This window comes from Paenibacillus sp. FSL K6-0108, from assembly GCF_045040695.1.
GTDB classification, from domain to species: Bacteria; Bacillota; Bacilli; order Paenibacillales; family Paenibacillaceae; genus Paenibacillus; species Paenibacillus pabuli_B.
The window spans coordinates 1,384,112-1,441,782 of record NZ_CP150288.1 but is presented as its reverse complement, the minus strand read 5'-3'; the positions used below and the strand labels follow the sequence as shown (position 1 = coordinate 1,441,782).

The following is a 57,671-nucleotide window of genomic DNA, read 5'->3' as shown; positions in this document are numbered from 1 at the left end:
ACATGCCTTCCATAAGAAAAAGCTTGCGCTCACGCGCCTTCTCCACCAGCTGCTCCAGCTGACGGGCATTCATCGTAAACGGTTTCTCACAGAGCACCGCTTTGCCCGCTTCCAGACAAGCCAGCACATTTTCCTTATGTAGCGGATGCGGTGTTGCCACATAAATAATATCCACTTCAGGGTCCTGCAGCATCTCATCATATGAACCGTAAGCGCGTGCAAAACCATATTCAGCTGCAAACTTCTCTGCGCTACCCGCAGTTCGTGAACCTACCGCCGCTTTCACAGCGTTCCCGGCATGCTCCAGATCTCGGGCGAATTGAGATGCAATCCATCCCGTACCCATAATGCCCCAATTTACTTTGTCCCGCCCAACAACTTTCGTCATATTAAAGCCTCCTCTGGTATGCAAATTTTAAAAAGATAACGATTTCGATTAGGCCGACATAGAGTCTTCTTTATTTTACCAAAAAGAATCACTTACGTCAGAGCGGTTTCATCTTTCACATGTAAAGCTTTATATCCGATAAACTTAAATTGCATGTTCTAATTTATGAACTACATTCCATGATCTAATTGAGACTTACTCTCATTTCAATTTTTTTCGTATTTTTGCTAAGATGATTGCAGAACACGGATGAAAGGACGAGTCGACTTTGTCCACACTTTTAACCATAGATAAACTAGTGAAACGTATCGGTTTAACCGAGCAGCGTATTTTATTTCAACATGTGAACGCAGTGGTAGATCAGGGAGAGCGCATTGCCATACTCGGTGCATCCGGCCAAGGGAAAAGTACATTGCTCCGCATTCTCGCCCTGCTGGATATTCCTGATGAAGGCGAACTGATCTGGAAAGGAATTTCTTATCGGGATTCGGACCCTCGTATTTGGCGCATGCGCATGACTTATGTCGCACAGCAGGCTGTCATGCTGGCAGGCAGTGTGGAAGATAACCTGAAAACGGTGCATCTGCTTCACAGGCAGCCTTACGATCAGGATCTGGCCCGTCGCCTGCTTGCGGGGATGGGGTTGGAGAATCTTGATATTCAAAAGCGGGCCATCGATCTCTCCGGAGGGGAGAAGCAGCGCATAGCCCTGATTCGTTCTATGATGCTGCGTCCGGAAGTCCTGTTATTGGATGAAGTGACTGCTTCCCTGGATCGGACCAACGCCCGCCTGGTGGAAGAACAATTGACCCGCTGGAGCCAGCAGGAAGGCACTTCCCTCGTCTGGGTCACCCATGATCAGGAACAGGCACAATCCTTCAGTACAACCACCTGGTTTATGGGTAATCAGACACTGCTGGAGCGCCAGCCGACAACTCATTTTTTTAACAAACCGGCTACTGAACTGGCCAGACAATTCATTATGCACCCTGCCCCTGCGGCAGAATAAGGAGAAATCATGTCTCTTATTGCGCTAAGTTTCACCATTATATTCGTGATGGTCACCATGCTCATCTCTGTCTGGCAGAAGCTTGATCTTGAAAAGGATATCGCCATAGGCACTATTCGTTCTGCTGTACAGCTGCTGCTTGTCGGATATGTACTTCAATTTATTTTCAACTCGGATCATCCCGCTCTCATCATTGCCATTGTCGGATTCATGATCACAGTAGCCTCCATTAATGCTGGCAAACGCGGCAAAGGACTTCGCTGGATCACCTTGTATATTGCTGCTGCAATAACCGTAACGGAGCTGCTCATGATGGGGCTGTTGTTAGGTCTGGGTATTGTTGAACCCACGCCCCAGTATATTATTCCTTTGAGCGGCATGACTATTGGTAATGCTATGGTGGTATCCGGGCTGTTCCTGAATCAGATGAAACGCGAGGTCGAATCCTCCAAAGGAGAGATTGAATCCCTGCTTGCACTGGGCGCAGCACCTAGACGTGCTTTTCAGGACGTATTGAAACGTTCCGTAAAATCCAGTATGATCCCCACGATCGATGGCATGAAAACGGTAGGACTCGTACAGCTTCCTGGCATGATGACAGGCATGATTATTGCGGGTGCCGATCCCGTTGAGGCTGTTCGTTATCAGATTTTAATCGTATTTGCTTTTACCAGTTCAGCCGCCATTACCAGCATTTTGCTCAGCCTGATGACGTACCGACAGTGGTTCACATCGGATATGCGGCTGCGCTCCCTATAATCCATCCCATCTGTCCGGAAAGGAGGTCACACCATGTTAACTCGTCCCAGCACCAATATGAACCGAAATACTGCCCACATGTTGACACAATCGGAGCAGCCGGACAGCAACAAAGAATCCATGACACGTACGGAAATGGATGCTTTTCTGAACGATGCGCTGCTCGAACTTCGTCAGGCAGAGCTGGTTACCGTGAATACGCATTGGCAATGGAGTCAAACCGAGCTTCCTCACCATACCTTTGTCTACATGCACAAATTCACGGGCAAGCTGGTAGCGAACGGTATCGAATCCCTTGTCGCCCGCAAGTCCGCCTTCCTGTGCACTCCGGGAACATCCCTGGAGCTTTACTCTGATACGAACCATGAGAATGAACTGTATATCATTCATTTCGATCTGTTTCGGGTTGCTGAGAAAACAAAAGAACGGCGAATATATGAGCGAGAGCTTGGTTCCCCTGTAACAGGATGGATTCAGGGCCCTTACTATGGGATACAGCGAATTGCCGCACAATTAACAACTGAAGCTTCACAGACCAGCCTGAAAGTGCAGCTGCTTCTGACCGATCTGCTTCATACGCTCTGGCCGCAGGAAGATCAGACGGATGCGGAAGGACAGGACGAGCCTGAGCATTGGCTCAGATCCACCTTGCAGTACATGCGGGAAAACTATATGAACGAAATCAAGCTAGAGAAGCTGGCAGAACTGGCAGGTATGCACCCGTCGTATTATTCACAGCTGTTCAAGAGCCGGATGCAGAAAAATCCTATCGAATATATCACTCATTTACGAATGAATCGGGCCAAGGAATGGCTCATGACTTCCGATCTGCGTATTCGTGATATCGCCCGCCAGGTAGGCTATCGGGACGAATTCTACTTCAGCCGCCGCTTCAGAAACCATGCCGGTTATGCGCCAACTTCCTATGCCAAGCAGGTACATCGAAATATCGTCTCACTCTCCTATCCATACACCGACCACCTGATGACGCTTGGCATCACACCCTGTGCAGCTCAAATCCAGGGCCATCTGCCCCATGTTCCGAAATCGTTGACGCTGCCGTTCCATGCCTATGAACCATGGGAACAGGGACGCCAGGCATTCCTGGATGTGAATCCCGATTTGATTCTGACCAAGGACAACGCAGCCGTTAAAGCGATGGAACATATCGGAGATGTCGCTCCAATCATCACCATCCCTTGGAATCAGACAGATATGTTTGGTCATTTGCAGAAAATTGCCTCTATTGTTGATCGTACTCAAGCGGCTAAGGAGTGGCTGGATCGGCATGAGCGCAAGGCGGAGCGGGCTCGCAAAAAGATCAGGGAGACAGCGGGTCAGGTCACCGTCGCGATCTGTACCTTAACTGCAAAAGGACCGCGTATGTACAGCAATCGTAACTTTGGTCATGTATTTTACCGCAGCCTGCAGCTTTCCCCTCCTGATCGAATTCAGAAGGAACTAACGGGCAAACCTGCCGGAGTGGGATTCAACTGGATGTCTTTCACGCCTGGAGAATGGGATGGCCTCGAAGCGGATGTGCTGCTGATTGCGGTTACGTCCATGTACGAACGTACTACTCTGTTGCAGCAGATTACTGCTGATCCATTGTGGAAAAACTATCCCGCGGTAAAAGCTGGGCGCGTACATGTCATAGACTGGAATTCATGGGTTGTATACGCTCCGTATTCCATCAACATCCAGCTCGATGAAGCGCTCTCTATGTTGACGAACAAACCAACATTTCTGTAATCTAAAAAAAGTCCATCTCTATAATCTTAATTTATGCCATGTACGGGCCTGAATTAAGATTTTATAATGTTCACTAATTGATAATGATAATCAATAACAACAGCAATGCGTTGTTGGTACCAAAGGAGTGACCCGCATTCAACATCCGGGACTATCACAACGTCCGTCTAAACCAAGAAAATCCGCAGTCACGGTTGGCCTAATGTTTTTGGCGGCCATTGCCGCACTGCTGCTTAGTATGTTTGTCGCCATTTCTCTTGGTGCCAAAGGGCTCACACTGGAGACCGTATGGACTGCCATATTTCAGTACAACCCGGCTTTAACGCCGCATCAGATTATTCACGAGCTGCGGCTGCCACGAGTCATTGCTGCTGCTGTGATTGGTGCCGCCTTTGCTGTGGCCGGAGCGCTCATGCAGGGAATCACACGCAATCCGCTGGCAGACACCGGCATTCTGGGGATCAATGCAGGCGCTACCTTTGTCGTGGCGCTCAGCTTCGCCTTCTGGCCGGGATTGCCTTATGGCTGGATTATGTTCCTGTCATTTGCAGGGGCTGTGCTTGGCACACTGCTCATTTTCCTGCTGGGTATGGCGGCACCCGGAGGCCTAACGTCTATCAGACTTACCGTTGCGGGTGCCGTTATTGCAGCCATGCTGAGTTCGCTAAGCACTGGTGTCGCCATATATTTCGACTTAAGTCAGGATTTGGCCTTCTGGTATGCGGGGGGGTTCGGGGGGATTGAATGGCGGCATCTGAAGCTGATTCTGCCCGTTCTGCTGGTCACTCTCGTGCTCATCATGCCCATGGCTCGCCGGATCTCCCTCATGTCGCTGGGAGAGGAAGTCGCCATTAATCTCGGAATCAACCTCCGCTGGACCAGGCTGTTTGCCTTGACCGCGGTTGTTGTGCTGGCTGGGGTATCCGTATCTGCTGTAGGCTCGATCGGCTTTGTTGGACTGGTCATTCCGCATATTTCCCGCAAATGGGTTGGTGTGGATTATCGACTCATCATTCCGATGTCCTCCCTGCTTGGAGCTGTCCTGCTGGTGCTCGCCGATCTGGGATCACGCATTGTGAACCCTCCTCAGGAACTGGCTGTAGGCATTATGGTCGCCTTTGTCGGTGTACCCTTCTTCCTCTATCTGGCCCGAAAAGAAAGGAGGGCCCTGTAGCGATGAACACCAACGCACCTTCACGGGGCAAACGTTCCATAGCGGTCAGCGTTGCGCTTCTCTGCATCGCCTGTGCCGTTATCGTGATCAGCCTCAACTCGGGAACAATTCGTCTGTCCCCAATAGCCGTGCTTCACACCCTGCTTGGCTATGGTACGCCGGATGATCAGATTGTATTGTTCGACTATCGACTGCCACGGATTCTGGTCACTGTACTCGCCGGAGCGGGACTCGGTGTGGCTGGTGCTGCGCTGCAAGGCATTACACGTAATCCATTGGCCGATCCGGGCATCCTTGGCTTGCATGCAGGAGCAGCTTTTGGATTGATGGTATTTGTAAGCTTCTCCCATTCCATGAATGGTTCGGTTGCTTTGCTGATTCCGTTGTTTGCTTTTGCAGGCAGTGTCGCCGCAGCGTTGATTATCATGCTGCTATCCTATGACCGACATAACGGAGTATCCCCCATTAAACTAATTCTGGTGGGCATTGCCGTAGCAGCCGGTTTCCATGCCCTGACGCTCTATCTGTCACTGCGTTTGGATGAAGACACCTATTCCTTCGCCGCCCGCTGGTTGGCAGGCAGCGTCTGGGGCAGAGACTGGGTTCATGTTCAGGCACTGCTTCCATGGATTGTACTGTGCATCTCGTACATATGGAGCCGCTCCAAAACGCTGGATGCCTTCAATCTGGGAGATGCTGCCGCGACCAGTATCGGTACACCCGTCAGATCCCAACGTGTTATTTTGCTATTGTGCACGGTCGCATTATCTGCCGTCAGTGTGTCCATGGCCGGTGGGATCGGATTCATTGGTCTGGCGGCGCCGCATCTGGCCCGCAGACTGGTTGGCCCGATGCATCGCCATCTGATCCCAGCCGCCGGACTCATCGGCATGGTGATCCTGGTTGCCGCTGATACGGTCGGCCGAACGATCTTTCAGCCCAATTCCATTCCGGCAGGCGTCGTGGTCGCGGCGATCGGCGCACCTTACTTTTTATATCTGCTGGTACGAACCAAATAGTGGCTCTATCGGAGCAATTTAAATGCATCCCAACCGTCATATTCAACTTAAAAAACTACATCTATGAGATGTTCAAGGAGATTGAGATTACCCATGTTAAAGAAAAACCTTATGCTCTTCATGAGCATCTGTCTGGTGCTGGTACTCGCAGCCTGTGGGAACGCCAATAATTCATCCTCTGCGTCGAAAGGTTCTACTGCGGACACTTCGAACGCTGCACAGGATACCCATTCCGCTTCTGGAGAACAACGCATCGCATCCATGTCGATCCATCTGACCAATGACCTGCTGTCTCTCGGTATTACACCGGTTGGTTCGGTGATTGGCGGGGAAGCCAAAGCCTTCCTGTCCCATGTGGCTGACCGTCTTCAAAATACAACGCCGCTCGGTCCCGTTAAGGACCCGGACATGGAAGCTTTGCTTGCCCTGAAACCGGATGTCATCTACCTGGATGAAGAATACTCCGGTGATGATATTGCCAAATTCGAGAAAATTGCTCCTGTACACGTCTTCAACCTGGATGATGGCACGTGGCGCGACCACCTGAAAGACATTGGTAAACTGGTGAACCGCGAGAAAGAAGCCGAGCAGTACATTCAGGATTATGCGACAGAAACGGAAGAAGTGAAATCCCTGATCCATGATACAATTGGTGACGGCACCGTAATGGCTATCCGTGTTACCGCCAAAGAATTGCGTGTGTTCAGTACACGCCGTCCCATGGGCCCAATTTTGTATGAAGACCTGGGGTTAACTCCAGCTAAAGGCATTAAGGAATTCGATTCGTCCAAACCTTATCAGGTCATTTCCCGTGAAGTACTGCCAGACTTTGATGCAGATGCGATCTTTGTGGTTGTGAACTCGGATGATGAAGCCCAGAACATGTTCAAAGAACTGGAAAACAATCCGATCTGGCAAGGACTGAAGGCTGTCAAAGCAGGTCATGTCTATCCGATCGGTGCTCAACCTTGGCTGGACTATTCTTCGATCGGCAATAAAATGGCCATGGATGAAGCCAAAGAAATGTTCTCCAAAAAGTAAATTGACCATTACACAAGATTCTAAATAAAAGCATCAAAAAAACCTCTCTTTGAAGATCGGAACAGAGTCAGCTAACATGCTCTCTCTCCATCCACTCAAAGCAGAGGTTTTTTTATCCAAATTGGTATCCCTGTAGGTAAAAGCCGTCGGCATGGCCTAATCACAAGGTACAAACGACGATCTCAACATCTGTTTCGGCAAAAGCATCCTGAATAATGCCCCTCACCTTATCCCACTTCAACCTGTCCAGTCCGCAGCCAATCTGTGGCATAGCCAATTGGTTAAGCCCGTCGCTAACGCAGATATCACGCATGGATTCCACCGCACGAGTGAACGACTGATAGGTCGGTTTGTTCGAGAACTTGGCCTTGGTGACCAGATTCAGTGTCCGTCCTACCCGGTAACACTGTCCGATCTCAAGCGGTTCCTGCTGCGCCTTCTCTTGGAGAACCTCCAATCCAAATCGCTGCCGAAACTGCACTGCAATGCCTGCTCCCATCCGGGCATCGGCGGAAATACAGTGTGCAAGTGTGTACTGATCATCTATGGCAAACAAATCCTGCTGTATTTCGCGAAATTCCATACCTTCCACTCCCTTACCACTTTATAATTTTCAAACTGTGCCAAGTCACTCTCCAGTGAAACAATTCTCAAACGCCTTGAACGTTTTTTGTCCCGCTGTCCGGTCGAATACGGCAAACACGATACGTTCAAAGGAGTACCGGAAGTACTCTCCCACCAATACATCATGGAAATATTTCGCTACCTTCTCCGGATCATTTCTAAATACGCCGCAGCCATATGCACCAAGAACAATAGTTCGGTGCCCTTGCAGCGCGGCCACGTCCAGAATATAGCGAATGCGCTCTTTCATGACGGACTCAATCTGCTGATCATCGGCATCTTCCCGCTCTCTCACGACTCCAGCATTTACAGCTGGCGCTGTGATGAATGCCGCCAGATGGTATTTGTCGAGCAGCTGGTCCTCGTCATCACGAATCACCGGAACATTAGGCGAATAGATCATGTAATCCGAGTAAAAACAAGAACGCTGCTTGCGATTGTAATCATACATTTCGTTCATTTGGGCGATACATGGGTACAGGCCTGTAGCCCGGGCCAAGCTTTCCTCCTGTGCCTGGCTGCCTCCCAGGAAGCCGCCGCCGGGATTTTTCGCTGAAGCAAAGTTCAGGCAAACGACATCTTCCCTTCCTTCATCCACAGAAAGGCGTGAAGCGGCTGCGAGTGTGGTCTCACCCGTCACCTCAATACGAACGGTTGAGGTTTCGGCAGGAGGCTGCAATTGAGCCATTTCTTTACTTCGCTTTTCTCGAAGAGCGACAAGCTCCGTTGGGCGGTATAAGATCGAATCTTGGATCGCTCGCTGTAAATCGACATCGATCTGAACCCTGCGATCATATCCGTTCATGTATTCGCCTGCCTCCAGAATAGCGAGAGTCTGGTGGGCAATACGAGATCGTTTGGATCGTGCATCGGTGCTCTTCATGCTGTTGAAGCCTGTTGTTTTACTTCGATTGTTGTTCTGATTGTTGTTACTCTGATTATTGTTCTTATGTGGTTGCTTGTTCATCTTCATCACTTCCTATATCTTCTCTAAGTCGGGTGAGAATTTCACCCAGCCAGTTGGTACCTCTCCACGTTCTTCTGCTGCGAATACGCGGGTCTTCTTCCGCCAGTCCAACGCCCCAGATCCGGTCATCCGGACTTGCCTCCACAAGAGTCGTTCCGCGGGTAGCGAGCAGCATGGTCAGCAGTTGTTCGTTTTGGGTAAATTTAGCCTCATTGCCTTCATAGACAATGCGTTTGCACTCCGCTTCCCATACCGTTTGGTCGAACCCTGAGACCTGTCTGCCCAGCTTTTTTTGTACCGAAGCGGAGCTTGATTTCAGGATCTTCTCTGCAATAATCTGATCGCCGAACAGCAGTGCTTTCTGGTGCATCATATATTGCTCCGCACTGGTGTAGTGAACGCCATTCACGGTAAAATCCGCCTTGTGCCACTGTGAGAACGGAGACGATGTGCGCCAGAAAAATGTAAACTTCTCCATGGATATTCCCTCCTAACTTTATGGGTTCAATCTTTCCGGGTTCAGTCTGTATAAACGGGATGGCCGATGGCCGGCATTTCCTGTGTACTCACCCGTTTCGATGACCCAATCGGCGATTTTGCGCCGGAAAGCGGCAGCCAGCAGTTTTTTGCCACTGATGGTCTCGTATACTTTCTGAAGAGCGGTTAATGTAAATGTCTCCGGCATCAGATTAAAAGCAATATCCGTATATTCTACCTTGGCCCGCAGACGTTCCAGCGCGTAATAAATGATTTTTGCATGGTCAAAAGCAATGCCTTGAACTTCGTTCACCGTAATATTGCTGCTGCGTACTCTGCCTTCCACGGTTTCCTTCGTCTCAACAATAGCCGTTAATTCCTCAGTTCCATTGGTCAACATCAACTGCACCCTGCGCTCCGTCACGCGTCCAAGCTCATGAATATGACGTTTCTCCTCCAGAAGCCGCTGCTCCATTCGGAACCATCCCGCTTCGCTGGCATCGTCGCCAGCCTGAAGCTGCAGCTCACTGCTGTCGACCAGCGCCATGTAGGAACAGCTGATGACACGCGTACGCGGATCACGATGCACATCTCCCCAGGTATACAGCTGCTCCAGATAAATATCATCCAGTCCGGTTTCCGTAAACAGTTCCCGCCTGGCCGCATCTTCCAACGATTCCTGCATGGAGACAAACCCACCCGGAAGCGCCCACTGCCCCATATAGGGATGACCGCCACGACGGATCAGCAGCAACAGGAGCTCAGGTTCCGCAAGCTTGCGATAGTTCTCCTGCGTCTCACTTCGTATTGTAAATACCAACATATCCACCGTTACGGAAGGGCGATCGTAATCGCCCGCGTCATAGGTTTCTAGAAACTGTTGTTCACTAATATTCACGTGATTCTGATGGTCTAATGGATTTGGATCAGAATTACCCTCATATGTCATTTCGAAAGACCCCATTCTGTTATTAACATTTTGTTATTAACAATAAGTTAATAACAATCTAACATATCTTTTTGTCCTAGGTCAATATTTCCAATTAGGAATAAATCATCTGTTTTTTTAATACAAATGTGTTATATTATTTTAAAACACTTGTGTTAGAAAAGGTGGGACAATGAAACGAATCGAATTATTGGATATTCTCAGAGGTTTTGCCATTATCGGAACATTGGGGACAAACATCTGGCTGTTTGCAAACTTAGGTGATCTGAACAAAATGTTTAGTCATCCGCTTGAGCCGTGGTGGAGTTCAGGGGACCAACTGCTGCAAACGATGATGATGATGCTCGTCAATGGCAAATTTCTCGGACTGCTCACGCTACTCTTTGGGGCTGGCATGGAGATGAAGCGGCAAAAAGCCCAGCGTGAAGGCTACACTTGGCCTGGCGTCTACATCTGGACATGCGTACTTTTGCTGATTGATGGTTTGCTGCATTACACGCTGGTCATGGAATACGATGTTCTGATGAGTTATGCCATTACAGGCATGATCGTCTCCTTCATCATTAATCGCTCCCGTCGTTTCATTCTGATCGTGATGGGCATCACAGGTGGCGTGCATCTGATTGGGATTACCGGAATTACGGCATTATTGGCGATGGAATCCGGGTCAGCCTTCAATGGCATGGACACGATCACCAGTCTATACGCCTCGGGCACGTGGTGGGAGCAAGTGATGTTCCGTCTGAACAACTTCGGTTTCTTCCGCACGGAATCCATTGCCATCATTCCACTCAATGTGTTCCTCTTCCTGCTGGGAGCGCTGCTTATGCGGGCTCAAATATTTTCAGATCATGACTCCGGGCGCCTCAAACGTCGTAACTTAATGATTGTGGGACTTGCCGCAGGCATTCCTCTTAACCTGCTCCTACTGGTTCCTGGTGGGATTATGGACCTGTTTGTCCGTTATATTAGCGCTCCCGTGCTTACTCTTGGTTACTTGGGACTGATTGCTTATATGATGAACAAAAATATATTCCCTCGCCTCTTTAACCGTTTTGGCGAAATCGGCAAGATGGCTCTGAGCTGTTATATTTTGCAGAATATCATCGCCTCCGCCCTCTTCTATGGATGGGGCTTTGGACTCGGTGGACAGCTTTCCTCCCTGCTCATTTTGCTAACGTGGGCCAGCATCTGTGTAGTGTTAATGATCTTCTCCCACCTCTGGCTGCGCAGATTTCGTCAAGGTCCGGTCGAGTGGCTATGGCGTAAGTTGTCCATCTCACCTGCAGCTAAAGATACTTCACGTTCCACCCCCATGTAACCTTTGTTCCCTATATAAAATACTCACAAAAAGGATAGGTTTGCGGATGAATACTCCGCTGCCCTATCCTTTCAAGTTTGTTTTGATGTTATATATAGAAGACACTTGACGATATGTCAAAGGAATCTTATCATTTAGTTAGTCGACTAATTAAAAGGATGGAAGCGCTTATGAAATCAGCTCGAAATGAACGGTTAATGGGGCAGTTATCAGAACTCGTCAAGCTACAGCGATACAAGGTTCATGAGAAGCTTGTCAACCACCCTGAGTTATATCCCGGGCAGCCGCCACTGCTGTTCCAGCTTGAACGGGAAGATGGGCAGACCCAGAAACAACTGGCTGAACAGCTTCGCCGAGCGCCTGCAACGGTTACGGTAATGTTGAAACGCATGGAAAGCTCGGGGTTTGTACGACGTGAGGCCGACCCGAAGGATCTGCGCAGTCTGCGTGTCTACCTGACCGATCAGGGTCGTGATGCGCTTAAGGAACTGAGAGAAGTTTTTCAGGAGCTTGATCGCCAAGCCCAGAAAGATTTTACCCCCGAGGAATCGCAGCTCATGTCAACACTCGCCCAGCGCATGGTTCAGAATCTGCGAGAATATTAAGTGAGGTTCTTCAGCTATAACAAATTTTTTTGCAGCATGATTATTTCATTATGAATGAGGTGGTTTTTCCCATTGTGGACGTTAAAACGATTTCTTACCCCATATAAGTCAGCGGCTATTCTTGCTCCGCTGCTCATGGTTCTTGAGGTTGCCATGGATCTGCTTCAGCCCAAGCTGATGTCCAGCATTGTGGATGATGGTGTTCTTGCAGGGAACCTGTCCCACATCGTGACTACAGGTTTGTTTATGCTTCTTTTTGCGTTAATCGGATGGGTTGGCGGTGCAGGATGTACGCTGTTTTCAAGCAAAGCTGCCGTTGGATATGGCACCGATCTGCGCCAGGAATTGTTTGACCACATCCAGAAGTTCTCGTTCCGTAATCTGGATACCTTCCAGGAGGGTTCGCTCATCACTCGCCTGACGAGTGATATCACCCAGATGCAAACCTTTGTACAGATGCTTCTGCGCATGTTTATCCGTTCGCCGATGCTGATTATCGGCAGTATTATTATGGCGTTTACGATCAGTGTCAAACTGGCGCTCATTCTCATTTTGTCCGTGCCGATTCTGTTTATTATCCTATATATCCTGATCTCCGCTTCCTACCCGCTGTTCGCCAGTGTTCAGAACAAGCTCGACAAGGTGAACGCCGTTCTTCAGGAGAATCTTGCCGGCATTCGTGTCGTCAAAGCTTTTGCACGCGCACGTCAGGAGAAGAAGCGTTTCCAGCAAGCCAATGAAGACTATACCCATATGGCAGTGAAAGCCTGGCGCATCGTATCGCTGAATGCACCGGTATTAAGCCTGATGCTGAATGCGACCATTGTAGCGGTGCTGTGGTTTGGGGGCTTTCAGGTGGTAGGAGGCGACATTGCCGCCGGGGATTTGATTGCTTTTATCAACTACGTAACGGTTGTACTCTCTTCGCTCACTTCAATCGGCATGATGATGATGAGCTTCTCCCGCGCCAAAGTGTCTGCAGCACGCATCAACGAGGTGCTTCACACTCAGCCTGATATCCAATCGGGAGATAATGTGTCTCGTAAAGGAGCAGGTCAGGTGGAATTCAAGGACGTCTGTTTCCGCTATGATGGAGAACATACCCTCTCCGGAATTACACTGACAGCTCGGCCGGGAGAAAAAGTGGCCCTGCTCGGATCTACAGGATCAGGCAAAACATCACTGGTACAGCTGATCCCCCGCTTGTATGATGCGTCACAGGGTGAAGTGCTCGTGAATGGAGTGAACGTGCGTAACTGGGATCTCCAGGATCTTCGCAGCCGTGTGTCCATCGTATTACAGGAGTCCATCCTGTTCAGCGGCAGCATCCGGGATAACATCTGCTTTGGCAGACCTGATGCAACGGAAGCCGAACTGCGAGCGGCAGCTCAAGCGGCGGCTGCTGATGAATTTATTATGAATTTGAAAGATGGATATGACACGGAGCTGGGTCAGCGTGGGGTCAATCTCTCGGGTGGGCAGAAACAGCGGATTTCTATTGCCCGTGCCCTGCTCATGCAACCGGAGGTTTTGATTCTGGACGACAGCACCAGTGCCGTCGATCTGCGTACCGAAGCAAGCATTCAGAAGGCACTTCATTCACTAATGAAAAACAGCACCACCTTCCTGATTGCACAACGGATCTCTTCCGTGAAGGATGCAGACTGTATTTACGTGCTTGATGAAGGCGAAATCGTGGCAAGTGGTACACATGAGCACCTCATGGCCCATTCGTCACACTACCAATCCATCTATTATTCGCAGCAGCGGAAGGAGGACGTTCAATTTGGCTAAAAACACTTCTTCCTCCATTCACCAGAATGTTGTTCCACCAATGATCGGAAGACCGGGTCCACCTGGCCGAGGTCCGGTTCCCAAAGTAAGAGCCAAAAACGCCCGGCACGCCATCATCCGAGTGTGGTCGTACATGGGACGTCATCGCAAAGGGGTTATCTCCGCCCTGGTACTGACGGCTCTTGGAACATTACTTAATCTGGCAGGACCTTATCTGCTCGGCCGTGCAGTCAATGAACATATCGTTCCCAAAATTACGGATGGTCTGCTGAAAGACTGCATGTTATTGCTAACCGTATACGTCCTCGGCTCGTTCATGATGTGGGCTCAATCCTATGTCATGATCGGTGTGTCCCAACTGACCGTGAAGGATCTGCGCCATGCTCTCTTTTCACGGCTGCAGCAGCTTCCAATCCACTTTTTTGACAAAAATCAGAGCGGTGATCTGATGAGCCGGGCTACCAATGATATCGATAACGTATCCACAACGCTGAATCAAAGTGTAACTCAATTGATGTCCAGCGCCATCTTGCTGGTTGGCTCCCTGTCCATTATGCTAGCCCTGGATGTCCGACTGACCCTGCTCAGTCTGGTGACGGTTCCCCTGATTACGATCGCCACTCGGCTGATCGCTTCAAGAACACGCAAACATTTTACCGCCCAGCAAAAGCTGTTGGGTGAGCTTAATGGCTACGCCCAGGAGACCATTGCCGGACAAAAGGTGGTTGCCGCCTATAACCGTCAGGAGCAGGCACACAAGCATTTTCAGAACTTGAACGAGAAGCTTCGTACTTCCAGTACCCAGGCTCAGAGTGTATCCGGTCTGGTCGGGCCCACGATGAATGTTATGAACAATATCGGCTTTGCCATACTGGCAGCCGTAGGTGGATGGATGGCTTATCATGATCTGACGTCCATCGGGCTGATTGTAAGTTTCCTTGCTTACTCCCGCCAGATTGAGCGGCCCATCAATGATTTGGCGAACCAGTACAACCTGATTCAGGCAGCTATTGCAGGTGCCGAGCGCGTATTCCACATTATCGATACCCCAAGTGAATACGTGGATGAACAGAGGAAACAGCTGGAGCAGATTCAGGGTAAGGTTGTATTTGAGGATGTATCCTTTGGGTATAACCCTGAGAGAGAAATTCTGAAAAAGGTCAGCTTCACCGCCAAGCCGGGCGAGATGATTGCACTTGTCGGACCGACTGGAGCGGGTAAAACAACCATCATCAACCTGCTGCCCCGTTTCTATGAGATTACGGGCGGACGGATCACCATTGATGGCTGTGATATCTCGGAACTTGAGAAAGACCATCTGCGGCGCGAGCTTGGCATTGTGTTACAGGATGCCTATCTCTTCTCCGGCACCATTCGCGACAATATTGCCTACGGCAAACCGGATGCCACGGATGATCAGATCCAGCAAGCGGCGAAGTTGGCCAATGCCCACTCCTTCATCCGAAAATTATCACAGGGTTACGATACCCCGATCATTTCCGGTGGCAGCAATCTGAGTCAGGGACAGCGACAATTGTTAACCATCGCTCGTGCCATTCTCGCTGATCCCGCGATTCTTATTCTGGATGAAGCGACCAGCAGCATTGATACACGCACCGAAATGCAGATTCAGGAAGCGATGCGCACCTTGATGAAGGATCGCACCAGCTTCGTCATTGCCCACAGGTTAAGCACGATTCGTGAAGCCGATCAGATTCTTGTCATTGATGACGGGCAAATTGCCGAACGAGGCAGCCATGATGAGTTGATGCAGCAGCAAGGTTTCTACTATCAATTGCATCAGGGACAGCTTACCTAATTGGGTTCGTGTTCATTGATGATTAAAACACAGAAACACAAATAAAAACGCCGCATTAGGTTCAGTTTTATTCCGGACCTTTGCGGCGTTTCCATTTTATCTATCGCTTCATTCGTACAATGCCGCGTGTAGATTTATTTAGAAAATTCAGTGTGTGTTCTTTAAATTCAGAAGGAGGTAAGCTGTTTATTTCTTCGATAGATTGATCGAGAGTGCGCTTTTGGCGAAATAGAATGGTATTAATCTTTTTTATCGTGCTTATTTCTTCATTTGAAAATCCATTTCTTCTGAGACCAACAATATTAATACCATGTATGTACGAACGCGGACCATCTGCTAAAGAATATGGAACGATATCTTGTGAAACTTTACTTCCCGCTCCAATCATTGCAAACCTTCCGATGTTGCATGATTGGTGTACACCAGAACCACAACCAAAAGTGATATAGTCTTCAATATGAACATGTCCGCCAATTTGCACATTATTGACGATGACGTTGTGATCTCCCATCACTACATCATGTGCGATATGTGCATAATTCATAATAAAGTTGTGACTTCCTACTCTCGTGAAACCATCTCCTTTTTGTGTGCCTTTACATATGGTGACATACTCTCTTACGGTATTATTATCTCCAATGATAAGATATGTTTTTTCGCCTTGGTAACTTTTATCTTGTGGGTCTGAACCGATAATGGCACCATGTGAAATATAGTTATTCTCCCCCAATATTGTGTTAGCTCCGATGATTGCATGACTTCCAATCCTGCACCCGTTACCTATTTTTGAATTTTCTTCAACGATACTGAAAGGTCCGACTTCGACATTGTCCCCAATTACTGCTGTTGGATGAATAATGGCTGACTGATGTATCATTTAGCACCTTCCTTTGTTCTGGAAAGTTCATCAAGTTTTTCATTTAGTTTTTTTATTGTTTTCGGAAGTCTGGAAAGTGCAGCGGATTCTCGTAGTTGTCTCTTATGTGAACGAGCTGTATATCCTGACACCATAGAGTTTTCGGGCATGTTTTTGGTAACCATGGTTTTAGCTAAAACAACGCAGTTGTCTCCAATGGTGATATTATTAATTACCGCACTTCCACCAGCCATGATGACATGGTTACCAATCTTCGATGAGCCCCCAATTGCACTTGTACCTGCAATAATGCAGTGCTCACCAATTTGAACATTATGGCCAATTTGAATTAGGTTGTCCATTTTGGTCCCTTTACCTATGGTCGTTGAATCAAGTGTCCCTCGATCAATAGTGGTGTTTGCGCCAATTTCAACATCATCCATAATAACGACATTTCCAATATGGGGGATTTTCACTTGTTTTTGCCCATCCCATTCAAAACCAAACCCGTCAGCGCCAATGACTGCGCCTGAGTGAATGATGACATTATCTCCGATGAAAGTATCATGTAACACAGTGACGTTAGGGTGTATCAAGCAATTCGTTCCAATGGTCACATTTTTACCAATAAATGAATGCGCGGAAATGATCGTATGATCGCCAATAGAAACATCTTCTTTGATTACTGCGAAATCGTCGATCTGCACATTGCAGCCTAACGTTACCGAAGGCTCAATTGTTTCTGATGATACTACACCGCTACTTCTGGTTTTCTCACTAAATATTTCAATTAAACGAATAAAATCGAGTCTGGGATTTTTCACCTTAATAACAGGTACCTTAAATTCTATTATTGTCGTGTCTGGCACAATGAGCGCCGAAGCATTACATTGATCTAATTTATTTAAATTTTTATCCGTAACAAAAGCAATTTCTCCCTCTTTAGCAGCACTAATTGAACCTACACCTGTTATAACGACATTGCCATTACCTATTAAAATCCCATTTAACTGTTCAGCAATTTCATTTAAATTACATGGCATGGTATCGTCTCCTATTATATTTAGATTAGATTATTTAATAATTCTCGAGCAAAAAGAGTGTTCAAATAATGAGAGGTTCCCGATCCTATGATGTTTGCATGAAAAGGAGGATTCAAAGCTAAATCACCAATAAGATCCAGCAGCTTGTGACGAGCTAATTCATCATGAAAACGTAAATTGGGATAAATTTTCTCTTCACCAATAACTATTCCATGCTCCAAAGAAGCTCCTTGAATTAAACCTTTGCTTTTTAAGTACATTATTTCTTTTTCAAAACAAAATGTCCTAGCTGGCGCAATATCAGTTAAATAATTGTTTTCTATAAAATTAAAATTGGATGTTTGATCCGAGAGGTAGGCAATGTTATGTTCATTTTTGAAACACACGCAATAGGAGATCATAGAGGAGGGCTGAGCTTCAAGAAAAGAATTACCGTGCTCAACTCTAATTTTTTGTTGTAAATGAAGGTATGTTTTTTTGATCTCTTGCTGCAGATAGCCAACTTCTGAAATCTTGGCTGCAATATCGGTAGAGCTGCCATCAAAAATGGGCAATTCTTCACCATTAACATCAATAATCACGTTATCGATGCCCATCCCTCGAACAGCAGACAGTGTATGTTCAACCATAGATACAGAGTATCCATTCAAGTTTTTAAGTTGTGTGCAGCGTTCCGTATTGGATACATTATCGATTTTAGCTTCAATAACTTCATATGGATCTATATCCACTCTTCGAAAAACAATACCTGTGTTTGGTTGTGCAGAATGCAGAGTCATCTCTGACCAATTTCCACTATGTATAGCAACGCCGCCTAATGTAAAACTGTTACGAATCGTTTTTTGATACATAGCCTCCTCGCCTCCTTTGACATAATTCTTCATCCAGATCCTAATTACATGTATTATATCGATTATGATTAGCTGATGTTGTCGATATTTGGAGTCTCGGCCCACATTCATGTGGCTAAGAATAAAATGATCTGCAATAACGCTGATAAAGGCGTCACCGCAGAAAAAGCATAACAAGAAACCTTAGCATGTCATCCGAGCCAAGGTTTCTAAATGATCCATTTTTTGTTCTTTAAACTTTCTATTTGACAGGGAGAAGTTCAGCGTTCTTGTTTGTTGGTAAATGAAGGGTGAATGTTGAACCAATCCCCATCTCACTATGAACAGTAATTTTGCCATGATGATCCTGAGCGATTTTCTGACAGAGTGCCAGTCCAAGTCCTGTACCTTCTTCCTTGGTTGTATAAAATGGATTAAAGATCGTTGCCAAAGAGTTCTCAGGAATGCCGCTGCCCGTATCGGTAATCGAGATAAGCGCTATCTCTCCATCATGTAACAGATCAATATACACTTCACCAGGGCCTTCCATGGCTTCAAAAGCATTACGAATCAGATTAATCAGAACCTGTACGATCTTGTCCCGATCCATATGGACCACGACTGGATCGCCAGTCATTTTAAGGGTAATCTGATGCCCCCGTGACGCTGCATCCGATTCGGTTAACGACATGACTCGTTCAAGACATCGCTCTACTCGTTCGGGCTTCATGTGATTGGCATGCGGCTTGGAGAACTGTAAAAACTCTGCCGTCAGCTCCGTTACCCGTGTGATCTCACCCATAATGACCTCATACCATGGTGCGATATTAAAGGCCTGTCCCCGAGAAAGCTGCAGGAAACCTCGAATGGCAGTCAGGGGATTGCGAATTTCATGAGCCATGCCTGCGGCCAGCTCACCAACAGCCCGGAGTCTTTCGGAACGGAAGACATCCTCTCCGTTTTTTAACCATTTGCTGCGCTGCTGCTGAAACAGTCTGTCCTCCGCCACCGTAATAAAGTGCTGCAACGTCTCAGACATTCCAGGATATAGGGAAATACTGTAGTTTACTTGCAAGTCCCTTAAATCCCCGGATAGGAGTGAAGCCATCCGTTCTTCTATATTTTGTATTTCTGGCAAAACGACAGCATACCGATCCCCCGCATATCGAGATACGCCATATGCATCTGAAAATTGTTTCGAAACACTCTCACCAGTCGTTTTGATTACATGGCTCCAGTTGTCTTCAACCTCTTTTTCAAACCCGTTGAAATTCTGAATGTTTAAGATAATCAGCAAAAATGAACGTTGCTCGTCCACCGTTTCCTTCAGTACATTCATATATCCCTCATAGTTTAGCAATCCGGTAAGGGGATCATGGAGGGTAAGAAAATGATTTTTCTCCCGAAGTCTGCGCTTCTCTGCTTCGCTGTTAATCAAAGTATGATACAAAAAGATGATGACAATTGCAGTTAACATGTCAAACATGGACACTAGCAAATTATAAGTATCTATCGTCACATACGAAAGCCGAATCACGGTATATTCAAACACAATCAACATTGAAATGGGTAAGGTCTGCGTAACCCTCTGTTTATCCTGAATCATCGACATGATGAGCAGGTAATACAGCATAATACACCAGTTTAGTTCACTGGAATAATGGAGGATGCCCAGAAAAATCCAATGGATGTTACGTAATATCGGATACTGTTTTTCCTTGTATAAACTTGCTAGAAATAACACACCTGCACATATCATTAGCGTCAGATGGGGAGTAAGCACTAGAAAATAAGAGGATAGCATAACAAGCAGACATCCTAGCGGGAAAATAACCATTTTCATCGTGTAACTCAGCAAACAGCCTCGCCCCCTTTGACATAATTCTCATATCCAGATCCTATTCACATGTATTATATCGGTTATGATTAGCTGATGTTGTCGATATTTGGAGGATCATCAAATTCACATGAATGTATAAATTTATTATTAAAATAGGACAAACGGTTTATAGGAAAATGCAAATTGCGAAATAATTCCCCAATCACAATGATCAGTACTGTGTTATAATACATTAATGGATTTATTTAGGATATCGCCTTGGTTATGGAGGGATAAGCATGATTCAACAAAAAAGACCCTTGGGTATCGGGACACTTTCTCTACTGGTACTCGCAATAGGGCTGGTCTTTAATTTTCCCTGGGGCACAGAAAAGGTACAGATCAGCCACTATTTGTTTAATCTACTGAACTTGCCTATCTATTCTAATGGTCATCAAGGATTTCACATTCCATTTATAGTAGCTATATTCTTTTGGTTGTCTTCCGTTTTGATCGCACGTAAATATCAAACGCACTATGGGACAAAGGTAGCCTACAAGGTCGGTGGTTTCATGCTGATCACTAGCGTTATGATCTTTCCACTTTACGGTATAATATGGGCTATATTCCATTAGAAAAGTAAAACAAGTATAAGGCCAGCCCCCCTGTCATTCCAGGAAGCTGGCCTTATACTTCATTACAGCATTTCTATTTTTTCGCCATATACTTACGGATATCAAATGCCACCGCAGCCACAATAATTAACCCTTTAATAATCAGCTGCCAGTATGGACTTACACCGATAAAGGTCAGACCATAATTGATGACTCCAAAGATCAGCACCCCTGCCATAACACCTGGCACCGTACCAATACCACCTGCGGTGGAGACGCCGCCTACAACACAAGCGGCAATGGCATCCAGTTCATACATGTTGCCGTAATTGTTCGTTGCCCCGCCCGTACGCGCGGCTTCCAGTACCCCGCCCAGTCCATACAGTGCACCTGCAATGGCATACAACGCAATCAGGTTGCGCGCCACGTGAATACCGGACACATGCGCAGCCTGAATGTTGCCGCCAATGGCATACATATTTTTCCCGAGGCGAGTCTTGTTAAAGACCAACCAGCAGATCAACGCAACCGCTATGGCAATCAATACGATATATGGAATGGAATAACCACCACCAAGATCAATGTAACCAGATCCAATAACGGTAAAATCAGATCTCAATCCACCAATCGGTTGTGACTGATTGGGCTCCGTATCAAAGTAAATCGAGTTCAGACCATATACCGCAACCATGGTGCCCAGTGTCGCGATAAAGGGAGGAACATGTAATTTGGCTACAATAATGCCGTTGACGAGTCCGACTGCCAGTCCGGCAATAATCCCGAAGACCATGGGCGCCCACACCCATAAATGTGGCAGATCAGGAAAGAATCGATTGGCATATTCGTCGATTTGCAGCATCGATGCCGATACAACAGCCGTTAGACCAACCACCCGTCCTGCCGACAAATCGACCCCACCCGTCACCAGGATAAACGCTGCACCCAACGCAATGATGGCTCGTGTGGAGGACTGTTGTAATATATCCCGAAGTGTAGAGAAAGCAAGAAAGTGTGGATCGGCAATGGCAATGCCAATGACAAGCAGGATCAGCACAATGAAGATCGCGCGCTGCGCCACGTACTGCTTCACCTGATTGATAACCTGTGTATTCATATGTTCCCTCCTGACTAAGCCATCCGCTGCTGCGCGGCCAGCCTCATGATATCCTGCTCTGTTGCGTCAGCTCCATCCACAATTCCGGTGAGCCGTCCTTCGCTCATGACCATAATTCGATCCGACATACCCAACAGTTCGGGCATTTCCGAGCTGATCATAATAATGCTTTTGCCCTGGCGAGCCAGTTCCGTAATGATGGTATAAATTTCAAATTTGGCGCCCACATCAATCCCACGTGTTGGTTCATCAAGCAGTAGAATTTCAGGGTCAGTCAACAACCACCTGGCCAGCAGCACCTTCTGTTGATTACCACCGGAAAGGTTGCGAATCAGCGTGTTAACTGAAGGCGTTTTAGTTCTAAACTTCTGAGTTTGCTCGCGTGCCTCATCTCGGCCTTTCTTTTCATCCAGCAGACCAATTCGATTCTGGTAACGTCCGAGACTTGCAATAATCGTATTTTCATACACAGACAACACTGGAAAAATCCCTGTGACTCTTCGCTCCTCGGTCAGTAAGGCAATGTTATGACGCTTTGCTGCAGCAGGTGACTTGATCTTCACCTTGCGCCCATGAATCGAGATCGTCCCTGAAGCAAGTCCGCGCAAACCGAACAATGACTCAATCAATTCCGTCCGCTGTGCCCCAACAAGGCCGCCGATGCCAAGCACTTCACCTTTCCTCAATTCAAACGTCACATCCCGGAACGAATTCGGCTGGCTTGAGGTTAAACCTTCTGCCTTCAAAATCACTTCTCCAGGTACGTTCGTCCGTTCTGGGAACCGTTCATCCAGATCACGTCCAACCATGCGCGTAATGATCAGATCGGTTGTTAAATCGGCAGCATCCCAGGTACCGACCACAAAACCATCCCGCATAATCGTGACCTCATCGGAGATCGTCAGAATTTCTTCCATCTTGTGCGAGATGTAGATAATAGACACCCCGCGACTGCGCAGCTGATTAATAATGGCAAAGAGCTGGTCCACTTCCTTGCCCGTGAGCGAGGATGTTGGCTCATCCATCACGATGACCTTGGATTGAAATGAGACCGCTTTGGCGATTTCCATCGACTGTATTTTGGAAACGGATAACGTTCCAGCCTGAGCCTTGGGATCAATGTCCAGATTAAGATCCTTGAACAAGGCCAATGTATCAGCATACATTCGTTTTTCATTCACCAGCAATCCCCTCATTGGAAATCGTCCCAGCCAAATGTTCTCCATCACCGGACGGTGTGGCACCGGGTTCAGCTCCTGATGAATCATCGATATGCCATGCTGAAGCGCCGCCTTCGAACTCGGAATCTCCACCTCATTGCCGTCAATCCGAATCGTCCCTTCATCCGGACGATACATGCCGAATAGACATTTCATTAGCGTGGATTTGCCCGCTCCATTCTCTCCCATCAGCGCATGAACCGTACCCGGCTTTACCTTCAATGTGACCTGACTCAGTGCCTGCACACCCGGAAATGCTTTGGATATTCCGTCCATCTCCAGCAGGTAAGGTGATTCCATCTTTCATCTCCCCTTCCGTAAACCCGGCAAAAAAGGACGCCATCTCATGACGGACGTCCCTGTTTGCTGCTGTTATTGGGCGTCGGCAATGTTGTCTTTCGTAATTTTTTTGTAGGCGATCCAGACATATTTGCCATCCGTAATGTCATAACCCGTATTTTCCTTCGTAGGTGTCTCACCCTTCGCGAGCACGGAAGCCAGTGCAACCGTTGCAGCACCCTGGTTCTTGGCATCATTCAGCACCGTGCCCAGCATCGTTCCGTCCTGGAGGGCCTGAATGGCCGGAGCAGTCGCATCCACGCCGACAACCGGCATTGTTTTGCCGTCCTTGAAGTATCCGGCTGCTTTCAATGCTTCAATGGCTCCAAGTGCCATGTCATCATTGTTAGCCAATACCGCTTCAATCTTGTCTCCATGGGAGGCAAGGAACGCCTGCATTTTCTCCTGGCCTTTGACCCGATCCCACATCGCCGTGTCTTCCGCCAGCGCTTCCACTTTAATACCGGCATCCTGGATTGCCTGTACGGAATATTTGGTCCGCAGCTCAGCATCCTGGTGGCCCGGCTCGCCTTTCAGCATGACGTATTGCAGTTTGCCGTCCCCGTTTTTATCTGCCTCAGGGTGAGCCTTCCAGTAATCCACAATGAGCTGACCGGAGATTGTACCGGACTCTTCCGCTTTGGCTCCAACGTAATACACTTTATCCCATTTGTTCATGTCCTCGGCAACTGGCTCACGGTTCAGGAAGACCACCGGAATGCTGGCCGCTTTGGCTTTGTCAATAATGACGCCTGCTGCGGTCCGGTCCACCGGATTCACAGCCATTGCGTTGTACTTCTTGGATACAAATAGATCCACTTTTTCATTCTGGGTCGGCTGTGCGTTCTGGCTATCCACGATATCGAGTGTGGCTTTACCTTCCGCTGCTGCGGTCATCGCATTCCTTACACCCGTCATGAACGTGTCATCAAACTTATAGATCGCCACACCAATCTTCGGTGTTTCCGTTCCTGCTCCCGCTTGACTTCCTGTGTCTGTTCCGGTACTTCCGCCTGCGCTATCTCCGCCACTGCTGCATCCTGCCGCTGCAACCATACACGCTGTAAGCAATAATGTCATCCACGTTTTCTTCATATCCTAATGACCTCCCCCAAGTTCATTCGGCTTTACCGATGTCTTTATTATGAAAGGGTTTACAACAAATTCGAATACAATATCTTCCTCTGTTTTATCGAATTCTTCCTCAATTATCTTCCTGTCTTTATTGTACAAAAGGAAACAGCAGCTTCTGATTATCCATCCAGAACATATTGTCCGTACTGACCAGCTTCGTTTCCAGTGTTACCCTGGTTTGCACCATTTGATTGTTCAGCCGTGCCACAGCCTGATTCACACCAAGATAACCTGCGCTGAATCCGTTTTGCACAATCAAGTGCTGAATTCTGCCTTCCTGTAACTGCTCTAACTGCTGCTGTTCACTGCCAAATCCCACAATCTTCACCTTGTTCCCATTGTTCTCGGACGTACGTCGATTCAGTTCATCCGCTGCCCCCAGAGAAGCAGGTTCCTGAAGGGCAATCAATCCGTCCACCTGCTGCTGGTCAAGCAGCTGCTTCGCGGCCTGCCAGCAACTATCACGCGTGCTGCATACGGATTGGGTCTTCACATGAATGTCCGGATACTGAGCCAGTGATTCCACTACCCCTTGCTCACGGTTAATCAGAACAGGATTTACAGGATCAGGCCCAAGGAGAGCTACGCTTCCTTGTCCTCCCAGAAGCACAGCCATGGCCTGACCTGCCTGCCGTCCAGCGTCAACGTTATCCATTGAGATCACACTTGTTATCCCTTTTACAGGAAACTCGTCATTCAGCAAAATGACGGGGAAACCCCCTCCGTTGACATCCTTTGCTTGTGCCTTCTGAATGATGTCACTTAGTGCCTTCTCACTCAGGGGATCGATCAACAGGGCCGCTGCTCCCTGTTCCAGTGCCAGCGAGACTGCATCCACCTGGGCTTGTTCACGCTCGCTCAGCGGATAAATTCCATTTTGCAAATGCTCTTGCTTGACCTTTCCCTGTCCTGCTGTGAAGTCAGGGTTGGATGGCGCGTATGTTAATCCCTCGGAGGGAAAGGCCTCCACCGTAATCAGCTCCGCCCCCGCTTCTTTGGCAGCCGCCTCTGCCCCAAGACGTATCGCTTCTGCGAGTTCTCCGGTTCCCGCTGGCGTAATCAGTGCAATACGCGGAGGCGATCCAGCCGGATCAGCCTTTGACATACCGCAAGCCACACATAATAACAGGCAGCAAATTGCTGCTGCCATGGCCATATAACGGAGGGTAGCAACTCTCAACCGTATGATTTTCACGCGAGGGCAGATGTTTATTTTCATAACTAGATGCTCCATCCAGTCCATTCTATTAATCTTATTTTCCTTCATGAACATCGTCCTCCTCTCGTTCCCCTTGGATCGGAATCCGAATCCAGACGGTTGTGCCTTCCTCCAGCTCACTATCAAATTCAAGACCGTAAGCTTCGCCATAATAGAGCTGAATTCGATCATGCACATTGCGTACAGCCACACCTGATCCTGCACCACTTTTCTCGATAGGACTGCCTGTCAAAAGTTTCGACATCTGCTCTTCCGTCATGCCGACTCCATTATCCGTAATACGAAATACCAGCTTGTCGTCCTCCCGGTATACACGAATCTCAATACATCCCTCGTCCATATGATATTCAATGCCATGCACAATCGCATTTTCAATGAGTGGCTGAAGCACGAGCTTAAGTGTCAGACAGTCCAAGGTATCCTCATCCGCATTCATGCTGAAATCGAATTTGCGTTTGAACCTCATCTGCTGAATCGTCAGGTAATGGTGTGCATGCTCCAGTTCTTCCCTGACCGTAATAATCGTTTTGCCTTGACTGAGACTGATGCGAAACAATCGGGATAACGAAGTAATCATCGTAATGACTTCCTCATTCCGGCTCATGCCCACCATGCGCACGACCGAATTCAACGTGTTGTACAGGAAATGCGGATTGATCTGAGCCTGTAGAGCTTCCAGTTCAAGCCGACGCTTCTGTTCCTGTTCATGAATGATTTCACTCATCAAAGTACGGATTTTATAGACCATCAGATTAAAACGGCGGGATAAACGTTCCACTTCCAGCGGCCCTTCAATGGGCAGTTCCACGTTAAAATCCCCTCGCTCCACAGCCTTCATCTTTCGTTCCATGCGCCGAATCGGACGTGTCAGACTGGAAGAGAGAAACAACGAGACGAGGATGACTAATACCAACACAACCAGAAGCACCCGAATGAGATAGCCATTCACCTCCTGGCGGGTTGTCATAATCTCATCCAGATAGGCCACACCAACAATTTTCCATCCGATATTGGCGACAGACTTGACCGTGTTCAGCCTTTTCTGCCCGTCCGCCTCATCTTCATAACTGCCGGTTGCAACCAGCGCCTGTTCGATATTTTCACTTTTGAGCCCCATGTACATTAATTGCTGCTGCGGATGGTATACGATATTGCCTGCACTTTCATCGATAATGTAGACGTATCCCCGCTGTCCCAGACTGACCCGGCGGCTCAGTTCGTCCATTTGTTTGAAGTTGATATCCACCAGCAGAATGACCTGCCGATCCTGACCATTTTGGCGTATGGTAATGCCTTTGCTCATGGAAACTACCCATTTGTAAGGGCCTGTGTACATGTTCTGAATATGAGGCAGCGAGAAACTAAGGTGATCCGGCACTCGAAGTGCAGATTGAAACCACCCCTGCTGAGTCACATGAGCACTCGGTTTTAATTCGGCTGAAGGCCTGTTCTTAAGCAAATGCCCTGTCGAATCAAGCAACGTAATGGAGATGATATCTTCGCGGCTGCTGAGCAGCGTATCGAGCTGTTTGTCGACCTGATCCCCTTCCCATGTGCCATCCCGCAGCATATGCTCTTCGATGGCCCGATACAGATGAGACATGCTGCGGACATAATCTTCCAGATTGTAACTGACCTGATCCACGATCTGCCTCGTCGTCAGCTCCGCACTTCGTTCCGCAGCCTGCGTGAATTTGTCATGCAGCAGCATCGCCATGATGGTCATTACCAATACAATGAAAACAGAGAAGGACCACGTAATAATAAAGCGGATGCTGCTGACTTTTGATGAACGCAACCTGGAGCGCAGCCTAAGCCAAAGGGCACTTATCCATCCGTCAGACGGTTTCATCGGTTTGAACCTTCACTAGCTGTTAGTGCAGTCTGTTTGCGGTATTCTTTGGGCGAGACGCCGATATGTTTCTTAAAACAAAAACTGAAATAATTCGGTTCGGCGAAGCCTACCTGCCCTGCAATCTCAAACGACTTCAGCTCCGTGGATCGAAGCAGCTCCTTGGCCGCCTCCATTCGGATCTGCATCAGATATTGCAGGAAGGTAAGCTGTACTTCTTTTTTGAAAATGCCACAAAAATAGCCCGAGCTGATATGCAGATGCCCACATACTTTCTGGATGGACAGATCCGGATCGGCGTAGTGTTCTTTGGTAAACGACAATGCCTGTTCCACAATATCCTTGTATACATGCTGCCTTCCGCTGGCAATGCGATGTTGTACGAGCAGACAGACCTCATGCACCTTACTTTGTGCCTCAGACAACCCCGGCAAACGGAACAAATCGGCATACAACTGGAACCCTGCCCCAAAAATATCCTCCATGGCCTCGCCCGATGCCTGAGCTGCTTTCCAAACGTTTGTTAAAACTTCAATCAGATACAGCTGAATGTCACTCCGCCCATGCTCCACCGTAATTTCCCGGAAAATGATCTCTAGCGCATCCTCCAGCTCCGCCTGCGTACCTGCTTTCAAACAACGTGTCAGCGTTTGCTGCTTCAACTCGTCAAAACGCAGTTTGCCCGCCGTCTGCCGCTCCACATCTGCAATATAGATAAGTGGATCTGTCCCCGGAACAAGCCGATAATCCAGTGCCAGTAGTGCATCCTCATATGCATGCTTCACACCTGCCAGTGTGTTCACGATCGAACCCGATCCAACAGTGGCGGGGATACGCAGATAGTGATTGATGCTGCGCATTACATTTTCCAGCGCCTGCTGCTGTCGTTTCTCCCCATCTTCTCCACCCCATCGATCTACAAAGAGCAATACAATCGTTTCCTGGTGCATAAAAGCATGTCCGGCCCCGTGTTCTGTCCATACCTCTGCGGCAATGTTCAGCGCAGCAAATTGCTTTAACTCCGCATCCTCAGATTGATCTCCGTCCATGTGCAGGGTCAATACGGATACACCATAGCGTTCACCGTGCAGATCCAATCCGCATTGCTTTGCTTTTCCATGGATATATTCCGGCGATTTTTGCCGATGGAGCAAAGTGGCCATCAGGTCAGCCTGTAACAGGGGAAGGCTTGTATAAAAATGGTCGCGCAGCTGCTGTACATCCTCTCGCTCTGCCACTTCAGCCTCCATCTGCGCACGCAACCTTGTAAGCAGTTCGGTCAGATGTCCCGCCGAAAAAGGCTTCAATAAATATTCATCCACACTCAGCGAGACCGCTTGCCGGGCGTAGTCAAATTCATCATATCCGGTCAAAATTACCACTTTCACGAGTGGATTGCGCTCCCGCAGCCTTTTGGCAAGTTCAAGTCCATCCATAAATGGCATGCTGATATCCGTTACCACAATATCCGGCTCCACTCGCTCCGCCATCTCCAGTGCCTCCCGGCCATTCTCAGCCAGACCAACTATACGCAGATCGAGTGCTTCCCAATCCACCTCTACGACCAACCCTTCGCGTACATCCTCTTCATCATCCACCAGCAATACCCGGTACACGTCAGATTCCTCCTTTATTTAACGGGCCATATGCCCAAGCAATAATGTATATGTCGCTCTGAACCAAGGTTGCCATCATAATATACAATATAAATTTAATTATGTAATCGCTTACTTTTGAGATGATAAGATTGATATAATGTGCGCTCATAAACAAATATATGGTAAATTATAGAAAGGAGTAAATTAAGAAACAGGAAAGGAATCCATTAACTGATGAATTACTTGAAATCCGGAATGATAACGACCGGTATTGCCGCAATATTAATTTGCAGCGGTTCAATCACGGAGACGATTCGAAAAGATCGGTTTGAAGCATCCACCGAGTCTGCACACTGGGAGAACCAACCTCAAGAACTTCAGGAGAAATTAACAAAATCATGGAGTGGAGGAATAGAGGCGATACGTACCTCGCTGAATGAGAATAGTGAGAAGGAGAATATAACTGAATGGAAACTGTTTTACAGCTTGGAGGATTCATTAAAAAGCCTTCCCCATCAAGAGCACTCTTCCTTCATCGCTGCCTATTATAGTAACGAACGAAGAACCATGCTGGAAAACGGAGATGTCATGCCTGCCTTGCTTTTACATCCCGATCATACAAAGGCGATACTTTTTTGGGAAAAGCATGGTGGAACCTATGCCATTATTACATTAGAATTGCAGATCAATGCAAACAACAAATCTGAATGGGATGTAAGTCATTCTTGGATAACCAAACAGCCCTCATCCACTTGAAGTGGGTCAGGGCATTGATCCTATATCCATTCGTAATCCCTTATAAAAAGTTCTGCATGTACTTTAATCCGTTTCCGTTTCTCCATCCTCTTCTGCCGACAAAGATAAATTGGCATTTAACCCTTTCATATAAATCATCGTTGTGTCGGGATTAACATGCCCCATCATTTCTGCCAAGCGATGTAGTGGTGTATGCTCGGCCATAGCGTATCCGAACCGATGACGCAGGTCATGGGAACTTAGCCCTTCCAGACCGGCTGTAGTCATCACCTTTTTGATCAAATGGCGCAGCGCCCTCTCCGTTAAGCGATCACTGGTTTTCTCGGAAGGAAACAGGTAAGGGCTGTCCGGTGCGAGGCCATTCATGTACATCTTCAGCAAAGCAATACATGTCATGTTCAGTGGAATTTTCCGTTGACCGTTTCGTTTATCGGCCCGCACGGTAAGTTGACCGCTTCGTTTGCCCAATTCAATATCATCGGGAGCGAGGTTGCATATCTCCATCGTTCGCATACCGGTATGAAACATAAGCGTAAGGATGGTCTGGTCCCGAAGCGAGTTGCCGTCCTCGACGGCAGAGATGAATGATCGTTCTTCCTCGGTTGTCATTCGGCGGGGGCTAACCTTGTCTTCCGGAATGAACTTCAAAGGTTTGGAAGGATCACTGTTGATCCTGGATTCCGATGCAGCCCACTTGAAAAAACGCTTCAATGTAATCAATCTGCGATTAATGGTAGATGGTTTTAATTGCATTACCCTTTGTGAATCTTCCCGGTAACTGACCAAAGTCGATGTATGCACATTTTCGATATGAAATGAGATCTCTCCATCCCGAGTACCGTCCCCCTTATACCATTCGGTAAAATGCTTCAAATCACTCGCATATTCCTTCAAGGTTTTGGGTGTCAATTCTCCTTGGATCGTAAGCATATATATGAATTCCTGAACAACCATTTCCCCTTGTACCGAAGTACCAGAACCCTTATCCATTAGAAAAAACCTCCAAATCTTGACTTATATTAGCGGACATGGTATTATCATATTAATCGATACATTAGCGGACATCAAGTCTGTGGGTTTGAATATACCTGATTAGCGTTGATTTTTAAATTAGCCTTTTCAAAATGGTCGTTTAAAAACTTATTTTTTGGAGGAACTACATGCAAACAGGTACAGTGAAATGGTTTAACGCGGACAAAGGATTTGGCTTTATCGAAACTGAAGAAGGAACAGACGTATTCGTTCATTTCAGTGCAATTCAAGGCGACGGTTTCAAAACATTGGATGAAGGACAACGCGTCCAATTCGAAGTAACTCAAGGTAACCGTGGTCCACAAGCTGAGAACGTTACTAAAGTTTAATTATATTAAAGCTGCCTTGTACAAGGCAGCTTTTTGTTTTATTTCATCCAATAGCGAAAAGCGAGGTATGACAAATGGATAAAGAACAATTGATCACAGAAGTAGCCAAAAATGGCGGATTCTCCAAAAAGAACGCTGAAAAGGCCGTAACTGTTGTACTGGATTCGATTTTGGAAGCATTAAAAGAAGGCAAAGAGGTTCAACTGGTCGGATTCGGCAAATTCGAAGTGCGTAATCGTGAAGCACGTATGGGTAAAAGCCGTCGAACTGGTAAGGAAATTCAGCTTCCAGCAGGTAAGGTTCCCGTATTCACTGCAGGATTAACAATGAAAGAAGCTTTAAACTAAACAGCAACAACAAGATTGGAAAAGAGGTTTTTATTCAAACACACAATGAACATTTTGATGTAAATGTCGTGTTTTCTACGGTTGATGATATCATTAACTTTTATTCCGGCAAGCAGACAAACCAGAATAACGCGGAAGACCACACCCATTCAACACCCCCATCAACAGAGTCTGCACAGACGCCACAACCACCCACTCGCTAAAACGAACCTTTCATCTTGGACAATAAGAAGCCCTGTTCCGCTCAAAACGGTCCAGGGCTTGATTTGTGTCACTTGTGTCAATCGAGCACCCAGGGCGAATGAATTTTGGGTACGTCATTGATCAATTGCTTGGTATAGGGATGCTCCGCATGGTGAATGACCTCCTCCGCTCTCCCAGCCTCCACCATTCGTCCATGCTCCATAATACAGATTGTGTCGCTCACATAATACGCCAGACCCACGTCGTGCGTAATAAACACAATGGTCATGCGGTTCTCGTCGCGCAGCTTCAGCAGCATATCCAGAATCGTTGAACGCGAGCAGGCATCCACCATGGATGTCGGTTCATCGGCGATCAACACCTTGGGATGCAGCATGAATATGCGGGCAATCATGAGCCGCTGCATCTGTCCACCGGACAGCTCAAACGGATATTTATTGTATAACTCCTCGAACTTCAGATTGACGAAGGAACACGCTTCCTTCATTTTGGCATATTCCTCGTCTTTGTTCAGCTTCAATCCTTGAAGTTTGATACAGTCCACCAGCAGCTTTTCCACCCGGTGAAATACGTTGAACGAAGAGAACGGGTCCTGGAAAATGGCCTGGATATCCTTCCAATAGGCTTTACGCTCACGATACCGCTTCAGCTGTCTGGGCTTGCCATCGTATTCGATCGCTCCACCCGATTCCTTGAGCAAGCCCATGATCATTTTCGCAAGCGTGGTCTTGCCACTGCCGCTCTCGCCCACAATGGAAATAATCTCCCCTTCATGAAAATCAAAGCTCACATCGTCCACCGCTGCCTTTTTGCGATTGCCTGTACCGTACACTTTGGTCAGATGGCGGCCGCTGATCAGCACCTTGCCCATCGCCATACTACTTCACTCCTTTCGGGGAGCCTTGATCCGAGCCCCTTACGCCCAGAAAGAATCATCTTAAAAGAATCGTCTTATTGGTCTGCGATATCGTCTATGTCGGCTTGAACATCTCGGACATCTTCTTTGTGTGAGCCTTTCTCCTCCTGGTTTTGTTCCCTTTTCTGGGGCTCTACGTTCACACCCTCCTGCTCTACGTGACCGTCTTGCTCCTGCTCCTGCTCCTGCTCCCTAATCTGCTCCAGCATCTCGGGTGTCAAAAGACAGCGATATATTCGCCCATCGACATGAATGTTCTCGATTTTGCCCTGGCGGCACTCATCGGTCACCAGTGTACAGCGCTCTGCGAAGCGGCAGCCTTCCGGCACGTTTTTCAGATTCGGTGGTGCACCGGGAATGGCAGCCAGCTTGTGCTCCTTCATGCCCTCTTCCGGTACAATGATGGAGCCCATCAGTTTACGAGTGTACGGATGCAGCGGATTGAAAATCATCTGCTCTGCCGTGCCTCGTTCCACAATCTCCCCGGCATACATGACCATAATTTCATCCGTGACATGGTACAGCAGCGGCAGCTCATGTGTGATGAATACCAGTGATTTAATTACCTTGCGTTTCAACAAATCCTTCAACAGACGAATGACCGCCTTCTGGGAGGTTACATCCAGTGCCGAAGTAGGTTCATCCGCTATAAGCACGTTCGGATTCAGAATCGTTGAGATGGCGATGACCGTTCTTTGCTTCATACCGCCGGACAATTCATTGGGATACATATCCAGCACATTCGGAGACAGATTCAGGGATTGGAAACGCTCCGCAGCCATCTTCCGCACATCCGGCCGTTTCATCTCCGGGCGATGCTCCTTCATAATGTCTTCAATAAACCTGATAATGCGCAGCGTTGGGTTCAGTGCATTCATGGCGGCCTGTGGAATATAGGCAATTTCCTTGCCCAGAATCCGCGAACGAAGCTGCTCTTTGCTCAGCTGCATAATATCGGTACCATTAATCTGGATCGAACCACTTCCATAATGAAGCGGCGGGAAATAAAAGCCCATCAGGCTAAGCGCCAGCGTCGATTTGCCACAGCCCGATTCCCCTGCAATGCCCAGCGTCTGCCCCTCTTTCAGTCCAAACTCCACCCCATCGACGGCAAAGACGTTCTCCTTGAGCCGGGTACGGTAATAGGTTTTGAGACCGCTGACCTGAAGTATAGGTTGGTTCATGGTCTTAGCTCCTTATTTTCGGATTGAAAATTTCGTCCATGCCCGTATTCATCAGATAAAGCGAGAAGGTAATGACGGCAATGGCCAGCGCCGCAGGAATGAACGCCCACCACGCCCCTGCTACCGGCGCTTCAAACACTAATGCCCAGTTCATCAAAATACCGAGCGAGATCGTATTATACGGCCCCAGTCCCAGCATGGAGATGGAGGCTTCAGACAGAATGCCCGACGCCGTCTGGAGCACAAAAGCCATCACCACATAAGACGCGATATACGGCAAAATCTCATGGATAATGATACGCGGCGTACTGTGTCCCGAAATTTTCGCAATATGCACATGGTCCCGACTGCGCAGAGATGTCGTCTGGGCTCGCACAGCCCGGGCCGTCCATGGCCAGCTGGTTATACCGATAATGATCGCGGTCACCAGAGAACTTCGTGAATCAATGCTGACGGAGATCAAGATCAGAATGATGAATGAAGGAATAACGATAAAAATATTGGTAATTGCCGTCAGAAAGTTATCCAGCATGCCTCCAATATAACCAGACACCAGGCCCATAACCAGACCGATAACGGTCGCAAATACACCCGCAATCAGCCCCACGCGTATCGACGTCTGGATGCCGTACATCAATTCAAGGAAGATGTCCCGTCCAAAATTGTCCGATCCTAACAGCAGACCGTCACCCGGCGGCTGGAACGCCATCGCAATCATCTCCAGGGGATCGCTGCGATTCATGAGCGGGTAGATCGTAACCAAGAGCAGCATGCCGACAAAAGTCACCGCACCGATCATGAATTTGGGTGACTTCAGCAAAATCGAGATCGAATGCTTCATATCACTGTTCCTCCATTTGAGCGGCCTTAATGCGCGGGTCAATGAAGCCATAGATGACATCAATGGTGAAATTCGCAAGCAATACAGCAATGGCAATCAGCAGCGTACACCCCGAGATTAGTGGGTAATCCAGCTGCCGTATGGCCGTGAACAGCCATGTGCCGATGCCCGGATAACTGAAGACAATCTCACAGATGAGTGATCCGCCAACCATCGTACCGATGGAGAGCGCAAGTCCCGTAATTTGGGGCAGCATGGCGTTACGGAATACATAACGCGCAATTCGGCCGTCGCGGATACCCAGCAGTTTGCTGTATAACACATAGTCAGAATTGAGCTCATAGATGGACATCTCCCGCATGCCAATGGCCTGACCACCAATGGTCACGAGTACAATGGAGAGGAATGGCAAGGTATGGTGGCGAACCACGGACATGATGAAGTCGAAGCTCAGCTGCGGCACCATCTGGAAGTCATATCCCCCGGACAGAGGGAACCATTTTAGTGATAACGCAAAGACATACAGCATAATAATAGCCAGAGTAAAAAAAGGAATGGAATTGATAAATAACGCTACCGGAAACAGCACTTTATCAAAAACACCCTTCCGGTACGCTGCAATCGCACCGAGCAAATTGCCAATCAGCCAGCCGACCAGGATGGCCGGAAGTTGAAGCCCCACCGTCCAAGGGACGGCGGAGGCCAGAATGTCCGTCACAGGTTTCGGATACAGTCCAAAGGACGTGCCCAGATTGCCTGTGAACAGATTTTTTAAATAAATGCCGAATTGGGTCCATAGCGGCTGATCAATGCCGAATTCCACCGTAAATGTCTCATACACCCGCTTGATGGAATCCGAGTCGGTCATCCCTGACGTCATTTTAGAAGCGATCATGCTCACCGGGTTACCTTCAATCAGTCTTGGCAAAATAAAATTCAGTCCGATGGCGATGACCAGGGTCAGGCCGTACCAGAATACTTTTTTGGCGACATATCTGGAATAGGCATTCATAGGATTTAGCACCCCCGAGTTTAGCGGATAAGGGCCTTATGTCTGAAGTGACGGTTTACTTCATCGCGTCCTGATTCAATATGAGTTCCTTAATTATGGATCTGATACAATGCCTTGATACCTGCGCCGTCCATCGAGATTTGCGGCGGAATGTTGGTGCCATCTCCTTCGGTCGGGAAACCTTTCCAGACTGATTCGTTCACGGTGTCAAACACCCATGGTCTGTACATCAGCGGAATGGAAGGGATATCTTTCAGCCAGATGGTATTCAGTTCGGTATACAGTGACTTCAGCTTCGCCTCGTCAGACACGGATGGAATCTCTTCAATAATGGCGTCTGCGCGGTCATTCTGGTAACGTCCCCAGTTCCAGAATGCCATCTCACCCATTGGGGCAACCCCTTTGGAGTACATGATCGTCATCGCACGGTTCCATGGCTGGCTTGGGCTGACCCCGCCTGCAGGTGTGTTCATGATGATGTCGAATTTGCCGGTTTGCAGATCATTGGTCCATACCGGGGATTCCGGGAATTTGGTGCGAATCTCAATTCCTATGGCCTTGGCGCTCTGCGCTACGATCTCCAGGGCAGCGTTCCAGTCAGACCAGCCGTAAGGACATTCAACCTCGAAAGGTCCAAGGCGAGTGCCGTTAAGAACTCGGATGCCGTCTTTGCCCTTGGTCGCTCCAATCTTGTCAAGCAGCGCGTTGGCTCCTTCAATATCCATTGTCCATTGCAACGACTTGATGGCATCCTGGTCAATATATTTGGACTCGGCGTCTGAGTTCAAGGTCAGAGAAGGCTGCATTGGTGCGGAATATCCGCTCATGGCCAGCTCCGAGATTTTGTCATAGTTGATGCTCATGGCTATTGCACGGCGAACGTCAGCATTATCAAGTCCGGCTTTGGACAGATTGAAGAAAATGCTTGGCATGGAACCGGGCAGATAATACGGCGCATCCTTCAGATACGTTTTGACAGCAGCCCCGCCTTCCCACATCTTCCACACTTGAGGGATAAACTGCTGGGAGACGTCCACTTGCCCACTCTTGAACGCCAGATCACCTGCGGCATTATCCTTGTAGATCACGTGAGTGATGTACTTCGGTGCAGGCAGCTTGCCGAACAATTTCTGTCCCCAGTAGTTGTCGTCACGGACAATCGTAATTTTCTGGTCGTTGTAAAAGTGAAGCTTATAGGCTCCGGTTCCCACCGGATTATCATTAACCTCTTTGCGAATCGCGGTCAGATCATTATTGTTCTTCTTCTCGATCTCTTCCCAGATATGCTTCGGCAGCATCGGGATCAGTTCAATGCTGTCCAGTACGGTCAGCTTGTTAGGGTTATCGGGGTTCAGCTTAATTTCCACAGCTTGCGCTCCATCCGCTTTCACTTCACTGATGTAGGTCCAGAAGCTGCTCCAGTTGATATCGTATTTTTTGCCCAACTCATAGGTGTATACAACATCATCTGCCGTAAAAGCCGTTCCGTCGCTCCACTTCGCATCCGCATTCAGCTCGATACGCAGAGTGGTTTCATCCGTCCATTCATACGATTTGCCCAGCAGCGGCTCAAGTCCGCCGTCCAGCTGATTTACCATAAATAACGTCTCATACACCAGCTCCCTGGAGTTGCCGTAATTCACAGGGAATGCGGGATTTCCGCTCAGCAGATTGAAGTTGGTTGGTGGACCCCATTGCAGCCCGTTGATATACAAGGTCTCGTTACGCGGTGTCTCCTTGTTCGTCTGTGGTGCAGGCTCATTCTGGGTTGTCGTGTTCGGTGTATCCACCGTCCCTTGTGGTTCACTTACTGATGGTGGCTGAACACTTTGGCATCCGGCAAATAATGTGACCGACATGAACAGAGCGACGAGCGGTGTGGCAGCTCTCTTAAATCGCATTCTGAACCCCTCCGTGAATTCATATTGATGTTTTTGGAAGCGCTTACTCAAAGTTATTCTATGACTTATCTCACACCAAACATTCCATCTCTTTTCTCAATGCTGAGACATTATTTATGGGGACACGAAATAACCAGCTTGCAAGAAGCAGCTGGTTATTGGCTGAATTATGATTATTACTCCACAGAAGATCAAGGATCGCTTACTTTACTTGACGAATCCATTACGAATGGCAAAGACGACCGCCTGTGTGCGGTCTTCCACCTGAATCTTTTGCAAAATGCGATGTACATGCGTCTTGACCGTACTCTCTCCGATAAAAAGCTTGCGAGCAATCTCCTCATTCCGTAAGCCATATGCCATCTGCTGCAAAACCTCCAATTCCCGTCCTGTAAATGGTTCCGGCAGTAGTTCGTTTGCTACCGTTTCCTTCACTGGATCCGGATGACTCGGGGTTGAACGAATGGCAAGACTGATTACCTTGGCTGCCACAGCCGTACGGTAGATCGCCTCCCCCCGGTATGCAGCACGAACCGCATCAACGAGTTCGTCCGGCGCCGCATCCTTGAGCAGATAACCAACAGCTCCGGCACGTATTCCTTTGTACACATAATCCTCATGATCGAATGTAGTCAGGATCACCACTTTGCAGTCAGGCAGTATCTTCATTAGCTCCCCTGTTGCTTCCAATCCGTCTCCTGCTTCCATCTGTACATCCATCAATACGACATGTGGACGAACCTCTGCTGCCAGACGAATGGCCTCATGTCCCCCGCCCGCTTCGCCTACCACTTCCATATCCTGCTGTGCATTAATAATAAAACGTAAGCCATGCCTGACCAGGTGCTGGTCATCCACGAGGAGTACACGTATTTCCTGTATGTCCTGCTCCATTACTGTTCATCACCTCCCATAATCTCCTTCACTTCTTGAGGAATGGCAAGGGTTAGCCTCATTCCATGTGGTTCAACTGCATCAATCGATAAGGAACCGCCTGCCCTTTCACATCTTGCTCTCATACTTGATAGTCCGAAACCGGGAGAGATCGGATTTTCTTTGCGATACATTCCGTTATCCTCCACAATCATATGCAGCTGCTGCTCCTTCTCCAGGATGTTCACCTTCACTTGCGAAGCCTGGGCATGACGAATAATATTCGTTAACGCCTCCTGAAGTACACGGTACAATAGTTCGGACGTCGCTGGGGTCCAATGACTCGTTTGCTCTTGAGGGGTGAGTTTGATCGTAAAACCTGCCATCTCCCGTATCTCATTCACCAGACTCGTCAAGGCGACCAGTCCAAGGCCGGCTTCATTGCTGCCCATCTGATGAGCAACGGTCCGAACCTCCTGGAGACATTGTCTGACGACTTCAAGCACCGTACCCATCGCTTTGTCCGCTTCAGCTGTGTCCATCTTCATCATATACGGCAATGCCTGAAGCTGAACAATAATGGAGGTCAATCGGTTGCCAACACTGTCGTGCAAATCCATCGAAATCCGGCTTCGTTCTTCAAGCACAGCATACTGCATCAATCGCACGGTAGCCTGCTCCAGCTCCTGATGTGTATCCTGAAGCTCCTCGTGGGCTTGTGTCAATTCAGCGTGCACCTTCTGCAATTCCTCATAATGCCGTTTGCTGTCCTGTCTGCTTTCACGCCTGATTCTCGCAGCCCAGCACAGAATATAGGTTCCAGCGTGAGCCATTGAGTACACCAAAATCTGATTAGGGTCGTATTCATCCATATAGAGCAGTGCCGCATTCCCGATGAGAATAATGATGCCGAGCAACGAAGACCGGTAGATGGGCAGCTTCAACGCAGTATATCCGATGAGATAAAAGCTTAATTCAAATATGCGATCCTCGGCCTGGAAGAACTGGGCATAGAGCAGCGTCACTATCCAGATCACCAATACCCCTAACGTCCGCATCCGCTCATTTCGAAGTAATTGTGGAACCCAAACCAACATGAGGTATGGCAGCCTAACGATTAGTCCTGCACCCACATCAATCCACGCCAGTTCTTTGAAGGGCTCCATCAGATTGTATAGCAGCAACAACGTTAAAATGATATCTGCTGTATGATCCAGCACAACCTTTTGAATCTGCGTATATATTGGCTTGTTCTGCATAGCTATCCTTTCCAGTCATGAAGTTAGGACCATTATACACTTTTGCCTTGAAAACGCTGAACTTTGGCATACAGAAAATAACGCCGGGCAGCGATGCTTCCCAGAGGCAAAAACAACAGTGCACTGCTTAGTGAAACCACGGCATGATGCACATCCCATTGGCTGGCGAGTTGTCGCAGTACCATAACCACGATCAGAAGCAAGCTGCTGGCCAGCGATCCCTTGGACATCATTTTGCCTGTGGTTGGATGGATTCGAAGCTGTTCCAGATGTACACGCCACGCGCCAATCCCGCAACCGATGAGGAGAAAAACAATATATAACAGGATGTTACCCACTGTTAATGGTGTATTTACTACGCTCGACAGCACCCAATATGCAATGATCGCTGGAAAGACCCATAAACGGGATGTCTTCACTTCCTTCTCCCTTAAAGATAACAATAGAACAATCGCGGCTATAATCACAAGATTCATCATGTTTGTTTCCTCACCTTCTCCACGTTTTTCTTCGATCTGATCTACATTCAGTGTAGCCGAATTCAGCGGGAACTAAGTCCACCTACAGATGGATTGGCTCTCTTGACCTCTTCCAGCCAGGGGCTTAGCCGTTTTATCGGATAAGAATGAAAGCTCTTGTTCAGACGAATTGGTAAAATTATTGGAAAAACGTTTTACTACTATTTATATTTTTTTGTAAAATACATATAAAACAATCTATTAAATTAACAAATGTAAACGTTGACATCAAAAAAACTTGTGTTATTATTTGTTTGTAAAACGATTTACTAACTGGAGATGATGCGATGAAGAAAGTATTTTACAAACCAAAAAACGGATGGGTCGGAGATGTGATCCCGTTCTACGACAATGGAGAGTACAAGCTCTATTATCTCCATGACCAAAGAATCGGCGGAGATTACGGAAATCATACGACGTGGAACCTTCTCACAACCAAAAACGGCTTGGATTTTGAAAATTACGGAGTAGCTCTCCCCAATGGAAGCGAATCCGATCCCGACCGGAACGCATATACCGGTTCGGTAATTAAGGATCCGAACGGCATGTATCACCTCTTCTACACCGGGCATAATCCCAACGCCGATTTTTGCATTGACGGAAAGCCATTACAAGTCATTTTGAAAGCCACCGGCACCGACGGAATCCATTGGACGAAAGATGTACATTTCAAGCTTTATGGAGACGGAACATTTTACGAACTCTTCGATTGGCGTGATCCGTTTGTGTTTTTTAACGAAGAACAGCAAGAGTACTGGATGCTGGTTACTTCGAGACAAATGAACTCTTCCGAAAAGCGAGGCGGGTGCATTGCTCTTCTCAGTTCAGATGATCTCGTGCATTGGACACATCGGGAACCATTCTACAGCCCGGACAAATATATCACTATGGAATGTCCGGATTATTTCAAAATGGGAGACTGGCACTATCTGGTCTACTCAACGTTTAGTGAAAAGTTTGTGACGCATTACAAAAAAAGCAAAAGCATCACAGGCGTATATACTTCCCCGATTCCGGACACTTTTGACGGCAGAGGATTTTATGCCGCGAAAACAGCCTCGGACGGCCAAAAAAGATACGCCTTCGGATGGGTTCCTTCCAAACAGGATGAAAGCGATTACGGTGACTGGGAATGGGCCGGAACCCTGGTCGTTCATGAGGTTTATCCAAACGATAACGGTGACTTACTCGTAAGGATACCTCAGTCGATCTATGAGCATTTTAATAAAGAATCAGACTTCAATCTTGTAGCGGAGAACAACTGTAGCCATGCTGCAAGCCAATTCGAACTGGAGTCTCCTGATGGACTGGCTTACTTTGTATTGAATGAATTGCCTTCCCAAGTCCTGATCGAAGCATCGTTTACAGACTGGAAAGAGGCGAAGGATTTCGGCATTGCGCTGCGAACCGACAAAACTCTCGACACCGGATATTTCATTAAATTCGATCCATTTCACAATCGAGTCGTATTCGACATGTGGCCAAGAACCGAGCCAGGCTTTTTCCAATGGCAAATTGCCGGGGATAAACCACAAATGATCGAACTGGAGAGACCGTTCCAGTTCGCCCTGCACGACCGGATTACGATAAAACTGATTTTGGAAGATGACATCTTGTGTCTATATGTCAACGATTCCATCGCGATGACTACGCGAGTCTATCATTTCAAAACTGGCCATGTCGGCTTTTTTGCGAACGAGGGTGCCGTTAAAGTTCATGACGTCAAACTCAAGACAGCAGCTAAGCAATAAACGGAATCTCAAAATTGATTTTAATGAAAATAATAAAACATGGAGGGCTTTAAAATGGCAAAAAAGAGAATGATGTCTAAGATCATCTCACTTCTCGCGATCTTCTCATTAGTTGCAACCGCTCTCGCGGCTTGCGGCGGATCGTCGAAAAATGATGCCGGCAAGCAGGGGAACTCGTCTAATGCCTCCAACGGCAAAACCATTACATGGCTGTCTGCCCGTCCGTCAGACGGAGCCATCGTGCAGACAGTGCGCGAACTGGCAGACCGGTATGCGAAAGATCATCCTGGGTTCAAGTTGGATATTCAAGTTACGTCTGACAGACCTTCCTATTTGACCAAACTAAGAACACTTGTCGCTTCGGGCGAAGCTCCTGAATTTATCGATATGGATGCCGATCCGTACGCCCAACAGCTCGCGGATGCCGGAATGCTGGTTGACATGAAGCAGTTCCTAGACGAACAAGGCTTGTACGATCAGTTCTACGAACCTGCGCTAAAATACCAGGAACTACCCGATGGAAGCCTCTACCTTCTTCCCATGGAATACCATCTGGAAATGACTTGGTACAACAAGAAAATATTTGCGGAGAATAACCTTGCCGTTCCAAAAACCATCGAGGATATGATCACGGTTAGCAAGGCGATTAGGGACAAGGGCATAACCCCGATTGCCGTTGACGGCGTTGACGTTTGGCCATTGCTGCGCTACGCGGCCATGATTCCATTCCGGGCCACCGGAAATGAATTTGCCCGGAATCTGAGCCAAGGAAAGTCCAAAATGAGCGACGAAGTCGGAATGCAAGCGGCGAATTTCGCGAAGGAGATCGGTCAATACTTCCAGGAAGGGTTTGCCACGACGGATTATACAACAGCCAAGAACATGTTCCTCAATGGTGAAGCTGCCATGTATACCATGGGTACCTGGGAAATCCCGTCCTTTACAGAGGACAACCTGCCGGAAAACCTAAAAGGCAACGTGGACTATTTCTACTTGCCAACCATCGCCAACGCCAAAACGCCGAATAATGAATTTTTCGGAAACAGTGGAATCGGCCTAGCCGCCACGGCCGACAAATTCGACGCAACCACCAAGGACTTCCTGAGTTATGTCCTGAAAAATTACAGTGACGTCTATGTTGCCAAGCAGCAGATGTCTCCGCTCAAATTTACGATTAAAGACGAAACCCAGTTCTCCGAACTATTCCTACGGGTAAAAAAAGATATGGATAACTATGGTTCAGAATTTGCCAAGCCATGGGATACCCTGCTGGACCCTGATACGAACTCGGTCATGAGCGATTTAGTCATCAAATTGATGATGGGGGCCATGACACCGGAAGAGTTCGCCAATCAAATCGACGATACCATCACTCAAAACGCCACCAACTAGTTGTTACGCTCAGACAGCCACCCACCCGGGAAGGTCCGGGGGGGGGGCCTGTCACGAAGCGTCTCAAAATAAACTTTTATGGGGAGATTCCATATGAATGTGCTCAAGGACAAGAAGGCATGGTTCATTTTCATTGCGCCAGCCTTGCTATTTTATTTAGGAACCGTCTTTGTCCCGATCATTCAGTCGCTGAACTATGGCTTCCAAGATTGGAACGGAATAAAGGACGCCGAATATATTGGGCTGGGCAACTATACCAGGATGTTTCAAGATCCCTACTTCTGGAATTCTGTTCAAAATAACTTGGTGTATGTTGTAATCGTTGTGCTCATGCAGGTGTTTATCGGTTTGTTTTTCGCATTGCTGCTCTCGTACGTCAAAAAAGGAGCCGGCATTTTCAGAACCCTGTATTATTTGCCGGCCGTTGTGGTCACCGTCGCCATTGCGCAGATGTTCCGTAACTTCTATTCCCTGCAGCCGTTGGGCTTGCTGAACATGTTCTTGGATTGGATCGGACTGGGCTATTTGCAAACCGCCTGGTTATCTGATCCGCACACCGCATTGATTGCAGTATCCCTCCCCGAAGGCTGGAGATTTACGGGGATGTACATGGTCATTTTCTATGCGGCATTGATTGCGATTCCAAAAGAAATCGAGGAGGCTGCAACGATAGACGGCGTTAATGGCTGGCAGCTGATCCGACATATCAAATTGCCGAGCATCAAGCATGTGCTGAGTTTGGCTCTCATCATGTGCACTACTGGTGCGCTGAGAGGTTTCGATATCCCTTATATCATCGGTGTGCCAGGTTCGACGACCGAACTGGTTACAACGTATATGTACAAAAAAGCATTTGCTACCAACCAATTCGGATATGGAAGCTCGATCGCCGTATTTATTGTGATCGAGAGCCTTATTGCCGTTCTTATTATCCGGTCCATATTCAATTCCAGGAAAGGAGAAGCATAACATGCCATCCAAAAAAAAGGCTTTGTCCTTCCTGTTGTATTTTATCGTGATCGCAATCCTGATCGTGCAGATCTACCCGGTTGTCTGGCTGATGCTGTCCAGCTTCAAATCAAGCATCGAACTGACAACAAAGCCCTTTTCCATGCCGACGTCATGGTCGTTAGATAACTATGGCGCCGTATTCCGGGATAGCGCCCTGCTGCTTTATATCAAAAATACTGCTATCGTTACATTCAGCTGCCTGCTGTTAATCGTCTTTTTAAGCTCAACAGCGGGGTTCGCCCTCGTCAAAATGAATTTCAAGCTAAATTCAAAGCTGCTGCTGTTCTTTACAGTCGGTATCATGATTCCAATTCAAGTCACCTTAATTCCGTTATTTATTATGTACAAGGACTTCGGACTGTTGAACTCATATCTGGCGCTAATCCTTCCACAAGTCGGATTTGCCTTGCCTTTATCGATTTTAGTCTTCACCAGCTTTTACAGTTACGTACCTAATGAACTGATCGAAGCCGCCGTCATCGACGGGTGCAATATTTATCAGGTGTTCTATAAAATCATTTCTCCGCTTACCGTCAACACGACGATCACGGTCGCATCGATCAATTTTGTTCTCATTTGGAATGATTTTATTTTTTCCAACACGTTTACAAACGACAAGCAGTACAAAACAATCTCCGTTGGGCTTCAGGAGTTCATCGGAGCCTTCGGAGCGACGGATTGGGGACAGACGTTTGCCGCCATCAGCATCAGCATCATCCCCATCATTATCATCTATTTATTTCTAAACAAATACTTGATGGCTGGCGTTTCTGACGGAGCAGTTAAAGGATAAGAAAATAAGGAGAGATGAGCCATGCAGTCCATGAATCAGCTTTTTGGCAGAATGAAAGGAAAAAGCAGAGCAATCACGGCGGAAAATCCCCGTGGCTTGAAAGGAGAAGGCGGAAAGGCTGCGGGTCCCTTGGGAACTGCCCGGAAAGGCAAAGCCTTTATCTCACTGGCACAAGGCGAAACCGCCATACTTGTTGATATTGAAGGCCCAGGAATTATCCAGCACATTTGGATGACCGTGACCGACCAAACCGAAACCGGCTGGTTCGTGCTGCGCGATTTAGTATTACGGATGTATTGGGACGATGAAGATACTCCTTCCGTGGAAGTCCCACTAGGCGACTTCTTCTGCAACGGCTTCGGCACCAGAGCGATCGTCAATTCCTTACCCGTTGTCGTTAATCCGGTCGGTGGCATGAACAGTTACTTTGCGATGCCATTCAAAAAAGCCGCCAAAGTAACCGTAACAAATGAACATCCTCAGGAGATCGAGACGTTTTTCTACCAGTTTGATTACATGCTGGTTGATGAGCTTCCTGGGGATACGGAGTATTTTCATGCCCAATTCCGCCGGGAAAATCCTACCAGATTCAAGCAGGATTATACGATTATTGATGGAATTAAAGGAAGAGGCAAATATATCGGTACCTATATGGCCTGGACTTCCCTGTCCCGATACTGGTATGGCGAAGGGGAAGTGAAATTTTATCTCGACGGTGACCGGGATTGGCCGACCATCTGCGGGACGGGGACCGAGGATTACTTCGGCGGCGCTTGGGGCTTCGTGAAATACGACAATGGAAACCCGGTGCAGGAACAGACGTATTCGACTCCCTTCATGGGTTTCCCGCATTTCCAGGTGAAAGACAATACAAGATCGCATATTTACGATGGAGCTGCTTGTCCGATGCGGGGTTTCTATCGTTGGCATATCCTTGATCCCATTTTGTTTGAAGAGGATTTACGTGTCACTGTTCAACAAATCGGGCATGATGGAAAAGCGTTATTCGAAAGAAGCGACGACGTGAGTTCCGTGTGCTACTGGTACCAAACCGAACCACATCAAGCGTTTCCCGAACTGCCGGGCGTATTGGAAAGACGTCCGCGCTAATTAAAGGAGAATTCGCAATACACATAAGTAGAGGTACAAAAATGGCTAAGAAAAGGGTCACCTTGGTTCAAGTCGCAAAAGACGCAGGTGTATCGCCCGCAACAATCTCCCATTTTCTAAACGGCAACTTTCAGAAAATGAGCTTGGAGACAAAGGAAAAAATCAGTCTCTCGATAACGAAGTTGGGTTACCAAGTGAACCCTATTGCGAAAAGCCTTATTACCGGCAGAATGCACACAATTGGGCTTGTCTTATCCGACAATACCTCCGACGGTTATTTTGAGGACTTATACTTCCTCCATTTTGCCCAAGTGATTAAGCAGCAGTTGAAGGCACTCGGATATAAAATAATCCTATTGGACTTTGAAGAAATCTTCATGAACATCCAGATGGTCGACGGAATTATCGTTAAAGCAACCATAGATACGGAAAAATTCATGCCCAAGCTAATGGATCTTAACGTGCCGGTAATTACCGTTGGACGCCACAATTCATCCTACGGAGCGCACGTACTTCGTGTCAACGACTACCAAAGCGGCCAAATTGGAGTGAATCACCTATTATCCCGTGGTTATCACAATCTGTTGGTATTGACTTATCCGCACGGTCACGTTCCCGGATTTGACGACAGACTAAACGGCGCCAGCGAGGCCTTGCAGCAAAACGGAAAACTAACGACCGTGATTACAGGAGATATGACTGAGAATTTTGGTTATGATACCGTGATAAAACTTGCCAAGACCAACCAGTTGCCGCAAGCGCTATTTTGTTTAAGTGACATTTGCGCCATCGGGGCCTTAAAGGCATGCAAAGACTTAGGCCTGTCACTTCCTGAAGACCTTGCCGTTTTGGGTGTGGACGATATGCCGACCATCTCCGAACTGCTGAGCTTATCGACGATCCGGCATCCCATCAGCGAATTGGCCGTGGCTGCCTCCAAGTTGATGATCGAATCCATTGAGTCCGACGGACAGCCCATCGCGCATGTCGAAGAAGTGTTCCCGACAGAATTAATGGTTCGACGAACGAGCTAATATCGATATTTTCCAAATACTGCATACAAGACGGGGCTGTCCCATAAGTCATAAACATGGCTGGGACAGCCCCGTTTTTCTATATTGAACGTTCATCAGCTAGACTTTGAAATATCTCGTCGACCAATTTATCGGTCTATACCACCGGGAATCTATTCTCTGATTGTGATTTTTACACTGTTGAATTGGGCACTACCTTGGCTAACAAACAAGCCAAGCTTCCCTCGATGAATATCATACATTCTGGCGCTCATTGCAATTTGATCATCTACATACATTTCGCAGATCGTTCCGTCAATAAACACTTTGATTTCATAAGGATGATTGGGAACAAGCTGAATGGGACGTTCCAGTTCAACCTCATAAGGGAACGTTTTCCCGCCCTCTTCCGACTGCATTATCGCTCCCCGGAAGGTAATACGGTTTCGTTGCGGTTCCAATGTGAGATAATAGGCTGCATCCAAAGTGTCTTCTGTTCGTAACATGAACCCAACACCTTGCGTTTCCCCGGAAAATGAGACGTGTGCAGATATCTTGCATTGATCAGGCAAATCCTCCTGGCTCGTGCAGCCGGCAAACCCATACGGAGACTCGCAGGAAAGCGAGCTATCCAACTGGATCCAATCTCCTGCAATTCCATTGAGATGTATAGGAAACCCATCCGTAAATGCGGCATCGACTGTTTCAGGTACCTTTACGCTGAGGTTGCCATCGGGACGCTGAACGATTTCATGCACGATCAGATTCCCGCCCCAGTCCCAAGTATCGTAATCCTTGCCAAGGGATTTCGGCGGATTCCAGCCGAATAAATCGTCATTTTTCGTTGGATTCCAACCGAACAGGTAGCGTTTCTGCCCGTCATCCACGGATTTGGCCGCATAGAAAGCTCGTCCGTCGAAAGTATCCTCCTTTGGGGTAATCCATGGGCCATCCAGGGAACGGCTCATCCGGTAAAAGGTCGCAAATCGCCCGGTATAAGAGGAGTAGATCAAATACCACCACTCCCCGATCCGAAACAAATCGGGGCATTCGTGAGCCCCTACGTGCAGATTCGGTGCGTACAGGGGCTCGCGGTACTCCCAAGCTTGAAGATCTTTGGATGACAGCAGTGCAGTACATCCTTTTCGATTGGTTGGCCCTTTCGCCATCGCTGCGAGCAGCATCCAGTATTGACCTTCCTCCTCATTCCAGAATACGAAGGGGTCACGCCAATCAGACAGTTCATAGATGTGGTCATCAGCCGCAAAGGTATCCTCAGGGATCGCTTCCCAAGTCTTGAAGTCTCTGCTGATCGCATGACATACCAGCTGCTTGCCTTCTGGGAATATGCAGTAGAACATATGGTAGATACCGTCCACTTTCAGTATATGACCGGTGCCGCCTTCGATCTTGCAAGCTCCTTCTTCCCGATAATTCACGAAATCCTTTGTTCCGACAAGATGCCAGCCGTGGTCAAGGCCCTCACGATAGTTATCCCTCCATCCGTGAAGATAAAACAACTTAAACTCCCCGTCTTCATAATATGGAATAACGTCTCCGACCCAGGCGTTGGCCGGCCGGTAGAAAAACTCCCTCATCCTTCATCTCTCCTAATGGTTAAAGTAGCTAAGCGCTCATTCACCGGAACAGGCATGTACGCATCGCTTGTGCCTCGTTCCTGATACCAATAAACAGTGGCGGCATACAAACATTGATTATTTCACCATGTTTCGGCTTCCTCATCTGGTTTCTCCCAGGTATTGTACACATGCAGATGAACGCCGCAGAACCTTCCCCGGCCTTTTGTTAGCAGCAGAGGCCAATCCGGCCAACGATCCCCGCCTTCCTTGAAGCGTTCTACGTCCTGATCCAGATAATCGTCCCGGTGCCATTTCGCATGAAAACGTAGGAGATCGTCCGTATGAGATGTCGTTAAGGGAGTATACTGGATATCAGCCGCTATCTCGCACGGTTCGACTCCATCATTTTCAATTTCGATCCTGGCGCCTTCCGAGAACGGTATGTGCCAATAACTGTACATTTCATGTTCATTCATGCCCAGAGGCAGGGCTCGGTACGGCTTGATCCCGGGTGCGCTTCCAAAAAAATCACCCAGTGGAGCCCATACGGAAGGAGCTTCTTCATTGTCCCATCTCATCGAGATGACCAACTGCCTGGTCAAGATCCGTTGCTGTTCCTCGCTCTTTCGTCCAAGGTCTGTCCTAATCCGAATCATGGAAATAGCGCCAGCCCCTTTTTTATCCCAAAGCAACGCTTTGCCGCCTGCCGGTACGGATACCGTAACGCTCTCGGCGGAGGACCCTTCCTTTTTCATAAAAGAGTACGTTCCCCTTTGCTGTAAAAACCGGTCTGCTTCGGCCAGTGCTATGGCACTCTCTTTGTCGATACGGCTGTCAGGCTCTCCTCTTACCAGTTATTTGTTAATCTTTTCAAGTCGGATTCTGCACCTCAACCGGTACATTGAAATCATCAACGTTAATATGTCCAAAGCCGCCTGTGGATTGATCAACCACCTTAATGTAAAGCTCCTGGCCGATATACTCCGACGCATCCCAAATCTTCCGTTGATACTCCTCATAATTGGTTGCTGTCTCTTTAAATAACGTTTTGCCGTCTGACGCCCGAACCAGCGCAACATAGAGCTTATCTATATCACGGCCGCCGCTGACAAGGAAGTTGATTTTGCCATTCCCGCCAAGGACGAAGTTTTGTGTTTTTAGCGTTCCCGTCAAGCTGTCACCGCCGGCTTCCTCATTAAAGCCCCATAAGTGATGGCCACCCGGAATTTTATGCGACGGATTGAAATAAATCGTATCCCAGAAAAACTGGGCATCGGTTACATGGACATCCTGGAAAGCGTTTCCTTCTGTAATCCAGCCTGTCAAATCGCCTGTAGCAAAATCATGGTTAGGCAGTTCCGTAATATTGGTATACACGGAGTTGTCCCAGTTGTCAGGCACATCGACCGGAGCAGCCGGCTCACCCGTTAAAGCGTTCATCTCCCATACTTCCATCGACTTGACCGTAATATCGTTGTCGGCCCAAATCTGCATGCCCAAGGAGTCATATCGGCCTACGTAGACGCGGGTTGTCAGCTTTTTTTTGTCATTGGCAAAGGCTTCAACAACCGAACGGTCAAGGAAAATATGGAGCTTCAGGTTCTCTCCGTCCAAATCCACGTATCCGCCTTGAATGCCATCCACGCGTACATCCGGATCAATGCTGCTTTTTGTCCGATCTACATTAAAGGTTCCGTTTGTCTTGTCATAGTAAATCAGCGTTTCTTCTTGGCCATTATCGGAGCGCCGCACCTTGAGCCCAAATTTCTGGGCTTCGCCCGGATCAACTTCCATCACAATCTCCAACATGTCGCCTTTCACATTCCGGATCAATTGATTGGCGGCAGCCAAATTTTTGTCCGAGAAATCAACCACCTTATCTCCCCGGAGACTCTGCAATTCTTGAATCGGTTCAATACGCAATTGATCATGCTCATCCAGGCTCAGTGAAACTGGCAATGCCAAATTATGCGCCCATCCGGCTTGGTATTCGGCTTGCGGCGTTCTTACATTTTGCACCATGGAGTAAACGACCGTTCTTCCGTCAGGTGTGACCATACCGCTCTCTGCGGTTAAATAACCATCGCCCACATCCATTTTGGAGGGTGCCTCCTGGTCGGGAATAAATTTGAAGTGATCCCGGTCCCAGGTGCCTATCCAATAAAAGACCTCCACATCTCTTTGCACATCGTTCGCTAGAGGCACTTGCTCCGGTTTCTCATGGGGATTGATCATGAAAATATACTTTTGCTTGCCTGCGCTATCCTTGCCTAATGGCAGCAATACCGGCAGTTCCCATACCGTACCGAGCTCCGGATACAGGCTTCTGTCGCTAACGAATAAAGGCCCCTTATACTCCCAGTTGTACATGTCGTCGGACACATACACCAAAGCTGTGCCGCTGCTGAAGTCTTGAAGACCGGATGTCACTAACTGATACCACTTATCCACCTCTTCGTCATACCAGACAAACGGATCGCGGAACTCGTTATGGATGCCGTTCCCGTTCTGCTCCGTCACCGGATCAGGATATTTCACCCATTGTTCCAGATTGGGATCGGACAAATCTGTCGGAGTTGCCAGCCCTGTTCTTTGATTCGGCGACAGGGAGTCATTGCCGGCAGTATAAAACAGAACAGGATTGCCGTCTCGATCATACGCTGCACTGCCTGACCATGCGCCGTCCGGATCAAGGGTGCCCGCTTCGGGCGCAAGAGCAGGCCTCACATTTTCCCAATGTACCATATCGTCACTCACCCAATGTCCCCAATGGATTTGATGCCAGTATGGACCTTGCGGGTTATGCTGATAAAACAAATGGTATTTGCCGTTATAATAAATCGGCGCATGCGCTTCATTCATCCAGTTTTGTGGAGGCATCGCATGGTACTGAGGACGATGCTGATCGCCATCAAACACACTTGGATCCTCATCAATATCGCCATTCGGAATTTCCGGGACCGAACCGCCGTGAAGCGACTTCACATTCTCATACTCAGCAAGGATCTCCTGATCAGTGAGGACTTTGTTTTGCAGCTTCACTTCATCAATGAGTCCAGAGAACATATTGTAAGAGAACAACCCCGCCAACTCTACCGGTTTATTATGTTTACCAATGATCAGGTTTTCGGTAGAGGGTGTGATCGGAACGTTGACAGGGGTCGCTTGGGAAGCCACTTCCTCACCGTTCAGGTACAACTTGATCATTCCATCCTTTTTGTCGAACGTAGCCGCCACATAATTCCATTTGTACTTTTCGAGTGGATGATCTTTTACCCATACCTGAATCCACTGGCCGCCAATCCCGACCTGCATGGACCATGTACCGTGCCGGTACATGCCAAGCGCGAAGCCTTCCGCCTTATCCTGGTCGGACTGGTTCACGATTGCAGACAGCTTGTTTCCATCTCCCCACTCGTAGCTGCGCGGCGCGACCCAAGTTTCAAGCGTTAACGCGTCACTTACAGGAACGGCATTCTTTGCATTGACCTCGATATTATTTGAGTATCCATCGAACAGCAGGGCGCCGCCTTTTACTCCGCGCGGGGTCCATCTCGGTTCCTTGGAGTCCATGTATCTGGCGTTGTTAAATACATAGTTCACATCGTGTTCAATATTGCTTACTTTCTCAAGCGCCTTTTTTCCTGCGTCTTCATCAAAACTCATGTGAAAAATGGTACCCGTACCATGAGCTTGAAAAGCATCAACGGAAATACGAGCTTGATTGGATTGATCGATAACCTTGATATAAAGTCGCTTGTTATAGTACTGCTGCATTTTCCAGGAAATCTTCTCATTCGTACTGACATCCCCGGTCTTCTCAAGCAACGTGTCAGTACTGGCATCATATAATGCGACGTAGGCATGCTGCGGATTGACGATGTCCAAAACAGTGAAGTTAATAGTCCCGGTTCCCTGGAGCGTGAAGGTGCTAGAGGTAATCGAGCCCTGTCCTTCCAAGGAGGATTTGGCAAAATAGTTGCCTTCTTTACCCGCTTGAGCTTCATTGTTCACTTGAAAAGCGTTGCCCTGGGCGGTCCAGTTCTCTAAATTTCCGGTTTCAAAGCTGGGATTCTGGATTTCAGTCGGCATAATGTTATCTGCCATAACTCCTTCTTCCGGTACGAGTTCATTGAAGGTGTTGAAGGCGTCCGCAAAGATTACTCCCCAATCTGAGTGCCCATTATCAACGATCTCCACATACAGCTTCTTGCCGATATACTTGGAGAGATCGGCTTTATATTGCTCCATATTCGCGAGCCTCAGGCCCTGTGCCGGATCCGGGAACCCCGACTCGTTAAATTCGGTGTTACCGTACCTGGCAATCAGTTCACCTGTGTCCGCATTGATGACGCTCACATACACTTGATCCGTATGCTTGCCTCCGCCCAATCTGAAGGTAATCCAGCCTGTTCCGCCCAGCTCGAAGGTGCTTGAACGAAGCTTACCTGTCGCAGCCTCGTTATACTTCAATCCGTTTAAATGATAAGTGCCTTCCTGGTTATACGGGATTTCTTCAACCCAATAGGTTGTTTCGTCCGACACGCTGTTCGGACCAAACGCCTCGCCTTCTACAATCGTCCAGCCTGTTAAATTCCCTGTTTCAAAGCCGGGATTTTCGATTTGATAGCGTTTAAAATCCGGCTTGATATCCGTGGCGGCAATTCCTCCGGCCGGCTCGGCATCATGGTACATGAAGAAGGCGTCCGCAAAGATCACGCCCCAATCCGAGGTTGCATTGTCAACGATCTCCACATACAGCTTTTTGCCCAAATATTCGGAAAGATCCGCCTTATATTGCTCCATATTGGCAAGCCGCAAGCCCTGATCGGGATTTGGGAAGCCAACGTCAGCGAAGGCGCTATTGCCATACCGGGCAATGACTTGCCCCGTCTCGGCTTCTACGATATTTACATATGCCTTGTTTGGATTTTTGGCACCGCCAAGCTTGAAGCTGATCCAGCCGCTGCCACCCAGCTCGAAGGTGCTGGAACGGAGAACGCCAATTGCAGCCTCGTCATGCTTCCAGCCATTTAAATGATAAGTACCTTCCTGATTGTACGGAATTTGTTCCGCCCACCAAGTGGTTTCGTCTGATACGCTGTCCTGACCAAACGCTTGGCCTCTTACAACCGTCCAGCCTGACATATCCCCGGTTTCGAAGCTTGGATTCTGGATTTGATAGACTGTATCCGTAACTGATAACCCCTCGTCAGCCTTAGGGGTTAACGCCTCCCGAGCATCCACTCCAGGAATATCGGCTGCAGCCGATACTCCTGGAGCAACAAGCTGGAGAACCAATACCCATATGACCATACTTGAGATCCAGGTTTCCCTTGTTATTACTTTCCTCATTCAAGATCCTCCTCCATGATTTCATATTCAGCAAACATCGATACCGCATTTCGACATGCTCTCCCTGTAACAAGGATGAATAGTCATGAAGGAAGGAGAGAAAAGATAAATCGTATATGTGAAGCGCTTCCAAACTGCAAAGTACAAATTTTTGAGCTTTGGTCCCTTTATCCAAAGGGTGTAAGGAGCGCCTAAGCGCTCTTTTTACCAAATGGATTTCATCTCCCATATATCGATCGATTTAACCAACAATTCCCCATCTCCCCAGATCTCAAGCCCCAAAGCATCTTTACGGCTTGGATACACCCGGGTCGTCAGACTTTTCAACCCGTTTGCATAGGCTTCGACCATGGAGCGGTCCAAATAAATATGAAGCTTTAAATTCTCCTCTAGCAGTTCCAGCTTACCGCCTTGGATCCCTCGGCACTTTTCTCCCGGATGAAGCGTCGTTTTCGTTCGATCAACCAAGAGCATCGATTGGTTCCAATCATAATACAGCAGGGTTTCTTCTTCGTTATCCGGTGTACACCGGACCTTGATGCCAAGTTGTTTGGCACTGTCAGGCTCCATCTCCAGTTGAATCTCAAGCATGTCTCCTTGTACATCCCCCAGCAGCATATTAACCTCAGCCAATGATTTGTCCCGGAGCGATAACCGCTTGGCACCACGCAAGGATTGGAGCTCTTCAATCGGCTCAATTCCCAGCCGTCCGTCATCCCTCAAATACACGCTTAACGGCAAGCCGCCATTATGAGCCCAGCCCGATTGATATTCCAGCTCGGACGTCCGGTCACCTTGCGCTATCGTAAACACAATTTTTCGGCCGGTCTTCGGATCAACCATTCCGCTCGGACCGGTAAAATGGAAATCACCGACATCAATCAATTGCGGCTCCTCTTGATCGGGAATGAATGATAGATTTTGTTTGTCAAGCTTCCCTATCCAATAGAATACCTCGACATCCGCTCCCTGTCCCACTGGACTCACCAATAGAAGATGCTTGTTCACTCCCTGCTTGTCGCTGCCAAGGGGAAGAAGCACAGGAAGCTCCCAGATGGGTCCAAGATAAGGAAACTTCTGGATATCAGCTTTAAAGAATGAACCTTTGTACGTCCAATTCAGCATATCCTGTGATGCAAATGCGAGCGCTGCTCCACCTTCGCCTTCGATCCCGGAGCCGACCAAGGCAAACCATTCGTCATCGTCCTTCCACACGAACGGATCCCGGAAATCTCCGAATACACCCATGCCCTTCTTCTGCACGATCAACGGCTCCGCGTGTTTGACCCAGTGAATCAAATCCGGATCTCCATCCCGGGAATAGGTGCTTCGGGCAAGCGCCACGCTCTGATTGGGCGAAGCACTGTCATTGCCCGCCGTAAAGAATAAGACAGGCAGGCCGTCTGCATCATATGTCGCGCTTCCCGACCAGATCCCGTCCGGTGCGAGCTGATCATTTTCAGGGGCTAATGCCACAGGAAGATCACGCCAATGCACCAGATCCTTACTTACCCAATGTCCCCAATGGATTTGATGAAAAAACGGCCCTAGGGGGTTATGCTGATAGAATAAATGATACTGCCCGTCAAAATAGATCGGCGCATGGGGCTCGTTCATCCAATGTGCTGGCGGGCTGACATGATACTGAGGTCTATGCCGATCCGGCAGCAGTGGCGTCCGATCCAGCTTGATCTCATCATACGTTAATGGCGGATGGGCTCCTCCATAGGCGGTATCCAACACGTGCCGATAGGAAGCGACCACCTCTTCCTCGCTCAGGGCCCGATTATAAACTTTGAGTTCATCGAGGATACCGCTAAACATGTGAAGGCTGAATACTTCCGCCAGCAGGCTGCTGTGATTGTTTTTGCCGATGAGCAACTCCGTGCCCACCGCCTCGGCCAGGCGAGAACCGGGGGGCAGATCAGCCGAAGCGATTTCCCTGCCGTTTAAATACAGCTTCAATTCTCCTTGGATTCCATTGAATACTGCATTCACGTAAGACCATTCATTCTTGGGCAGTTCATGACCGTCCGGCGACCAAACTTCCTTCCAGTCCCCTCCTTCCAGCCCGACTTGAAAGGACCAGGAGCCATGACGGTACATCCCAAGCAGATACCCCTGCTTACGATCCATGTTGTGGTGGTTCACAATGGCAGACAACTTGCCTTCAGAGCCCCATTCATAAGAGCGTGGTGCTACCCATACTCCAATACTTAGCGCTGATCGATACTTTTGCTTGCCGTTCGGTTCTCCCTCATTGACCGAATGGGCAATATAAGTCGAGTAACCATCGAAGAGGAGCCCGTCCCCCATGACTCCCTGTCTCCACTGCGGATCGCAGGATTCCGTAAACTCGGCTTGATTAAATACGTACTGAATGTCATCCTGTACTTGAGATATGCTCTCCACAGCGCTGGCTCCGCTTCCCTCATCAAAGGCCCAATACATCATCAGCCGCTGACTGTCTAATGTTTGACTCACGCTTCATCCCCCCCTAATGTCTGCTCTGTGGTGCCATTGGGGATATGAATGGACTGAAGAGCATGGATATGAAGCGAGCTCAATACAACCTGCCCTGAATTCGTTCCTATTGAAATCCTATTCATCGTTGCATCCGGGAAAATTTGATCCGTCAGTACAACCAGGCCCTGATTCGCATAAACTTCAACCGCATTGCGATCCAGCCAGATATGCAGCTTGATTTTCTCATTTTCCGGAACCAGGAAGACCCCATGCTGGCATGCAAATGATGGATGAAAGTCAGTCATGCCCGATTTGAAACGGTCGATGAATAGCCATTGGCGCACAGGGTCATAGCCGATGATTGTCTCACTCTGCCCGGACGATTGCATTTTGATATGAACCTCGCCCGCAGTCCGAATATCGATGTCCGCTTCAATCTCCAGTAGATCATCCTTTGTCTTTATCATAAACGGGACATCCTGCGTAACCGTGACATCAGACCAGCTTTTCGACTCTTTCCGCAGCTGTTTTATTTCCCAGACAGGCATTTGGGTTAGCACGATGCCCTCGTCCCGACTGGTCAGTGACAGGGCGCGAGGCAGAGTCATTGCGCCTCTCCAGTCTCCGGTTGGCGTCTCGTTGGCATATTTCCAGTTGCTCATCCAACCGATGATCACACGTCGTCCGTCTTG

At 48.1% G+C, this 57,671-nt stretch carries 49 protein-coding genes (2 of these 49 running past the window's edge); 20 read left to right on the top strand and 29 right to left on the bottom strand.

Annotated elements, in window-relative coordinates; genetic code table 11:
- Positions 1-388, bottom strand: partial view of a Gfo/Idh/MocA family protein gene (locus tag MHB49_RS06540; RefSeq protein WP_247901081.1) — the start only. 614 nt of this gene lie to the left of the window's left edge; only the first 388 of its 1,002 coding nucleotides appear in the window; it begins with the start codon at positions 386-388; the stop codon falls past the left edge of the window.
- Between the two features lie 268 nt (positions 389-656).
- Between MHB49_RS06540 and MHB49_RS06535 the strand changes: the two genes are divergently transcribed.
- The 6 genes from MHB49_RS06535 to MHB49_RS06510 all read left to right on the top strand — a co-directional run bounded on the left by MHB49_RS06535 (position 657) and on the right by MHB49_RS06510 (position 7,142).
- Positions 657-1,397: an ATP-binding cassette domain-containing protein gene (locus tag MHB49_RS06535; RefSeq protein WP_405155512.1), complete on the top strand. Its 741-nt coding sequence runs from the start codon at positions 657-659 to the stop codon at positions 1,395-1,397.
- 9 nt (positions 1,398-1,406) lie between these two features.
- The gene (locus tag MHB49_RS06530; RefSeq protein WP_405155511.1) at positions 1,407-2,156 is read left to right on the top strand and encodes an ABC transporter permease; all 750 of its coding nucleotides are present in this window, start codon (positions 1,407-1,409) and stop codon (positions 2,154-2,156) included.
- A gap of 33 nt (positions 2,157-2,189) precedes the next feature.
- Positions 2,190-3,908 (top strand): helix-turn-helix domain-containing protein, encoded by a 1,719-nt coding sequence (locus tag MHB49_RS06525; RefSeq protein ID WP_405155510.1) that lies wholly within the window; start codon positions 2,190-2,192, stop codon positions 3,906-3,908.
- Positions 3,909-4,110: 202 nt separating this feature from the next.
- Entirely contained in the window at positions 4,111-5,082 is a 972-nt protein-coding gene (locus MHB49_RS06520) for an iron ABC transporter permease (protein ID WP_247903043.1), read from the top strand.
- 2 nt (positions 5,083-5,084) lie between these two features.
- The gene (locus tag MHB49_RS06515) at positions 5,085-6,101 is read left to right on the top strand and encodes a FecCD family ABC transporter permease (protein WP_405155509.1); all 1,017 of its coding nucleotides are present in this window, start codon (positions 5,085-5,087) and stop codon (positions 6,099-6,101) included.
- 93 nt (positions 6,102-6,194) lie between these two features.
- Positions 6,195-7,142 carry an ABC transporter substrate-binding protein gene (locus tag MHB49_RS06510; protein WP_405155508.1) on the top strand — a complete coding sequence of 316 codons (948 nt, stop codon included), beginning with the start codon at positions 6,195-6,197 and terminating at the stop codon, positions 7,140-7,142.
- 160 nt (positions 7,143-7,302) lie between these two features.
- Here MHB49_RS06510 and MHB49_RS06505 read toward each other — a convergent pair whose 3' ends face one another.
- The 4 genes from MHB49_RS06505 to MHB49_RS06490 form a co-directional block, all read right to left on the bottom strand.
- Positions 7,303-7,725 (bottom strand): macro domain-containing protein, encoded by a 423-nt coding sequence (locus MHB49_RS06505; protein ID WP_405155507.1) that lies wholly within the window; start codon positions 7,723-7,725, stop codon positions 7,303-7,305.
- A 45-nt stretch (positions 7,726-7,770) separates the two neighbouring features.
- Complete coding sequence (locus MHB49_RS06500; RefSeq protein ID WP_405157058.1) at positions 7,771-8,649, bottom strand: TIGR02452 family protein; 879 nt, start codon at positions 8,647-8,649, stop codon at positions 7,771-7,773.
- Between the two features lie 64 nt (positions 8,650-8,713).
- Entirely contained in the window at positions 8,714-9,211 is a 498-nt protein-coding gene (locus MHB49_RS06495; RefSeq protein ID WP_405155506.1) for an NADAR family protein, read from the bottom strand.
- 18 nt (positions 9,212-9,229) lie between these two features.
- Positions 9,230-10,159, bottom strand: a complete 930-nt coding sequence (locus MHB49_RS06490; protein ID WP_405155505.1) for an NrtR DNA-binding winged helix domain-containing protein — start codon at positions 10,157-10,159, stop codon at positions 9,230-9,232.
- 172 nt (positions 10,160-10,331) lie between these two features.
- Here MHB49_RS06490 and MHB49_RS06485 point away from each other — a divergent pair, with 172 nt between their 5' ends.
- From MHB49_RS06485 to MHB49_RS06470, 4 genes are all read left to right on the top strand, one after another.
- On the top strand, positions 10,332-11,480 hold the full coding sequence (locus MHB49_RS06485) for a DUF418 domain-containing protein (protein WP_405155504.1): 1,149 nt from the start codon (positions 10,332-10,334) through the stop codon (positions 11,478-11,480).
- Between the two features lie 170 nt (positions 11,481-11,650).
- A complete protein-coding gene (locus MHB49_RS06480) occupies positions 11,651-12,085 on the top strand; it encodes a MarR family winged helix-turn-helix transcriptional regulator (RefSeq protein ID WP_405155503.1) in 435 nt (144 codons plus the stop codon).
- Positions 12,086-12,157: 72 nt separating this feature from the next.
- Positions 12,158-13,879: an ABC transporter ATP-binding protein gene (locus MHB49_RS06475; protein ID WP_405155502.1), complete on the top strand. Its 1,722-nt coding sequence runs from the start codon at positions 12,158-12,160 to the stop codon at positions 13,877-13,879.
- Complete coding sequence (locus tag MHB49_RS06470; RefSeq protein ID WP_405155501.1) at positions 13,872-15,698, top strand: ABC transporter ATP-binding protein; 1,827 nt, start codon at positions 13,872-13,874, stop codon at positions 15,696-15,698. Before MHB49_RS06475 ends, MHB49_RS06470 begins: the two co-directional genes overlap by 8 nt.
- Positions 15,699-15,798: 100 nt before the next feature.
- Here the strand turns inward: MHB49_RS06470 and lpxA are convergent, their stop codons facing one another.
- The 4 genes from lpxA to MHB49_RS06450 all read right to left on the bottom strand — a co-directional run bounded on the left by lpxA (position 15,799) and on the right by MHB49_RS06450 (position 20,285).
- Complete coding sequence (gene lpxA, locus MHB49_RS06465) at positions 15,799-16,575, bottom strand: acyl-ACP--UDP-N-acetylglucosamine O-acyltransferase (RefSeq protein ID WP_405155500.1); 777 nt, start codon at positions 16,573-16,575, stop codon at positions 15,799-15,801.
- Positions 16,572-17,597 (bottom strand): UDP-3-O-(3-hydroxymyristoyl)glucosamine N-acyltransferase, encoded by a 1,026-nt coding sequence (gene lpxD / locus MHB49_RS06460; protein WP_405155499.1) that lies wholly within the window; start codon positions 17,595-17,597, stop codon positions 16,572-16,574. The genes lpxA and lpxD overlap by 4 nt, the downstream gene beginning before the upstream one ends.
- A gap of 20 nt (positions 17,598-17,617) precedes the next feature.
- Positions 17,618-18,448: a UDP-3-O-acyl-N-acetylglucosamine deacetylase gene (gene lpxC / locus MHB49_RS06455; protein WP_405155498.1), complete on the bottom strand. Its 831-nt coding sequence runs from the start codon at positions 18,446-18,448 to the stop codon at positions 17,618-17,620.
- Between the two features lie 241 nt (positions 18,449-18,689).
- Positions 18,690-20,285 (bottom strand): ATP-binding protein, encoded by a 1,596-nt coding sequence (locus MHB49_RS06450; protein ID WP_405155497.1) that lies wholly within the window; start codon positions 20,283-20,285, stop codon positions 18,690-18,692.
- A 260-nt stretch (positions 20,286-20,545) separates the two neighbouring features.
- On the opposite strand from MHB49_RS06450, the gene MHB49_RS06445 reads away from it, so the two are divergent.
- Positions 20,546-20,881 (top strand): hypothetical protein, encoded by a 336-nt coding sequence (locus tag MHB49_RS06445; protein WP_405155496.1) that lies wholly within the window; start codon positions 20,546-20,548, stop codon positions 20,879-20,881.
- A 73-nt stretch (positions 20,882-20,954) separates the two neighbouring features.
- On the opposite strand, the gene mglC is transcribed toward MHB49_RS06445, so the two are convergent.
- The 6 genes from mglC to MHB49_RS06415 all read right to left on the bottom strand — a co-directional run bounded on the left by mglC (position 20,955) and on the right by MHB49_RS06415 (position 29,354).
- Complete coding sequence (gene mglC, locus MHB49_RS06440) at positions 20,955-21,974, bottom strand: galactose/methyl galactoside ABC transporter permease MglC (RefSeq protein WP_247901064.1); 1,020 nt, start codon at positions 21,972-21,974, stop codon at positions 20,955-20,957.
- A gap of 14 nt (positions 21,975-21,988) precedes the next feature.
- Positions 21,989-23,494 carry a sugar ABC transporter ATP-binding protein gene (locus tag MHB49_RS06435; protein WP_405155495.1) on the bottom strand — a complete coding sequence of 502 codons (1,506 nt, stop codon included), beginning with the start codon at positions 23,492-23,494 and terminating at the stop codon, positions 21,989-21,991.
- 72 nt (positions 23,495-23,566) lie between these two features.
- A complete protein-coding gene (locus MHB49_RS06430; RefSeq protein ID WP_405155494.1) occupies positions 23,567-24,628 on the bottom strand; it encodes a galactose ABC transporter substrate-binding protein in 1,062 nt (353 codons plus the stop codon).
- A gap of 127 nt (positions 24,629-24,755) precedes the next feature.
- On the bottom strand, positions 24,756-25,934 hold the full coding sequence (locus MHB49_RS06425) for a sugar ABC transporter substrate-binding protein (RefSeq protein ID WP_405155493.1): 1,179 nt from the start codon (positions 25,932-25,934) through the stop codon (positions 24,756-24,758).
- Positions 25,921-27,738 (bottom strand): histidine kinase, encoded by a 1,818-nt coding sequence (locus MHB49_RS06420; protein WP_405155492.1) that lies wholly within the window; start codon positions 27,736-27,738, stop codon positions 25,921-25,923. The genes MHB49_RS06425 and MHB49_RS06420 overlap by 14 nt, the downstream gene beginning before the upstream one ends.
- Positions 27,735-29,354 (bottom strand): response regulator, encoded by a 1,620-nt coding sequence (locus MHB49_RS06415; protein ID WP_405155491.1) that lies wholly within the window; start codon positions 29,352-29,354, stop codon positions 27,735-27,737. The genes MHB49_RS06420 and MHB49_RS06415 overlap by 4 nt, the downstream gene beginning before the upstream one ends.
- A gap of 216 nt (positions 29,355-29,570) precedes the next feature.
- Between MHB49_RS06415 and MHB49_RS06410 the strand changes: the two genes are divergently transcribed.
- Positions 29,571-30,092, top strand: coding sequence for a hypothetical protein (locus MHB49_RS06410; RefSeq protein ID WP_405155490.1), 522 nt, complete (start codon positions 29,571-29,573; stop codon positions 30,090-30,092).
- Positions 30,093-30,155: 63 nt separating this feature from the next.
- On the opposite strand, the gene MHB49_RS06405 is transcribed toward MHB49_RS06410, so the two are convergent.
- Positions 30,156-31,082 (bottom strand): tyrosine-type recombinase/integrase, encoded by a 927-nt coding sequence (locus MHB49_RS06405; RefSeq protein ID WP_405155489.1) that lies wholly within the window; start codon positions 31,080-31,082, stop codon positions 30,156-30,158.
- 170 nt (positions 31,083-31,252) lie between these two features.
- Between MHB49_RS06405 and MHB49_RS06400 the strand changes: the two genes are divergently transcribed.
- Together MHB49_RS06400 and MHB49_RS06395 are read left to right on the top strand one after the other, a co-directional pair.
- Entirely contained in the window at positions 31,253-31,453 is a 201-nt protein-coding gene (locus MHB49_RS06400) for a cold-shock protein (RefSeq protein ID WP_062320808.1), read from the top strand.
- A 74-nt stretch (positions 31,454-31,527) separates the two neighbouring features.
- Positions 31,528-31,800 (top strand): HU family DNA-binding protein, encoded by a 273-nt coding sequence (locus tag MHB49_RS06395; protein WP_053783990.1) that lies wholly within the window; start codon positions 31,528-31,530, stop codon positions 31,798-31,800.
- 280 nt (positions 31,801-32,080) lie between these two features.
- Here MHB49_RS06395 and MHB49_RS06390 read toward each other — a convergent pair whose 3' ends face one another.
- The 8 genes from MHB49_RS06390 to MHB49_RS06355 form a co-directional block, all read right to left on the bottom strand.
- Positions 32,081-32,881: an ABC transporter ATP-binding protein gene (locus MHB49_RS06390; RefSeq protein WP_405155488.1), complete on the bottom strand. Its 801-nt coding sequence runs from the start codon at positions 32,879-32,881 to the stop codon at positions 32,081-32,083.
- 74 nt (positions 32,882-32,955) lie between these two features.
- Positions 32,956-34,104, bottom strand: coding sequence for an ABC transporter ATP-binding protein (locus MHB49_RS06385; RefSeq protein WP_405155487.1), 1,149 nt, complete (start codon positions 34,102-34,104; stop codon positions 32,956-32,958).
- 4 nt (positions 34,105-34,108) lie between these two features.
- On the bottom strand, positions 34,109-34,945 hold the full coding sequence (locus MHB49_RS06380) for an ABC transporter permease (protein ID WP_247901055.1): 837 nt from the start codon (positions 34,943-34,945) through the stop codon (positions 34,109-34,111).
- 1 nt (position 34,946) lies between these two features.
- Positions 34,947-35,957, bottom strand: a complete 1,011-nt coding sequence (locus MHB49_RS06375; RefSeq protein WP_079349874.1) for an ABC transporter permease — start codon at positions 35,955-35,957, stop codon at positions 34,947-34,949.
- 89 nt (positions 35,958-36,046) lie between these two features.
- Positions 36,047-37,858 (bottom strand): ABC transporter substrate-binding protein, encoded by a 1,812-nt coding sequence (locus MHB49_RS06370; RefSeq protein ID WP_405155486.1) that lies wholly within the window; start codon positions 37,856-37,858, stop codon positions 36,047-36,049.
- A gap of 207 nt (positions 37,859-38,065) precedes the next feature.
- On the bottom strand, positions 38,066-38,752 hold the full coding sequence (locus MHB49_RS06365) for a response regulator (RefSeq protein ID WP_405155485.1): 687 nt from the start codon (positions 38,750-38,752) through the stop codon (positions 38,066-38,068).
- Positions 38,752-39,990: a sensor histidine kinase gene (locus MHB49_RS06360; protein WP_405155484.1), complete on the bottom strand. Its 1,239-nt coding sequence runs from the start codon at positions 39,988-39,990 to the stop codon at positions 38,752-38,754. Before MHB49_RS06360 ends, MHB49_RS06365 begins: the two co-directional genes overlap by 1 nt.
- 32 nt (positions 39,991-40,022) lie before the next feature.
- Positions 40,023-40,469 carry a hypothetical protein gene (locus MHB49_RS06355; RefSeq protein WP_405155483.1) on the bottom strand — a complete coding sequence of 149 codons (447 nt, stop codon included), beginning with the start codon at positions 40,467-40,469 and terminating at the stop codon, positions 40,023-40,025.
- A 326-nt stretch (positions 40,470-40,795) separates the two neighbouring features.
- Between MHB49_RS06355 and MHB49_RS06350 the strand changes: the two genes are divergently transcribed.
- The 6 genes from MHB49_RS06350 (at position 40,796) to MHB49_RS06325 (ending at position 47,599) form a co-directional block, all read left to right on the top strand.
- Positions 40,796-42,259 (top strand): GH32 C-terminal domain-containing protein, encoded by a 1,464-nt coding sequence (locus MHB49_RS06350; protein WP_405155482.1) that lies wholly within the window; start codon positions 40,796-40,798, stop codon positions 42,257-42,259.
- 54 nt (positions 42,260-42,313) lie between these two features.
- Complete coding sequence (locus tag MHB49_RS06345) at positions 42,314-43,651, top strand: ABC transporter substrate-binding protein (RefSeq protein WP_405155481.1); 1,338 nt, start codon at positions 42,314-42,316, stop codon at positions 43,649-43,651.
- A 93-nt stretch (positions 43,652-43,744) separates the two neighbouring features.
- Positions 43,745-44,620, top strand: a complete 876-nt coding sequence (locus MHB49_RS06340; RefSeq protein ID WP_405155480.1) for a carbohydrate ABC transporter permease — start codon at positions 43,745-43,747, stop codon at positions 44,618-44,620.
- A gap of 1 nt (position 44,621) precedes the next feature.
- On the top strand, positions 44,622-45,455 hold the full coding sequence (locus tag MHB49_RS06335) for a carbohydrate ABC transporter permease (protein ID WP_247901047.1): 834 nt from the start codon (positions 44,622-44,624) through the stop codon (positions 45,453-45,455).
- 21 nt (positions 45,456-45,476) lie between these two features.
- Positions 45,477-46,565 (top strand): glycoside hydrolase family 172 protein, encoded by a 1,089-nt coding sequence (locus tag MHB49_RS06330; RefSeq protein ID WP_405155479.1) that lies wholly within the window; start codon positions 45,477-45,479, stop codon positions 46,563-46,565.
- A gap of 41 nt (positions 46,566-46,606) precedes the next feature.
- Complete coding sequence (locus MHB49_RS06325) at positions 46,607-47,599, top strand: LacI family DNA-binding transcriptional regulator (RefSeq protein ID WP_247901045.1); 993 nt, start codon at positions 46,607-46,609, stop codon at positions 47,597-47,599.
- Positions 47,600-47,751: 152 nt separating this feature from the next.
- Here the strand turns inward: MHB49_RS06325 and MHB49_RS06320 are convergent, their stop codons facing one another.
- From MHB49_RS06320 to MHB49_RS06300, 5 genes are all read right to left on the bottom strand, one after another.
- Positions 47,752-49,176 (bottom strand): GH32 C-terminal domain-containing protein, encoded by a 1,425-nt coding sequence (locus tag MHB49_RS06320; RefSeq protein WP_405155478.1) that lies wholly within the window; start codon positions 49,174-49,176, stop codon positions 47,752-47,754.
- Positions 49,177-49,298: 122 nt separating this feature from the next.
- Complete coding sequence (locus tag MHB49_RS06315; protein ID WP_405155477.1) at positions 49,299-49,913, bottom strand: DUF2961 domain-containing protein; 615 nt, start codon at positions 49,911-49,913, stop codon at positions 49,299-49,301.
- A gap of 115 nt (positions 49,914-50,028) precedes the next feature.
- Complete coding sequence (locus MHB49_RS06310; RefSeq protein WP_405155476.1) at positions 50,029-54,513, bottom strand: GH32 C-terminal domain-containing protein; 4,485 nt, start codon at positions 54,511-54,513, stop codon at positions 50,029-50,031.
- A gap of 204 nt (positions 54,514-54,717) precedes the next feature.
- Entirely contained in the window at positions 54,718-56,967 is a 2,250-nt protein-coding gene (locus MHB49_RS06305; protein WP_405157057.1) for a GH32 C-terminal domain-containing protein, read from the bottom strand.
- A 26-nt stretch (positions 56,968-56,993) separates the two neighbouring features.
- On the bottom strand, positions 56,994-57,671 hold the 3' portion of the coding sequence (locus MHB49_RS06300; protein WP_405157056.1) for a glycoside hydrolase family 32 protein. The gene runs 825 nt beyond the window's last position; 678 of the gene's 1,503 nt are visible here — the last part of the coding sequence; its start codon lies beyond the right edge, outside the window; it ends in the stop codon at positions 56,994-56,996.

What these genes read in the sequence shown, in the direction of transcription:
- MHB49_RS06530 (WP_405155511.1), top strand. Translation starts at nt 1,407, where the DNA reads ATGTCTCTTATTGCGCTAAGTTTCACCATTATATTCGTGATGGTCACC.
- MHB49_RS06525 (WP_405155510.1), top strand. Translation starts at nt 2,190, where the DNA reads ATGTTAACTCGTCCCAGCACCAATATGAACCGAAATACTGCCCACATG.
- MHB49_RS06520 (WP_247903043.1), top strand. Translation starts at nt 4,111, where the DNA reads ATGTTTTTGGCGGCCATTGCCGCACTGCTGCTTAGTATGTTTGTCGCC.
- MHB49_RS06515 (WP_405155509.1), top strand. Translation starts at nt 5,085, where the DNA reads ATGAACACCAACGCACCTTCACGGGGCAAACGTTCCATAGCGGTCAGC.
- MHB49_RS06510 (WP_405155508.1), top strand. Translation starts at nt 6,195, where the DNA reads ATGTTAAAGAAAAACCTTATGCTCTTCATGAGCATCTGTCTGGTGCTG.
- MHB49_RS06505 (WP_405155507.1), bottom strand. Translation starts at nt 7,725, where the DNA reads ATGGAATTTCGCGAAATACAGCAGGATTTGTTTGCCATAGATGATCAG.
- MHB49_RS06500 (WP_405157058.1), bottom strand. Translation starts at nt 8,649, where the DNA reads ATGAAGAGCACCGATGCACGATCCAAACGATCTCGTATTGCCCACCAG.
- MHB49_RS06495 (WP_405155506.1), bottom strand. Translation starts at nt 9,211, where the DNA reads ATGGAGAAGTTTACATTTTTCTGGCGCACATCGTCTCCGTTCTCACAG.
- MHB49_RS06490 (WP_405155505.1), bottom strand. Translation starts at nt 10,159, where the DNA reads ATGACATATGAGGGTAATTCTGATCCAAATCCATTAGACCATCAGAAT.
- MHB49_RS06485 (WP_405155504.1), top strand. Translation starts at nt 10,332, where the DNA reads ATGAAACGAATCGAATTATTGGATATTCTCAGAGGTTTTGCCATTATC.
- MHB49_RS06480 (WP_405155503.1), top strand. Translation starts at nt 11,651, where the DNA reads ATGAAATCAGCTCGAAATGAACGGTTAATGGGGCAGTTATCAGAACTC.
- lpxA (WP_405155500.1), bottom strand. Translation starts at nt 16,575, where the DNA reads ATGATACATCAGTCAGCCATTATTCATCCAACAGCAGTAATTGGGGAC.
- lpxD (WP_405155499.1), bottom strand. Translation starts at nt 17,597, where the DNA reads ATGCCATGTAATTTAAATGAAATTGCTGAACAGTTAAATGGGATTTTA.
- lpxC (WP_405155498.1), bottom strand. Translation starts at nt 18,448, where the DNA reads ATGTATCAAAAAACGATTCGTAACAGTTTTACATTAGGCGGCGTTGCT.
- MHB49_RS06445 (WP_405155496.1), top strand. Translation starts at nt 20,546, where the DNA reads ATGATTCAACAAAAAAGACCCTTGGGTATCGGGACACTTTCTCTACTG.
- mglC (WP_247901064.1), bottom strand. Translation starts at nt 21,974, where the DNA reads ATGAATACACAGGTTATCAATCAGGTGAAGCAGTACGTGGCGCAGCGC.
- MHB49_RS06435 (WP_405155495.1), bottom strand. Translation starts at nt 23,494, where the DNA reads ATGGAATCACCTTACCTGCTGGAGATGGACGGAATATCCAAAGCATTT.
- MHB49_RS06430 (WP_405155494.1), bottom strand. Translation starts at nt 24,628, where the DNA reads ATGAAGAAAACGTGGATGACATTATTGCTTACAGCGTGTATGGTTGCA.
- MHB49_RS06425 (WP_405155493.1), bottom strand. Translation starts at nt 25,934, where the DNA reads ATGAAGGAAAATAAGATTAATAGAATGGACTGGATGGAGCATCTAGTT.
- MHB49_RS06420 (WP_405155492.1), bottom strand. Translation starts at nt 27,738, where the DNA reads ATGAAACCGTCTGACGGATGGATAAGTGCCCTTTGGCTTAGGCTGCGC.
- MHB49_RS06410 (WP_405155490.1), top strand. Translation starts at nt 29,571, where the DNA reads ATGAATTACTTGAAATCCGGAATGATAACGACCGGTATTGCCGCAATA.
- MHB49_RS06405 (WP_405155489.1), bottom strand. Translation starts at nt 31,082, where the DNA reads ATGGATAAGGGTTCTGGTACTTCGGTACAAGGGGAAATGGTTGTTCAG.
- MHB49_RS06400 (WP_062320808.1), top strand. Translation starts at nt 31,253, where the DNA reads ATGCAAACAGGTACAGTGAAATGGTTTAACGCGGACAAAGGATTTGGC.
- MHB49_RS06395 (WP_053783990.1), top strand. Translation starts at nt 31,528, where the DNA reads ATGGATAAAGAACAATTGATCACAGAAGTAGCCAAAAATGGCGGATTC.
- MHB49_RS06390 (WP_405155488.1), bottom strand. Translation starts at nt 32,881, where the DNA reads ATGGCGATGGGCAAGGTGCTGATCAGCGGCCGCCATCTGACCAAAGTG.
- MHB49_RS06385 (WP_405155487.1), bottom strand. Translation starts at nt 34,104, where the DNA reads ATGAACCAACCTATACTTCAGGTCAGCGGTCTCAAAACCTATTACCGT.
- MHB49_RS06380 (WP_247901055.1), bottom strand. Translation starts at nt 34,945, where the DNA reads ATGAAGCATTCGATCTCGATTTTGCTGAAGTCACCCAAATTCATGATC.
- MHB49_RS06375 (WP_079349874.1), bottom strand. Translation starts at nt 35,957, where the DNA reads ATGAATGCCTATTCCAGATATGTCGCCAAAAAAGTATTCTGGTACGGC.
- MHB49_RS06370 (WP_405155486.1), bottom strand. Translation starts at nt 37,858, where the DNA reads ATGCGATTTAAGAGAGCTGCCACACCGCTCGTCGCTCTGTTCATGTCG.
- MHB49_RS06365 (WP_405155485.1), bottom strand. Translation starts at nt 38,752, where the DNA reads ATGGAGCAGGACATACAGGAAATACGTGTACTCCTCGTGGATGACCAG.
- MHB49_RS06360 (WP_405155484.1), bottom strand. Translation starts at nt 39,990, where the DNA reads ATGCAGAACAAGCCAATATATACGCAGATTCAAAAGGTTGTGCTGGAT.
- MHB49_RS06355 (WP_405155483.1), bottom strand. Translation starts at nt 40,469, where the DNA reads ATGATGAATCTTGTGATTATAGCCGCGATTGTTCTATTGTTATCTTTA.
- MHB49_RS06350 (WP_405155482.1), top strand. Translation starts at nt 40,796, where the DNA reads ATGAAGAAAGTATTTTACAAACCAAAAAACGGATGGGTCGGAGATGTG.
- MHB49_RS06345 (WP_405155481.1), top strand. Translation starts at nt 42,314, where the DNA reads ATGGCAAAAAAGAGAATGATGTCTAAGATCATCTCACTTCTCGCGATC.
- MHB49_RS06340 (WP_405155480.1), top strand. Translation starts at nt 43,745, where the DNA reads ATGAATGTGCTCAAGGACAAGAAGGCATGGTTCATTTTCATTGCGCCA.
- MHB49_RS06335 (WP_247901047.1), top strand. Translation starts at nt 44,622, where the DNA reads ATGCCATCCAAAAAAAAGGCTTTGTCCTTCCTGTTGTATTTTATCGTG.
- MHB49_RS06330 (WP_405155479.1), top strand. Translation starts at nt 45,477, where the DNA reads ATGCAGTCCATGAATCAGCTTTTTGGCAGAATGAAAGGAAAAAGCAGA.
- MHB49_RS06325 (WP_247901045.1), top strand. Translation starts at nt 46,607, where the DNA reads ATGGCTAAGAAAAGGGTCACCTTGGTTCAAGTCGCAAAAGACGCAGGT.
- MHB49_RS06320 (WP_405155478.1), bottom strand. Translation starts at nt 49,176, where the DNA reads ATGAGGGAGTTTTTCTACCGGCCGGCCAACGCCTGGGTCGGAGACGTT.
- MHB49_RS06315 (WP_405155477.1), bottom strand. Translation starts at nt 49,913, where the DNA reads ATGAAAAAGGAAGGGTCCTCCGCCGAGAGCGTTACGGTATCCGTACCG.
- MHB49_RS06310 (WP_405155476.1), bottom strand. Translation starts at nt 54,513, where the DNA reads ATGAGGAAAGTAATAACAAGGGAAACCTGGATCTCAAGTATGGTCATA.
- MHB49_RS06305 (WP_405157057.1), bottom strand. Translation starts at nt 56,967, where the DNA reads ATGATGTATTGGGCCTTTGATGAGGGAAGCGGAGCCAGCGCTGTGGAG.